We start from the raw sequence: 44,789 nt of genomic DNA on the forward strand, positions 1-44,789 counted from the left end.
TGGCTCAGCCCGATGGAGTACCGCAGGAAGCTTGGATACGCCTAGGCGCGGTCCAAGAAATCGTCCGCACCCCCTTTAAGGTCCCGTGACTTTAATTTAGGGACTATTCCACCGCAACTTATTGGAGGATTAGCTAGTCCTTGGGTGTCCAGGACCAGAAGAAGTTGATAAGGGCCACACGTGAGGTGGTGCCGGTCTTTTTGTTGATCGAGGAAATGTGACGATAGAGCGTGGAGCGCGAAAGGAAAAGCGTTGTGGCGATGTCCTGAACGCTCTGGTCCGAAACGACCAAGGCCTCAAGAACATCGCGCTCGCGCTCTGTAAGCTCAAAGGTGGCGACGAAGGCATCGAGGCGCTCATCGGACGTGAGCTCCGCTGCCTCCACGGGCTCGGGGTCGGAGCACGTGGGCGCAAGATTCCCACCAAGATCGTCGGTGGCAAGTGGCAGGCCATCCTGCATCACGGCATCATCGGCTCGTTGCCCCAACTGCCCCAGCAGCGTAATCGCAATGCCCGCAAACATCACGAGCGCCGCACCGATCGCAGCCAGCACGTTTTGACTCGAGATGATCGCCACTGCCGGCGCCGTCACGAACATCGAGCACACGTTGTTGACGACGCGACCCATGCACGGCCAAAAATATGACCAGCGCGCATAGAGCGAGACGGCGGCATATTTTGTGGTAAAGAACACCACGAAAAAGCCCGAGCCCAGATAAAAGATGATCGTGGCAGCAAGCTCGTTGCCGCCATTGCCATCGACGATGAGCACAAAGAACGAAAGCGTGGACAGTATGGCGGCACATGTCATGCCGATATTCATATACGAGCGGCCGTGCAGGTCAAATAGTGCGCCAGCGACCAACGAGCTCACGACAAGCAGCAGGCGCGGCCAATCGCCCAAATCGACGGTTCCGACAGCATGCAGGGTCGTGAAGCCCGCGTTGAGAGCGGCGAATACGCTGGAAAGATACGCCGTCGCCACGGTCAGGCGAACTACGGCGCGACGGAATGCCGCCTTTGCCTCGGGATCGTCATGCCACTTGGCGCCATATTCCAGAGCATCTACCGAAAGCCCGGCAGCACTGGGTTCAAAGCTGGGATCGGACTCGTCGCGCAGCTTGGCGCGTCGGGCACCGTGGAGCAACGCCACCTGCGCGATCGCACAGACGACCAGAACAGCCTGCTGAGGAATGCCGACAGGCATCACCATGTGGTTGAGAACCTGCACCAGAACGCCCATGGCGTAAGAAAGTGCGGCGGCGCGCGCCAAGCAGGGCGTTCGCGCAAAGCGCCTCGCAAAATTTGCATGAGCAGTCGATCCGCAGTAGCCCAGCGCGCAGCACGCCACCAAACCGCCGGCAATTACCACCTCAACCTGAACCACCATAATCAACAGCAGCAATGCCGCCACCAGCAAAACGCCCGTGACGTCACTCGTTGCGTCGATAGCATGGGGACGGCGATAGTACAGAATGGGACGCACAAAGAAGCCAATCACGCTCGCGCCGATGACAAGGCTCTCATAAATAACGACCTCGTTCGGAGACACGAACTCGGCCATGCGCACATCAAAAAGATACTCGCACGCCAAAAACGTGAAGAAGAACAGCGCCAGGCATATAATCTCCCGAATGCCCCGACGCAAATATGCGTTTGTGTCTCCCATGCCCCTCATGGTTAACCCCCAGCCGCTCAATTGTCTGGAAATCTATTTTAATAAAGAACCAGTCTCAATATCGAAGCCAGGCTCGAAATGCTGCCAATTCGACCCCAGCCGTCCACATCACGCCGCGATTTTGAGCCGCATGGACCAGAAGGGACGCGCGCGATCTCTAGCTCGGCCAGGAGTGTCCCCAACTACCACTCATTTAAGTACGTCCCCAATGAGTGGCCGAAGAGTGTCCCCGGCGTCCAATCAAAAAATGGGCCATGTGTCCCAGTTGTGGAGACTCCTTGAGCCGTCTGGGTATCGCGAAGGATCGCGCACTCCCCCATCATCAAAAGTGACACACGCTACCAGTTGATGGGAGGCAGCCATGGGCTTCTTTGACAAGATGTTCGAGAAGAAAGAGTGCGCGATTTGCGGTACCGAGCTGGGACTTCTAGGTAAGACAAAAATCAATGAAGGCTACCTGTGCAAAGAGTGCGCCGGCAAGCTCTCCCCCTACTTTCACGGCTATCGCTCCAGCACCGCGGACGATATCCGTGAGCAACTCGCCTACCGCGAGGCCAACGCCGAGCGCCTGTCTTCGTTCAACCCCACGCGCACGCTTTCTGCCGGGCGCACCAATATTATGCTCGATGAGGACGCGGGCCTGCTGATCATCACTTCGCAGAGCCGCTGGCGCGACGCCAATCCCGACATCATCGAGTTCTCGCAGGTACTCGGCTGCGATATGGATATCGACGAGCAGCGCACCGAGATCTATCGCGAGACCAAGGACGGCGAGCGCGAGAGCTACAACCCGCCGCGCTACGACCTGGATTACGACTTTAATCTGACCATCCACGTCAACACGCCGTACTTTACCGAGATCAACCTGCGCGTGAACGACTCCACCATCGATCAGCGCGGCTCCATCGAATATCGCGAGGCCAAGCGCCAGGCAACCGAAGTCCGCGATGCGCTGGTGCAGCTGCGCCAGGAGACGCGGGACAGCGTCGTGGCCGCTAAGGCCCCCAAGACCGCGGTGACCTGCCCCTACTGCGGAGCCACCACCATTCCCGATGCCAGCGGGCGCTGCGAATACTGCGGCGGCGCCATCGGCGCATAGCCCCCGGCACGGAAAGGACCGATCATGGCCTTCGAGAGCGTTAACTATCAGTGCCCTGCCTGCGGTGGCCCCTTGCATTTTGCAAGCGCCGAGCAAAAGCTCGTCTGCGACTACTGTGACTCGCGCTTTGAAGTCGAAGAAGTCGAGGCCCTCTATCGCGAGCGCCAGGACAAGGCAGACGCCAAAGCCGATGCCGCAGCCGCAACGCCAAAGCCCGTCGCCGACGACGCGGTGCAGGAGCTCGCCCAAAACGCCGGCTACATCTGCTCGTCGTGCGGCGCCGAGCTCGTGTCCGACGGCACCGTCGCTGTCACCACCTGCCCGTACTGCGGCAACTCCGCCGTAGCGCCCGGTCAGCTTTCGGGCGACTTCTCGCCCGACCTGGTGATTCCATTTAAGCTCGGGCGCGATGACGTCACGGCCGCACTCAAGGAACACTACAAGGGCAAGATCTTGCTGCCCAAGAGCTTTGTCACCGGCAGCCACATCGACGAGGTCCAAGGTGTCTACGTGCCGTTTTGGCTCTACGGTGCCCGCGTTGACGGCGAAGTGTACTTTGACGCGACCAACGAGACCGTGACCGAGGAATCCGACCGCACCGTCACGACCACCGACCACTACGACGCCTACCGCAAGGGAAACATCTCGTTTAAGCGCGTGCCCGTCGACGGATCGTCCAAGATGCCCGACGGCCACATGGACGCCATCGAGCCGTTTGACTACGATGCCCTGCGCCCGTTTTCGGTCGCGTATATGCCCGGCTACATCGCCAACCGCTACGACGAGGACTGCGAAACCTGCAAGGCGCGCGCCGAACGCCGCATGGAGGAAAGCACGATCTCGGCCCTGCGCGAAACCGTCGTCGACGAATATGACGATGCCACGGTCGAAAGCAAGCAGCTCGACTACACCTGGGAAGACAGCGACTATGCCCTGTTCCCCGTGTGGATGCTTTCCACCTCGTGGAACGGCAAGAGCTACCTGTTTGCCATGAACGGCCAGACCGGCCGCTTGGTCGGCGAGCTTCCTTGCTCCAAGCCCAAGCTCGCTATCGCCTCGGTGCTGTTCTTTGTGATCGGATTTGTCCTCTCCCAGATCCTCTTCATGGGTGAGAACGCCTTCGATCCGGATTACCTCACCTTTGATATCGAGGGCATCCTCATCAACATCGTCGCGCCGCTGATCATCGTGGTCATCGCAGACGTGCTGCTGGTGGGCCAGCTCAAGACGGCCAACGAGGCCACCCACGCCGATGAGTATTGTGGCGAGCTCGACCTGACCGAGAAGCACGACACCTTCAGCCACACCGAGACCACCGTTGTCATGAAAGACGACAAGGACGATTAGTCATTCTGACCAATAACCACCCGGCCTTTGACGAGAAAGGAAGATCACCATGGGACTCTTGAAAGCTGGATTGGGAGCTGCCGGCGGCGTCATGGCCGACCAGTGGAAGGAATTTATCTACTGCGAATCGATGCCTGCTGACGTCTTGGCCTGCAAGGGCAGCAAACGCACCGGTGGCCGCAGCTCCAACACGCGCGGCGAGGACAACGTCATCTCCAACGGCTCGGTCATCGCCGTCAACGATGGCCAGGGCATGCTCGTGGTGCAAAACGGCAAGATCATCGAAGTCGCGCTGGAGCCCGGTGAGTTTGTCTTTGACACCGGCAGCGAGCCGAGCGTCTTTAGCGGCAACCTGGGCAATTCCATCAAGGAGACCTTCGCCAATATCGGCAGCCGCTTTACCTTTGGCGGCGACGCGGGCAAGGACCAGCGCGTCTACTTCATCAACACCAAGGAGATTATCGGCAATAAGTACGGCACCGCCTCGCCCGTGCCCTTCCGCGTGGTCGATAACAACATTGGTCTGGACGTCGACATCTCCGTGCGCTGCAACGGCGAGTATTCGTACCGCATCACCAACCCGCTGCTGTTCTACACCAACGTATGCGGCAACGTGACCGATAGCTATACGCGCGACAAGATCGACAGCCAGCTTAAGTCCGAGCTGCTCACCGCCCTGCAGCCCGCCTTTGCCAAGATCTCGGAGATGGGCATCCGCTACAGTGCCATCCCCGGCCACACCACCGAGCTCGCCCGCGCGCTCAACGAGGTCCTCTCGGCCGACTGGCGCGACCTGCGTGGTGTCGAGATCGTGAGCTTTGGCGTTAACTCCATCGCCGCCTCGCAAGAAGACGAGCAGATGATCAAGGACCTGCAGAAGGCCGCGGTCATGCGCGATCCCACCATGGCAGCAGCCAACATCGCCAGCGCCCAGAGCGACGCGATGCGCGCGGCGGCCGCTAACCCCAACGGCGCAATGGCCGGCTTTATGGGCATGGGCATGGCAGGTGGCATGGGCGGCATGAATGCCAGCCAGCTGTTCGCCGCCGGCCAGGCACAGCAGCAGGCCGCCCCGCAGCCGGCTCCGGCGCCCGCCCCCGCACCGGCCCCCGCCGCCGCACCCGCGGCCGGCACGTGGACCTGCAGCTGCGGTGCCACCAACACCGGCAAGTTCTGCTCCGAGTGCGGCAGTCCCGCGCCCGCCCCCGCACCGGCCAAGTGGTTCTGCCCCAACTGCGGTAGCGAAAACGGCGGCAAGTTCTGCAGCAACTGCGGAACGCCCAGGCCCTAGCGCCCCTAACTGGTAATGAGCGGGGGATCCGCCACCCCCGCATTTGCTTCTATGGGTTTCGTTCGATGAAGGAGGACACCATGAAGACAACGTTCAAAAAGTCCGTACTCGCATTTCTGACATGCGTCCTGGCGCTCGCCTTTGCCCTGACGGGCTGCAGCGGCGGCGGCAAAGACCCCAAGGCCAACTTCGTCGGCAGCTGGGAACTCTCGGGTGGAACCGTGGATGGCGAAGAGCTGACCGATGAGTACATGAAGATGCTCGAGGATTGGGGTGTCCACTGCGTCCTGATTCTCGATGAGGACGGTACAGGCGCCCTCGACCTGTTCCTTGAAGTCGTCGACCTTAAATGGGAGGCAAAGGACGCCACCACCGTAACCATCACCGCCGAAGATGAGTCGCACGACATGAAGCTCAAGGACGGCAAACTCATCCTCGAAGAAGATGACGGCAATCTTGTCTTTACCAAGTCCGACAAGGACCTGTCCGGTACGGTGAAGAAGGATCGCGAGGCGGCCGAGAAGGAAGAGGAGATCGATGAGGCCGTCGAAGACGACGATGTCCAGAGCGTCGAAATCTCCCCCGCCGTCACCGTCGCCGATGACGATCTGTGCACCATCACCATCACCGAGAAGTTCAAGGACGACTGGGGCGACATCGGCTTTGTCGTCAACATCACCAACAAGAGCGACAAGGACCTGACCTTCTACGCTCCTTCCGGCAAGACCAACGTCAACGGCACCATGAAGGAACCCTGGTTCTCGGCTCACCTGATGCCCGGCACCAACGCCACCGAGGAATTCACGTTCTCGAACGGCGAGCTTGACAGCCTTGACGACCTGGTCAACACGACCATCGGCATCGACGCCTATCTGACCGATTCCTACGAGGACGTCGCCTCCTACAGCGCAACCATCGCGTAGCGGCACGTAACATCAGCCGCGGATTGGCGGACACATCCGCGCACACCAGGCGGGGCCGCAGGAGTTGATCCTGCGGCCCCGCCGTTTTTATGCCGATGTATAACGAGCGCTAGCGCTCCATGTTGGGAACGATACTGCCCTCCGTTACTGCACGCACGGCCAGGCGCATGATGTTGTCGTAGCCGGTCTTATTGAGAATCTCCGAGATACGGCGTTTGATGGTGCCCTCACTCATAAACAGCTCGGCCGCAATCTCGCGGCGGCTTTTACCCTCGCAGGCAAGGCGCAAGATCGACAGCTCGACATCGTCGAGGGCCGCCGTGCCCGAAAAGATGCTCTCGGGCGGCTTGGGAAACGTGCAATAGCCCGCCAGCGTGGAGCGCATCACGGCGAACAGCTCGTCGATACCGACGTTCTTGTACACAAAGCTGTCGACGCCCGCCTCGCGGGCCTGGTCCACAAAGGTGATCTCGGGCATACCCGTCATGATAATGACGCGGCACTCGGGCAGTTGTTCTTTAATGCGCGCCGCCGCCACGATGCCGTTGGAATCATGCTCGGTGCATACGTCCATCAGTATCATGTCCGGGCGCTCCTTGAGCACAACGTCCAAGGCATCCGAGGCGTCGGCAATCGCGGCGACAACGGTCATGTCGGGCTGGTCGCCCACGGAACGCGCCAGGCTCTCGCGCAGGATGGCCTGGTCTTCGACTATAAGGACGCGGATCATGAGCTTCTCCTTTGGACCGTAGCGTTGGAGGCGAGCGGGATGGACACCGTAAGCGTGAAGGGCGGGGCGGTGCGGACTTCCAGGCTGCCGCCCAGATTCTGTGCGACATGCCTCATACCTGGGATACCCGTTCCCTCGCGATACGATACGGGGGCCGGGGACCCGTCGTTAGAAATCGTCATGCGCGCGACGGCGCCAGCATCCGCCCCCTCCTGCCACAGACGCACGTGGACCCGATGCGCCTGCGCATGCTTGGTGGCATTGGTCGAGGCTTCGCGGATAATCTGCAGAAAGGCTGCGGCGACACGCGCGTCGCTTGGCAGCTCGCCCTCCACATCGATCTGCACGCTCACCAGGCCAAAGGCATGGACGATATCGCCCAGTTGTTCTGCCGGTTCGGCGTCGCCCCCGCTGCGCAGATCGGCAGCGATTGAGCGCAGCAGCGGGTCAATCTGCTCGAGCGACTCGTCGTCCAGGCGCCCCTCCTCCAGATAACGATGGAGGATGGACAGGCGCTGCCCGATCACGTCGTGCACGCGAGCGCGCATACGCAGATAGGCCGCATTATCAGCAACTTTTTTGACTTCTTCGATCTGGGCTTGGAGCTCTTGGCCCGCAAGCTCAAGCAGGTGGTTGGCTTGCGCCAGGCGATCATGAGCATGCGCATACTCTGTTACATCCAGACCGATAATGCGCTCGAAGAGGCGGCCCGAAACCATAACGTCATCGTGCACAAACAAGCGAATCTCGGCGGGAGAAATCTCGATCACCGCGCGAGCCTCACCAAAACGGTCCAAGTTAATCCGCACGCGGTTCCTACTGCTTTCGGGCATTTGCATGCTAAGTTTGCGCAGGTCGTTCCATGTGCCGCTCATGTCACCTAGATCGGTGGGCATATGAAGTTCCACCAGGTTTTTGCGCATGCAGCGGTTCATGAGCAGCGGACGGCCCCTCGGGTCCAGATACAGGATGCCCACGGGAATCACGTTGATGGTCTCGATCGTCGAGAACGCGGTGATATCCTCCTGGCGGTTACGGACGTCCATCAAGAGCGCCGCGATGGAACGGAACAGGAAGAACGCTCCCTCTGCGATAAGGACAACGGTCCACGCCGAGCCCATGGCAAAAACCACCGGCGGTGTAACGGCGACAACAAGCAGCAGCTCGACCAGCATGACGGGGCGATGATAGCGCACCATAAGCACCACGCCATAGGCAAAGATTGCGGCATTGAGCCACAGCACTCCGCCCATTGCCCTGGCGCAAACGTCAAGCGGCGCCACCAGATACGAGCCAGACGACGCGAACAGGATAAGCGCCGAAACCACCAGGTGAAGCACGAGGCTCGCCTCGTAGGCGCAAATCACCTTACGGTTATAGGACGAGCGGCGCGATGAAATGAGCGGGACGTGGATCGTCTGCAGACACGCAGCCAGGGCAAAGACAACATTGAGCGCAACGATTTGGGGAAGGATGAGCGAAATCTGCATCGTCACTCACCCGCCCGCGGCATCAAGACGATCATGCGCAGCTGGCCGGGCTCGCCCTCAAGGCGGTATGCCACGTTGCGCCCTTGCAGAGCGCTTTCGAGCTCTTGCGCAGCGGGCGTCTGCGAAAGATCTGCATCATCGTTGGAAAAAAGCGTGGCGCGCAGCTCGACACTGCATCGGTCATGGTCGCCCAAGTGATACATAAGCGCCGGATGGTCGGTGGTGTAGGCAAAAAACGCAAAGTCATACACGCAGTCGTACAGGGCGCTTACCGTACTGGCGTGCATCGGGCGCCGTATGGCGATAATCGAGGCGCAATCGATATCGATGGTGCGCAGGTCGCTTGCGAGCTCGTTGGCAATGAGCTGAATGCGGTCGCGATCAAAACCGCTCTCCCCGTGCTGCGCCAACGTGAGCGACCCCTTGCGCTTGCAATAGGCGACGAGCATCTTGGCGCGCTGCAGCATGCGGTAGCGCTCGTGCGAAGACGCTTCGTCGGTCAACGGCGGCAGCGAGCTCAGCAGGTTGTACATCCCTTCGAGCGCGCGGGCAAGCGCTTGATCCACGTCTTGGACCAGCAAGGTCTCGGCCTCTTGATCTGCCAAATGCGTCTTAAGGTCGTAGTCGGCGGCGAGCAGCTCGTTTTGACGCTGCAACTCCATGCGACGATGTGCCAGTTCACGGTTAAGCTCGTTGAGCTCCAACACGTCTTGGGCAAGCAGGGCCGATCCGCCCAGCAGTGGAAAGGCACGGTACATCACATCGGGATCGGACGCCACGGCAAAGGCATGGGCGCGGCCGTGCTCCTGGGTTTGCAACTCCTCGCGCACGCCTACCGGCGTTGGCTTTGACACCGGCGTGGCATAGACCTCCTGCAGGTCGCGCGTTAGAACTTTGAGGTCAAGCGGCAAGGTGTCGAAGATGCCGGCGATGTCGTGATACGACGGAATGACACCGCAATCGAGACAGCTTTCCATCGCCACCACGCACAGGACGCAATAGACGAGCGAAAAGTTGAGCCTCCATGCCCAGGGCACGCGCAGAGCATACGAGATGGCAAAGAATGCGCCACCCAGCAGTACGAGCGCCGCCGTGCCCGAGAAACGCTGGACGCGAAAGGACGAGGACCGACCAACCAGGACAAAAAAGGCCACGAAGTCAAAAGCCGTCCACACGAGCACGGCGAAATAACCCCAGCCGTACGTGTAATCGTTGCTCCAGGTGTCGCTTGTGCGGTCAAAGCGAAAGACCTGCTGGTGAAAATCGTTGGTGAGCACAAATCCGATAAGCAGGATGGCCACAATCCACAGCGCAGCGCAGTAGCGGCGACCCAGGCGGTGTTGCTCCAGGCCCGCAAGGCGCAGACCGCACAACTGGTAGAGCAGCGGAATGAGCGTCATGGGCACGTAGTACAGGTACCACAGCACGGTGGCATAGAACGGCGTGAACGACTTGTACTTGAGAATGACTTCGATCATCCACAGGGCGCAGATGGAGGCGATGGCAACAAGGCGGCGGCGCAACACATAGTCCAAACAGCGCAGATAGACCGATACGCCCCAGATCGAAAATATAATTGCGGCGACAAGCAGCGGGAGAGAGCTCGAATGGACGAGCGCATCCACAACCTCTTCGGACACCTCGCTATAGGCGGGCACGGCGTTAGAAAGTTTGGGGTCGAAGGCGAACAGCGCCGGCAAGACTGCCAAAAGCATGAGGAACAGCGCGGTGATGACACCGGCGATAGCAAAGACGCGGTGGCGGTACACCCGATGTGTTATGCCAACAAGGAATCGCGGCATGGCGAAGAGCCTGCCACCCCTGGGATCCGCCACGGGAGCGGATCGGGCGGCCGCGTGGCCGATATGTCGCTCGCGGGTACCCATAGTGCTTTTAGTGTACCGACAGGCAGGCTCAAAAAGCGGGCCACATGTCCCAAAATCCGCAGACGGCAAGGCGCCCGGCAGCCTCCCCCGTCTGGCACTTCCCGATATCCGCCCGCCCCAAACCACCGCAAAGGGGACAGGCACCTTTGTGGTGGTTTGGGGCGATGCGCTAGTCCACGGTGATGTCGAGGTTTTTGCCGATGAGGCCTACGTAGCCGCCTTCGGCTGCCTTGGGGCTGTCGGCGTGGCAGAGGACCCACTTGTCGGCCTTCCAGTAGCAGTAGCTGTCACCGGTGGCAGGCATGTCGGCCGCGGCCTCGGGGCGCGGGCCGTTGGTGCCGGCGGGCAGCGCCACCATCACCTGGAAGCCACCGTCGTCGACCATGCACGGCGTGTAGTGGAGCGTGGTGTTGAAGACTTCGACGACCGTACCCGCCGGCACGCGAAACGCCTTGACGCACGCGGTGTCGAGCTTGCCGTCCTCGATCTCCCAGCGATGCGCCACGAGCAGGATAAAGTCGCGAGCGCCCAAGTTGAATTCGCTCGCGCGGTGATACTCCAGGCAGTTGAGTCGTGTATTGTGGCCGTTGCACCAGCCGAGCTGGAAGGGACGGCCACCAAACATGAGAAAGCCAAGCTTGTCGGCATCCTTGACGTCCTCGAGCTCCGGCGCACTCGCAACGTACTTGCTGCCCTCGGGAATGGGCGTGGCAGAGAGCGCCTCGAGCACGGGCGACGTAAGCTCGGACGGAACGTTATCCCAAACGTTGCCATAGGACTTGAACTCGGGATCGTTGACAGAGTAGATATGCATGTTCGCTCCTGTTCGTTTATGTGACAGTATGAACATTCTAGAACAAACATAAGCGATTTTAAACACTCGTCCCGACCACTCAGCAAAAAGGCGCCCCCGCACAAGCGAAGGCGCCCAATGCGCGCGTTTTGGGCGATAAAGCCCTTACGCCTGCTGATAGTGCAGGTGCTTCTCGTCGATATCGGCCAGGTCGCGGTCGAGGTAGCGGCGCGCAAGCCAGTTGGCCATGGGGAGGTTCTGGTCCAGGTAGTTACCGCACTCCTCGGGAGCGGCACCGGGGACATCGCCCTCAAAGCCGGCGACAAACTCGAACAGCTCACGCACGAGCGGCAGGATCTCCTCGCTCGTCACCTCGCCAAACACAACCAGGTAAAAGCCCGTGCGGCAGCCCATGGGGCCAAAGTAGACAATGCGGCCCGACCACTCGGCATGATTGCGAAGGAACGTCGCGCCCAGGTGCTCGATGGTGTGGCACTCGGCCGTGTTCATGACCGGCTCCTTGTTGGGCGTGGTCAGGCGCAGGTCAAAGGTGGTGACGGCGGCCCCGGTCGCCGGATCGCGGTCGATGCGGCTCACATACACGCCGGGCTCAAGCAACAGATGGTCAACGGAAAAGCTCGCAATGCGCTCCATGGCAGATCCTCTCGGTAGTCAATTTGGGACGGGCTCTTTTAGCTGGTTCGAATGGTCGCACCAATCATAACAGTCAAAAAAGCCCCGTCCCAAAAAGACAACTTAGCCAAGGACACGGGCCATACGCGTCTTGAACTCGGACAGGAAGCGCGGAGCATCCACGGTCAGTGCCACAAGCGTGCTCTTGTCCGGATCGGACAGGCGGCGCTCATCGCAGATGGTGCGACCGCGGTACTCGCCCAGCAGATCAACACGCAGGTTGCAGCCGAGCGCACCTACGAGCGTGGGGTCGATCGCCACGGCAACGGCCAGCGGATCGTGCAGCGCACAACCACCCAGATAGGGTGCGTTCATCTCGTACGAGCCAATGTAGTGCTCGACCATGCTCGCAAATGCGCAGCCCGCCATGGTGCCCGAGCCCGTCCAGCCGGCAATGTCGCGGCGTGTGAGCACCACGCGATGCGTCACGTCCAGACCCACCATGGTGAGCTTACGGCCCGAGCGCAGCACCGCGTCGGCTGCCTCGGGGTCGCTCGCCATGTTGGCCTCGGCGCCCGCGCTCACGTTACCGGGCACGGTAAGGGCGCCGCCCATCACGACCACGCGGCCGATGGACATCATCGCCGCCGCATCGCGCTCCAGGGCGAGCGCCAGGTTGGAGAGCGGGCCAGTCGCTACGTAGACCAGATCGGGACCATAAGTGCGCGCGGCATCGATCAGATAATCGACCGCAGCGTTGCCGTCGGCCGAGGTCGCCCCCACCGGCTCGTAGGGCGACGCGGGCACGCTCGCGCCGCCGATGCCGTTCTTGCCGTGAATGAGCGCGGTGGACGCCGGCGGCGTATAGGGCTCAGTCGCCTGCAGAGGACGGTCGGCGCCCAGGTACACCGGCACCTCGGGGCGACCCAGCAGATCGAGCACCGCCAGGCAGTTGTGCGCCGATTGCTCGACGCGCACGTTGCCAAAGCACGTGGTGATGCCCACGAGCTCCACCTCGGAGCTCGCGATGGCATAGGCCAGCGCCATCGCATCGTCCACACCCATATCCAGATCAAGGATCAGCTTCTTGATTGCCATTGTTCTACTCCGCTTCTCCGTCTTTATCGTTTAACTAAACCAATGTTCAACTTCGGCGCTCGTGGGAATCGATTGCTGAGCGCCCAGGCGCAACACCGTCACTGCCGAGGCGCGAGCACCCGCAGCCATGCACTCAAAGAGCGGCAAGCCCTCTAGGCGAGCCGCCGCCAACGCGCCGATAAACGTATCGCCGGCGGCCGTGGTATCGACTACCGTACTCGAAAGTGCCGGCATGCGCAGCAGCTCGCCGTCATCGCCGAGCGTAACCGACCCGGCGCCGCCCAACGTGATGACCGCAGCTCCGGCGCCCTTGTCGAGCAGCGCTTTGAGCGCGGCGATGCAACTCACATCATCCGTGGGCAGAATGCCCGTCAGAACCTGGCACTCGGTCTCGTTGGGACAGACCAGGTCGACCGCAGGCCAGGCCTCCGCAGGCAGCTCACAGGCAGGCGCTGGATTAAAGACCGTATAGAACCCCAGCCCGTGAGCGCAAACAAGCGCCTCGGCCGTCGCCGCAAGGTCACATTCGCCCTGGGCGATAAAGACGCTTCCGGCAGCCGGGGCAATCTCGCTGGCGTCACTATCGAGTTCATCGGCCACCAGACGCCTCAGCGCGCGGGCAACGTCCTCGCCCGCAAGCGCATGGTTGGCGCCCGGCGACAGCACGATGCGGTTGTCTCCCTCGCAGCGAATGATGGTCGCCGTTCCCGTCTCCACATCATCGCGATGCACTACAAAGTCACAGTCCACGCCGGCGTCTTGGAGCCCCGCCACGAGCGACGCGCCGAACGCGTCGCGACCGACCGCGCCGATCATGTGCGTGCAAGCGCCCATACGCGCGGCAGCTACGGCCTGATTGGCGCCCTTGCCGCCGGCGTTGGTGATAAACCCGCTGCCGCCGACGGTCTCGCCCGCACGCGGTATGCGCTCGCACGCCACCGAAAGGTCCATGTTCATGCTGCCGAACACCGCAACGATGCCGCGATCTGCCATGGAAACCTCCTCATCTGCGGGCCTTATGCCCACCGCAGCCGTCGATCGTGCACTCTCGCACCCCCTATAACTTTAGTTCACTTTGATGTGGACGCGCGCTTGAGCTTGCGCCAGCAGCAAGCATTCACAGGAGCAGGCAGCTACAATGAAGGCGTGCTGATTATTCTCGTCATTGGATGATGTTTTATGGAACAACTCTCGCAATCGGGCTCGCGCGGTCGACGCCGCACGGGCAACGAGCCGGCGCCGCACGAACGCGTGAAGGGCGAACGCCGTGCCAACGAACCGCGACGCACCGTGAGCCCCCATCGTGCTTCTGCCAACAACGCGGGCCGCGCCAACACTCCCGCCGCGGAGCAGACGCCTGCTCGCCCCAAATCCCGCTACATCCCTGCCCTTGACGGCCTGCGTACGCTCGCCGTCGTCGCGGTGGTGCTCTATCACCTTAACCTCACGTGGGCGCAGGGCGGTCTGCTCGGCGTCACGATCTTCTTTGTGCTTTCGGGCTATCTGATCACGCGCTTGCTGCTCAACGAAGTCGCTAAGACCGGCCGCATCGACCTCAAGAGCTTCTGGATTCGCCGCATCCGTCGCCTGGTCCCCGCCGTGGTAACCGTCGTGGTGGTGACCCGCGCGCTGTGCACCGTCTTCAACCACGTGATGCTCACCAAGATGCGCCCCGACATCTTGCCGTCGCTGCTGTTCTTTAACAACTGGTGGCAGATTGCTCAAAACGTCTCGTACTTCAATGCTCTGGGCGACCCCTCACCGCTCACGCACTTTTGGTCGCTCGCCATCGAGGAACAGTTCTACCTGGTTTGGCCCCCGCTGCTGCTCGCTATGGTATCCATGCACATGAGCAAGCCCAACACGCGCCGCGTGGTTCTGGGCCTTGCCGCGGTATCTGCCCTTGCCATGATGGTGCTTTACAACCCTGCCGCCGACCCCAGCCGCGTGTACTACGGCACCGACACCCGCGTGTTCTCGCTGCTGCTGGGTGCCTGGATGGCCTTTATCCCCGATCGCGACCTGGCGCCGGTGCGTCTCGCTCGTCGTTTGGGGCTCAATCGCCTGGCCGGCGCCGCCAAGCACGGCAAGAACGCCGAGGGCAAGCCTGGCGAGAAGGCCGACGAATCAGCCGAGACCGGCCCGGCACAGCCGAGCGCCCTCGTGCGCTTTTGGTCCTCGCCCGCATCCATCGATGTGTTGGGCCTCGTGGGTCTGGTTGGCCTTGCCGCCATGGTCGCGCTCACCAACGGCTACACCGCCTTCCAGTATCGCGGAGGCACGCTGCTGTGCTCGATCCTCACACTCATGGTCATCGCGGCCTGCGTGCAGCCCCAGGGAATGGTTGCCCGCGCGCTGTCCGCCGAGCCGCTCGTATGGGTTGGCAAGCGCTCGTACAGCATCTACCTGTGGCACTATCCCCTGCTGTTGCTCATGAACCCGGTCGCCAACATCAACGATACACCGTGGTGGCAGTACATTTTGCAGGTGCTGTTGGTGGTCGCCGTGGCCGAATGCTCATATCGCTTTATCGAGACGCCGTTTAGGAGGGGCGCCTTTGGGCGCACCGTTGCCGAATTCCGCGATGGCACCACCACGCCCGCCAACTGGGCACGCACGCACGTCCCCGTCTGCGCAGCCTGCGCTGTCGTATTGGTCGTTGCACTGGGCGGCCTGATCTTTGTGCCCGAGACGCCTGCGCTGAGCGGCGAGGGCGCCGAAGTCCTCAACAAGGAAGCCAAGAACACCGCGCCCACCGACCAGCAGGCGGCCGACGACACCGACAAGGACAACGACGGCTTCCCCGATGGCTCCTACGATCTGCTTATGATCGGCGACTCCGTGTCGCTGCGTGCCGTAGACACCTTTGACGGTGTGTTCCCGCACAGCCATATCGATGCCGAAAAGGGCCGCCAGTTTGATGCGGGCCGCGCGACATTTGAGGGCTATATCCAGCAGAACCTTGCCGGCAAGATCGTGGTCTTTGCACTGGGCACCAACGGCTTGGTAACCGACGACCAGATCGACGCCATCATGGACGATGCAGGAGATAAGCGTATTGTGGTGTTTGTGAACACGCGCAGCCCGCAGCCGTGGGTTGGCTCTACCAACCAGGCCATCGCTAACGCCGCTACGCGCTACAAGAACGTGCGCGTTATCGACTGGTACGGATACAGCGCCAACCGCAACGACCTGTTCGATGGCGATGGCACGCACCTATCGACCACTGGCGTGACTGAGTACCTCAACTTGATCCACGATGCCGTCAAGAAGGACCTGCCCGTGCATCCCGAGGATCACGTCAACGATCCGCAGCCGGCAGCCGTCAAGTCTGCCACCGACGCACTCGTCAATGCGCTTGCCTTCAAGCCGCACAAGCTGGGCACCGACAAGTAACCTGCAGCGCAAACTTCCCACATCCGGAGGGGGCGTCTGCCACGGCAGACGCCCCCTCCGGCAGTTAGGGACGTTCCTTATGTGCCGGTACCTAGGGACACTCCTGGCGCAGCCAATGAAGACCTCTACGGATGAATTCCAGGCCGCTCCGTCGCTCCAGACATCGTTTCCGCGCCTCGTGCCTGCCCCAAACAATCAAAACAAGCCCTTTTCGCCGCACCCTCAAAGGTCTGTGGGCAAAAAAGGGCAAATATGAGTACTGTTACCATTTTAGTAGCAGGCAAAACCACCCAAAATGACGTCCGAGCGAACCCTACAACCCCCTAAGACAGCCAACCTGACTGGTTTAAGGCGTATTGGAGCCAATTTTAATGAACATACTATAGGTTATGTTTATTATCTTCTTGAATGTAAATGCTATTCACTTAGCAACAGTACTCATATTTGGCATTTATTGCCCACTGCCATATAACTAACACCCTATAGCAGACAAAAACAGGCCGCAGTCCATCGCTGCGGCCTGTTCGGAAGCAAAAGTGGGCGTTAAGCGCTGTAGCCCATCGCTTGCAGCACAAACATGACGACTGTCAGCACCGTAATCACGGCGATAGTCGCCCAAGTGAGCACGTTCCACACACGGCCGTTGCGGTTGGCACCCATGATGTGACGGTCGGCGGCGATAACCACCTGGAACACCAGAACCACGGGCAGTAGCACGCCATTGATGACCTGCGAGGTCATCATAATCTGGAACAGATCGACGCCGGGCATAAGCACCAGCACGGCAGAGATACCGATGATGGCCGTAATGATGCCGCGATAGACCGGGGCCTCGTCCCAGCTGCGGTCGGCACCGCGCTCCCAGCCAAATGCCTCGCAGATAGCGCTCGACGTAACGCCCGGCAGCACGCAGGCAGCCAAGAAGCTCGCCGCGACCAGGCCCGAGGCAAACAGTACCGTGGACCACTGACCCGCAATAGGCTCCAGCGCACGGGCAGCATCGGCAGCATCGCTAATCTGAATGCCCGCCGGGAACAACACCGTACCGGTCGTGATGATAATAAAGCCGGCAATGACATCGGCGGCAAGCGAGCCGCTCACGGTATCGATGCGCTGCAGCACGATATCGTCCTCGCCCGCGTTCTTGTCGACCACGTTGTTCTGCGCCAAGAAAATCATCCACGGCGCGATGGTGGTACCGATCGTTGCGACCACGAGCGACACGTAGCTGGGGTCATTTTGAATGTTAGGCACGACCAGGTCGACCGCGACCTCACCCCAGTTGGGGCCAGCCATAAACGCGGCGACAATATAGGTCACGAACACGCAGCTCACCAGCAGCAGAATCTTCTCGATGCGCTGGAAACTACCCGACATGGTAAGCATCCACACCAGCAGCGCTACCAACGGCACCGAGATGCTCGCCGGCACGCCAAAGAGAGCAAGGCCGCTGGCGATGCCCGCGAACTCCGAAATGGTCACAGCCGTGTTGGCGATCAACAGCGCCGCCATAGCAAGTACACTCTTGCGCACGCCAAAGCGCTCGCGAATGAGCGATGCCAGGCCCTTGCCCGTGACGCAGCCGCAGCGCGCCGCGGTCTCCTGCGTCACGATGAGCAGCACAGTCATGACGGGAAGCATCCAGAGCATCTTGTAGCCATAGCTGGCACCCGCGCTGGAATACGTTGCAATGCCGCCGGCGTCATTGCCCGAAAGCGCCGCCAGCAGACCGGGACCCATAGCGCCAAAGATGGCCGCGATGGTCAACTTTTGCTTGGTGCCCGACTTTTGCTTGGTATTTTGCACGCGACCACCTAACCCATGACCGACATGGTGAGCAGCACCGCAGCGGCGCAGTACGCTACGCACGAGATCATGACGGCAATAACGTTCATGGCGGTGCCCGACGTGTTGAGGTCATGCTCGTCACGCCAGAACAGTACCATCAGGTAAATCACGGCGCTCATGTTGCCAACCAGGCAAATGATGGCAGCGATATTAAAGCACCCGGTAAAGAGTTGCTCCTCAAACATGGGCGCATCGGGGAACGCAGCGGTGCGCACCAGCTGGGCGCACAGATAGGTCACGAGTGACAGAATCAGGCCCATGCCCGTGCTCTGGAAGAAGAACCCCAGATACGGCTTGGGCTCGTCGTCGTGACCGTCATACTCCAGGAAGTAGTTCTTGACGAACGACACCATACGCGAGGCAGCCAGCAACACGAGCGGCATGGCGCACATGGGGAACACCACCAAATGCGCGGAGCCCAGCGCCGTCCCCAGCACCGTTGCCATGATGCACGAGGCGATGCCCCACACGACGACCCAGTACTGACGATGCACGAACCAGCTGAGCACGTTCGTCGAGTCGTCCGACGCGCTATCGCCCGAGCCGACACCGGCGATCTGCAGGTCCTCCTGATGCTCCTCGGCAATAACGTCCATGGCGTCGTCGAAGGTCACGATGCCCAGGATATGACGGTTCTCGTCGCAGACAGGGATGGCAACCAGGTCGTACTTGGTCATCTCGTCCGTCACGTCTTCCTGGTCCTCGTCGGGTGACACGTAGACCAGATCGCGATAGGCGAGCTGGCCCAGCGTGGCGTCGCGGTCGGCCACGATCAGCGTGCGCAGCGAAAGCACGCCCGTCAGCATGCCGCTCGGGTCCTCGGTATAGACGTAATAGACGCTCTCAAAGTCCTCGTCGAGCTTGCGGATCGCCTCGATGGCGTCACCGACCGTCGCCGTGGCGGGCAGGGAGACAAACTCCGAGGTCATGATGCGACCGGCAGTGTTGTCCTCATAGCCCAGCAGGTTACGAATCGCCTTCTCCTCCTGAACGCCCATCAGGCGCAGAAGCTTCTCGGCCTTCTCGTAATCGAGCTCGTCGATTAGGTCAGCGGCGTCGTCCGGGTCCATCATGGCCAGCATCGACGATGCATCGGTGTCGGACAGGCCCTCGAGCATCTCGGTCATAAGTTCGTCGTCATCGAACTCCGAGATGGCCTCGGCGGCCTGGGCAGTATCGAGCTGCGCGAACACCTGTGCACGCAGGCGCGGGTCGAGCTGCTCGATAATGTCGGCAATATCAGCAGGATGCAGCTCGCCAAGCGTCTTGTGCGACACCGACAGCTGAATGTTCTTAGTCGAACGGTCGAGCAGGTCCATGTAGGACCAGGCGATGATGTCCTCGCCGAGCGGTTTGCCCAGGTGCTTCATAAAGCTCTCGACGACATGCTCGAGGGCGGGGCTGATCGCGCGCAGCAGACCGCGGGCACCGACCTCGGCGCCCAGCAGGCGCAGCTGATTTTCGCCCGACATGGAAAACTTGATGTCGTTGACGCGCACGACCTTCATGCCCTGCGTGTCGACAATCTGCTTGTTGAGCACGTCGCGGGCGAGCAGGAGTTCGGTCGGCTGCAGGTACGAAAAACGGATTTCGGTGGCCGACGTCTTAAGGTGTACACCCGTCTCGTCGATACGGTCGACCCATTTGCGCCAGCTGATCATAAACGGCGTCTTGCCGGGTCCGCGGAACGCGAGCGACGTCACGTGCGGAAAAACTTCGCCGGTAGCAATACCAAAATCGTTGACCACGCCGAGCTTTTCGCCGTCGACGTCCAAGACCGGCAATTTGAGCATCTCACTCAGATAATTCAATGGTGCTCCCCATCATAATTCCTCCGGACGCGGCCGCGCGTGCGGCGTCCGGGGGCTTCTGGATATGTATACGCATGCGCGGGCGGCACGCCGCTCGACGCTTACACCCCGTGCATGCGCAAAAAGCACCTGCATGGGGTCATCGACTGTATGGTCGAGGTTTGGATTTCACCTGTAACCTTTCTCTTGACCCTCATTAACCGCAGTAACTATAGCATCAGCATCGCCCTGCGGCATCGAATTTATGCGCTGCACATTGCAGGCATACCAAACGCTGACGCATCCGTGACATAGTCATTGGGGACGTTCCTAAACGACTACCCAATGACTACTCTGTGGTGTCGTCGTCCTCGGCAAGTTGGGGGAACACGGCGTCCTTGGGCATGGTGACCTTCGTCAGCGAGGTGAGCTTTTTACTCAGCGACGTGTCCGTCTTGACCAGGTCGCTGACCGTCACGATCTTGTAGCCGTCGGCAATGAGGCCGTCGATAATCTGCGGCAGCGCCTCGAGCGTCTGCTCGGCGCATTCGTCTCTATCGGTGAGCAGCACGATATTGCCCGGCGTCACCGAATCGAGCACCGTCGAGACCTGCTCGTCGGCACCGTTGAGCAGCCAGTCGCCCGAGTCAATATTCCACGAGACCACGGCGGAGACCAGATCCATCGCATCAATCCAATTTTGCTCGTCAAAGGCAGCGTAGGGAGCACGCAGTAGCATCGTCTTCACGCCGGTCGCCGACTTAATCGCATCGGTGCCTTTCGTGATCTGTTCGCGTACCGCCTCACGGTCCTGACCCTTGAGCGAATCGTCGCTGTAGCTGTTGGATCCGATCTCGCACCCGGCATCGACAATCGCCTTGGCCGTGGCAGGCGAGGCCTCGGCCGCATCGCCCGAAAGGAAGAACGTCGCGGTGACGCCCTTTTCCTTGAGCACCTGCAAGATCTGCTTGGTGGCGCCGCTCGGACCCTCGTCAAACGTCAGCGCCACGCACTTTTTGTTGCCCTTGGGCGCCACGCTGGCGCACGCAACAACGCAATCGGTGGCGGGCACAACCTCGCCGCGGTCTTGCGTCTTGCCCGACTGCTCACCAACCCACACCTCGGATCGGCCCTGGACACCCCATGTCTGCACATACTCGATAGCGCCCGTGCCCTCGACCTTGAGCTTGGGCTCGATAACCGTAGCCTGAACCTCGTGCTTCTCGTAGGTGTTACGGCCATCCTTGACCGTCACCTTCTCGCCGCCCTCAAGTTCGCGGCTATCCCATTTGCCCTGCTTCACGCGCTTGCCGTCGACCTTCACCGACAGCTTTTCGCCCCCATGGCGCTTGAGCACGCTGTCATCGACGGCCAGCAGGTCGCCTGCGTCGTAGGTGTCAGTCAACTCCTGGTCGTCGATGAGATTCTGCAGCGTAGAGCCCACACGCACCGCGGTCTTCTGGCCGTTGAGCTCCACGTCCACACTGCGGTTGACGTAGCCCACGACGGCAGCGATAAACAGCACGAGCGCGCAACCCACGGCGATGAGCGCATAGGGCAGGCGAGACGAACGGCGGGGTGTGCGGCTGTTGCCGATGCGAGCGCTGCGGTCGCTAAAGCCGCGGCTATGGTTGAGATACATCGCGCCGGGCTTACGGTGACGCTTGCGCTGACCGCTGGGCAGCTGCCCCAGGTCGCGGCGCGCCGTCGGACGCGCACCCGAACGCCCGTTTAAGTTGGATCCGTTTTGGCGCATGTGCCCTCCCCCATAAACACAGCGAGCCGGAGTTACATGTCTCCGGCTCGCCTCCCATCGTTTGGTATGTCGCTATTTGTTAGCTTTCGGCGAGCCCCCGCTCGCCTTTTGATATTCGTCCTTAAAGGCCTTGAACATGCCCCGCGTTTTGCCGAGCTGCCTGCCCAGCGCGCGACTGCCCTTGTCAACGGCAACCGAACCCTTGTCGTCGAGCACCTTGGCACCCTTTTTGACCTTGTCGCCCACCACGACACTCGCCTCGGCAGCCTTGGCAGCCGCACCGCCCGAATACCCGAGCGACTTGACCTCATCCGAGACAATCATCGCGCCGTTATCGTAGCCGCGCAGCATCGTCGGCGGCACCCGCGTGTCGCCCACCAACATGCTCGATGCGGCGCTGGCGGTCACATAGAACGTCTGCACAATGCCCGAACGCGGTTTGAACTCAACGTCCGAGCAATAGCCCACGGCATCGCCCGATTCCGTGCGCACGTCCATACCGACCCAGATGATGCAATCGTCCAGGTTGATGTCGAGGCGCTTGGCGGCGGCGGCATCGTACGTGTCCTTGACGTCATCGACCGCAATGGCGCCCTCGTAGACACCAATGGCGTCGAGCGCTACGAATCGGTCGGGACGCTCGATCATGCCCGCGATATCGGACTGGCGGACCATAAAGCCGACCACGCGCGTACCGCCCGGGGTAAAGACCGGAAAGTGAATCTTTCCGAGCTTTTTAGGGCTGCGCGGCGTGCCGTCCTTTTTGGTGCGCTTGTCCTCGGTAGGCTTGCGATAGATCTTGGCGCCGACAAAATCCCCGGCGCGCATTATGCCTCGGTCGAGGGCTCCGCAGCCTCGGTATCAGCCTCGACGGCGTTTTCGACCACGACGTCGGCGGCAGGCGTCACGTTGCCGCCCGAAATGGCGTCGTTGAGCTGCTCGCGCAGCTGGTCCATGCGCTCGCGGGCCAGGTCGACCTTGGCGCGCAGGTCGTCGGTCTTGGCGTCGACCATCGGGCCAAAGTCATTCACCGCAGCACGGGCCTCCTCGGCGCTGTGCTCGTAGGTGTCGCGCATATTGTCCCAGGCGTCGTTGGCGATATCGGCAGCCATGGCGCGGGTCTCGGCGCCCGAGCGCGGGGCCAGAGCAACGCCGACAATAGCGCCGGCAGCGGCACCAAAAAGTGCGCCGGAGACAAAGCTGAAAGTCTTACCCATGATCATTCCTCTCCTGCGGGCACGTCGGTGCCCACCGTTTGAATGCTGTCCATTATACCCGCAGCGCATCACTTGCCGCTCCGCTCATCTGCGTACGGCAAAGGCGCAGGTATGTGATGGTGATAAACGCCTAGGCCTACTCCTGGGGCATAGCCGGCATGGCCACCGTGGCACCCGGGTCCTCGCCGGCGCCGTCCACGAGCGGCAGACCGCCCTCATGCGCAGGTCCTGCCGGAACCGTCGCCGCACCGCCAAAGACGGCAGCGGAGGCCTCGTGGTTCTCGGCAACCGCACCCTCGGTATCAATCGCCACCTGGGGCTCGTCGTCAAAGTTGGGGACGCCCTGGGGCTCGGTGGGAACAGGCTCGGCGGTCGCATCGGCAACGGGCTCGGCGTCGACCGGCACATCGCCCTCGTCAGCGCCCTCGTCCTCGGCAGCATCTTCGCCGTTCGCAGCGGCGACGGCCTCGTGAGGATCCTTGCCCTCGGCCTCGGCGCGCATGCCCAGCACCAGGTTGCGCAGGCCCGCGACCGTGCCTTCCACGTCAGGGGCAGGCTGGTCGGCGTGCAGATAGGCCCAGTCCATCATAAAGGTGGCCGAAGACAGCGCGCCGATGGCCAGCGCGTCGTCGGGGCACGAAAGCTCAACCTCAAAGACGCGCTCGTCGTGCTCGCTTACGCGCGTGCGGCCGCACGAGATGCTACCGGCAAGACCGGTCTCGTTCATGAGCTCAACCGTCACGTGCTCCAGCAAGTGGCAGAGCTCGGTCTGGCCCATGCAGTCCTGGAACTCGCGACCGGAATCGCCCAGGCACAGGTGCTTGGCAATCGCGGGCACCAGGTAGTACACGCGCGCCGTGGCCTCGATGTCCTCCGAGGTCATGAGCGGCATGCCGGGGTTCACCAGCACATGCGCGCAGATCTTGTCCTCACTGACGGTGACCTTAAGGATGTTGAACAGGCCTGCCATAACTCTCCCCTACTCTTCCTTGTCCTACTCGTCGCCGTCGTGCGGATTCGCGGAACCCGCACCCGACGTCGTCGGCTCGTCTACCGAAGACTCGGAATCCTTCTTATCGGTTTCGGCCGGAGCGATCACGCGAATGAGCGAGATGCGCTGGCCACGCATCGACTGAACTTTAAACTTGTACCCCGCGACCTCAAACACCTCTCCGATGTCGGGCACCGAGTCGCAAAGCTCCAAAATCCAGCCGGCGATGGTCTCATAATCATCGCTTTCCTCGAGCGGCCAACCAAGCTCAATCGCGTCATCGCACGAAAAACGCCCATCAACGAGCCACTCGCGGCGCGAAAGGCGCGTGAGATACTTGTTGTCGGGGTCGAACTCGTCCTCGATCTCGCCGACGATCTCCTCGACGATATCCTCGATGGTGATAATGCCGGCCGTGCCGCCGTACTCGTCCACGACCACCACGATCTGGTCGTGCGAGGTCTGCATCTCGGACAGTAGCGGCAGGATGTCCTTGGTGTCGGGCACAAAGGTGGCGTCGCGCAAAAAGCCGGCGATGGGCTGGTCACCCTTGCCGTCGAGCGCGGGTTGGATCAGGTCCTTGATGTGCGCGATGCCGGCGACGTTGTCGGGGTCCTCGTGATAGACGGGGATGCGGCTGAAGCCGGTCTGGCGCATGGTGGACAGCACGTCGGCGACCGTCTCGTCGTCCTCGCACATGGTGGTGTCCACGCGCGGCACCATGACCTCGCGGGCAACGGTGTCGCCCAGGTCGAAGATCTCGTGGATCATGCGCTTTTCCTCGTCGAGCAGGTCGTCCTGCTCCGAGACCATGTACTTGATCTCTTCCTCCGAGACGTTCTGGCGGTCGTCGGCGCTCTTGATGCGCAGGATGCGGGCCAGACCATCGGAGCAGGCGCCGGTCAGCCACACGAGCGGGCGGGCGATCTTTTGGAACACGGAGAGCGGTCCCACAACCTGCTTGGATACGCCCTCGGCGTTAGCGAGGCCGATGCGCTTGGGCACGAGCTCGCCGATCACGATGGACACAAAGGCGACGGCGACGGTGATGATGACCGGCGCTAGGCCGCGCGCGATGGCGGAAAGCGGCGCGATGCCAAAGCTCATGAGCCACGTGGCAAACGGGTCGGACAGGCTCGTCGAGGCGACGGCGGACGAGGCGAAGCCCACGAGCGTAATGGCAACCTGGATGGTGGCCAACAGCTGGTCGGAGTCGGCGGCGAGCTGGACGGCACGCTCGGCACGCTTATCGCCCTCCTCGGCATCGTGCTCCAACACGGCGCGCTTAGCCGTGGTGAGAGCCATCTCGGACATGGAGAAGTAGCCGTTGATGAGGGTCAAAACGAGGGTGGTAATAAGGGAGATGGTTATGTCCATCGGGAGTTTCTCGAACCTCCAAGATTCGGGACGTCAGGGTGAAACGTTGATGGCGGATACGGCAATTGCGCCGGCGCCCAAACGAGGACGCGGGCGCGGTCGCTAGATTACGAAGAGGATCACCGCCATGAACTGGAAGATGCTGCCGGCGAGCACCCACAAGTGGAAAACACTGTGCAGATAGCGCACGTTTTTGGCGATATAGAACGGCACGCCCACGGTATAGCACACGCCACCGACGGCGAGCAGGGCAAGTGCCACGGGGTTGAGCAGCGCCACAAGTTCGGGCAGCTTAAAGACGACAAGCCAGCCCATCAGCAGGTAGACCAAGCCGCTTACCCAGTGCGGTTGACGCTCGCGCATAAAGCACTCGAGGGCGATGCCGATAATGGCGATGGCCCATACGGCAAAGAACAGCGCAGGGCCGCCGTCATTCGCGAGCGTGATGAGGCAAAACGGCGTATAGCTGCCGGCAATGAGCAGGTAGATACAGCTATGGTCGATGATGCGGAATACGCGCTTGGCACCCGCGGGCTGAATCGCGTGATAGAGCGTGGAAGCCAGATATTCGAGAATAATGCTGACGCCATAGACAATCGCCGCGGCCATGTGGTCTGGGCCTCCGCCGCGCAGGGCAGCGAATACGATCAGGAGCACCAGGCCCGCGATACCCAGCAGGCAGCCGACACCATGGGTGACGGAGTTCATGATCTCCTCGCCCACCGTGTAGTGTGGAACGGCCGCGGTCTTGGGTCGCGGCTTAGAACTGTCGCTCGAATCGGACATGCCGGTTACATCCTCCAATGTAAAGAGTTCTCAACACTATATCAAAGCGTCTAGGTACGTGCGAAATTTGCACCATACGTGACCCTTTGTTTACCCATTCTTTGCCTGTTGACGCATCAACGGCGAACGTCCATAATGCGCTTGCATTAAATGTTGATTTATTAACATCTTATAGGAGAATACCGCATGGCTCAAAACGCACGTTCCCATCGAAAGCTCAAGATAGCCGGCGTCGTTGCGCTGGTGCTCGTTGTCGCGCTGCTGGGGTTTGCCGGCAACTTTTTGTTTGACTTTGCCCTGAACCCCCAAGCGCCGTACACCATGAAGATGATGCAGGATGGCAAGGACGCCGAAAAGGGCGAGCAGATGGACGCCGAGGAGGGCGAGGCACGGGCGTGGTTTAAGGAAAACCGCGAGAGCAGCAGCCTCACCGCGAACGACGGGACCGAGCTTGCCGCCTGGTATTTTGCTGCGTCGGAGAGCACGCACGACTACGCCGTCTGCCTGCATGGATATACCAACGAGCCCATCGGTATGGCCCGATACGTCAAGCGATTCCACGACCGCGGCATGAACGTACTCGCACCCGCCGCACGCGCCCACGAGCGCTCCGGCGGCGACTATATCGGCATGGGCTGGCCCGAGCGGCTCGATGTCGTCGCATGGATCGAGCGAATCGTTCAGGCTGACCCCGAGGCGCGCATCCTGGTCTTTGGCGAGTCGATGGGTGCGGCAACCGCCATGAACGTCGCGGGGGAATCTCTGCCCGCAAACGTGAAATGCATTATCGAGGACTGCGGTTATACAAGTGTTTGGGACGAGTTTTCTCTGCAGCTCAAGGACGTGTTCGGCCTGCCCAGCTTTCCCTTGCTCGATATAGCAAACTTGGTGTGCAACGTGCGCGCGGGCTACGACTTTCATAAGGCGAGCAGTGTGGAGCAACTCAAACACGCGACGGTTCCCATGCTGTTTATCCACGGCGACCAGGACACCTTTGTACCGTACAGCATGCTCGACCAAAATTACGACGCGTGCGCCAGCAAGGTCAAGCAAAAGCTCACTATCCATGGCGCCACCCACGCCAAGAGCGCGCAGGTCGACCCCGAACTCTACTGGAACACGGTCGACAACTTCCTCGACAAGAATTTTTAGGCAAAAAGCAACGTCTGGGGTTTTGTTGCCAAAAATCGGTTTGTGGTCGGCGGTATTCGATTTTTCACCGCACTTCCGAAAAGCCGCCCGTGAGCGCTGTGCTCACAGGCGGCTTTTGCTCAACTAACGCTACAAAGGCGCTTATTTTGTCCAATAGCTAGGCGCTACTTGACCTCGATGAGCTCATACTCGCTCGTGCCCAGGCCAATCTTCTCGGCGTGCGCGATGCACACGCGCCAGTCGGTGTCGGGATGCGTGATGCAGAAGGGATCCTTGGCCTGCTCGCCCTCCAGATGCTCGTGGTTGTGCTCCATCTTGGCCGCGCTATCGGTGAGCTCGGTGTTGGGCAGCGGCTCGGATGCCATGACGGCATCGGCGCAGGCCTGGTCAATGGCGACCGGGTCGAAGCTCGCGAACATGCCGATATCGTTGACGATAGGCGTGTCGTTTTCGGGATGGCAATCGCAGTTGGGGCTGATATCCATAGCCAGCGAAATGTGGAAGCTGGGACGATCCTGGACAACGGCCTTGGTGTACTCGGCGATCTTACAGTTGAGCACGTCGGCCGCGGCTTCATAGCCGGGCTTGATGGCGTCCTGGTTGCACACGCCGATGCAGCGGCCGCAGCCCACGCAGCGATCGTGGTCGATAGCGGCCACGTGCACCGTGCGAGTAGCGCCGCCGGCAAGCTCGCGTTCGCGGGTGCCATCGAACGAGATAGCGTTGTGCGCGCAGATCTTTTCGCAGGCACGGCAGCCAACGCAGTGCTCGGGCGCGACGTTCGGCTTGCCGGCGGCATGCTGCTCCATCTTGCCGGCGCGACTGCCGCCGCCCATGCCCAGGTTCTTCATGGCACCGCCAAAGCCGGCCTGCTCATGACCCTTAAAGTGGGTGAGGCTGATCACGATATCGGCATCCATGAGCGCCTGACCGATCTTGGCCTCGTGCACGTACTCGCCGCCCTCGACCGGGACAAGCGCCTCGTCGGTGCCCTTGAGGCCGTCGGCGATGATGATCTGGCAACCCGTAGCATACGGGGTAAAGCCGTTCTGGTAGGCGGTATCAATGTGCTCGAGCGCGTTTTTGCGGCTACCCACATAGAGCGTGTTGCAGTCGGTGAGGAAGGGCTTGCCACCCAGCTCCTTCACGACATCCGCGACGGCGCGGGCGTAGTTGGGACGCAAAAAGCTCAGGTTGCCCAGCTCGCCAAAGTGAATCTTAATGGCGACGAACTTGTTCTCAAAGTCGATCTGCTCAATTCCGGCGTGACGGATGAGGCGCTTGAGCTTGTCGAGCTGGCTCTCGCGAGCATGCGTGCGCAGGTTGGTGAAGTACACCTTAGCGGGTGCTGCGGGTGCAGTTGCGGTCATAGATCTATCCCCTCGGTCTATATGGCGTTACAGACATAGAGGATGGTACCAGTTAAAGCAGAGTTAAAGTCAAGTACGGAACCTAGTCATTGGGGACGTTCTTAAATGACCAGTCGCAAGGGACACTCTTTCGCCGCCCGGCAGTTAGGGACAGTCCTTGCCAGCCGGCCGGCGAGCCGACGAATGGCAAGGACTGTCCCCGATGGCTACTCCTGCACTTTGAGGGCTTCGGCCAAGCTGACGCGCTTGATGGAGCGCGTGTGCAGCAGTGCCACGACCAGGTAGGTCGCAAAGCCGATTCCTGCGCACGCCGCCATGGACCAAGCGGGCACGTAGATCTCGATATTGCCGTTGTAGGCGAGCAACATCGAGCGGAAGATGGCCGTGAGCGAGCCAATAATGACCGGCAGGCTCAGCACGAGTGACGCTGCCACGCACAATGTGATCGAGCGGATGTACAGATGCGAAATCTCGCTATCGCGATAGCCAAAGACTTTCATGTAGCTGATCGAACGGGCGCTGTGGTCGATCACAGCCTTGGTCAGCAGGTACATAAACAGCAAGAAGATGAACACCACAAGCCCAACCATCATGCCGATCATTTTGCTCATCATGCCGATGAACTGGTCGCCCACGGCGCGCATGTCGTCGGGCGTGGTGTCGCCGGCAAAGTAACGAGCATCGAGGTCGAGCTTCTTGTTGCTCGCATAGCCGTTAAAGTAGGTGGCGTCGTTGTCGAACAGCTCGTTAAAGTCGTCGATGCTCATATAGACATTCATATCCGACTTGGAGCCCCAGGCACAGTCCTTGCCCGCGTACTCAAAGGAATAATGCTCGCCCTCGTACTTGTCGCTGAGCGTGACCTTCTGGCCCTCGCTCCAGCCGAACTTGTCGAGTAGGCCGCCGCCAAAGACGACACGGCCGTCGCCGACGTTGAGGTCTTTCCAATAGCGTGAATCGGATGAAATGCCGTAGACGGAAATCGTCTCCTCGCCATTTCCATCGCCGCGGTCGTATTGCAGCTGGTAGACGGCGGATTTCTCGGCTTGCGCAATTGCGCCTGCACCATTGTCGATCGTATTGACCGGGTGGATATCGTCGTTGTCGGTGTCAATCTTAGAGGCCTTATCGATCAGGTCGATGGCCTCATCGCGATCGCAGCCGAGGGCATCGGCAAGATCGTCAAGGCGCGCGTAGAGCGCATTCTTCTTGTCCTGGACCTTGGCGAGCGCGTCCTGCGCCGCGGCCAGGCTCTCGGCAGACGGAGATGCGGTCGCGGCATCGGCTGCCGCCCGCGCCACATCGGCCGCGTCGTCAAGCTCGTCATCGGCATCCTGAGTGGCGGAAAGCAGCGCGCCGTCAACCGACTGCAAGCGCTCGAGTGCCGACCACTGCTCGCGCTCCTCGGCAGTGCCCTCGAGCTCCAACGGCGCCTTGAGCGTGTACTGGTGCTCGGCGACCAGGCTTGTCTCGAGGTTGTCCGCATAGTGCGTCATCGTGGGCAGAATCGCCAGGCCAAAGAGCAGCAGTAGCGACGCAAATGCAATGCCCACGAAGAGTGTGGCGAAGTTGCCCAGATTGCGCAGGAAGATACGCAAGCGGAAGCGCGAGACAAAGCCCATGCGCTCCGGCAGCCGCAGGCCGCGCTTGGTGCCCGATTTGCCGCTCGACTCGTGACGAAGGAACTGCAACGGCGTCTTGCCCATCTTGCGAAGCAGACCCACCAGCGTGATGAGGACGAGCGCGGCGGCGGGAACCACGGCGCACTTCACAAAGATCTCCCAGCTCCAGTACACCTGGAAGGGCGGCAGGCTGTACGAGCCGTAATAGAGGCTGCGCATGGGCTCGGTAAAGAACACGACGCCGAGCGCAGTGCCCAAAAGCGCCGCGACCACGCCCACGATGGCGGGAAGCGCAAGGTAGTGCGGCACGATCTCGCGTCGACGATAGCCGCTGGCGAGCAGCGTGCCGATGATGGCGCTCTCCTCCTCGATGGTGGCGTCGGTAAGGACCACAAAGACGAACGCCATGATCACGATGATGATGTCGAGCAGCGTCATCCACATCATGGAGTCGCCGTCTACGTCGTCGCGCGCGTAGCCAATGCCCTGGTTGGAATCGGCGTCGATGAGGTCATCCACGCGTGCATCGGCATCGGTCAGCGCCTCGACCATATCCTGCTCGGCATCGATGCGGTCTGCAGTGGAGAGATCGCGATCGGTAAAGGTAAAGGAATAGGTGTAGGCGGGTGCGCCGCCGGCGTCCTCGAGCGCGGCAAAGCCGGCGTCGCTGACCTCGGCCACGCCATAGGTGATGGTGTTCACCGTAAAGTCCGAATTGTTGAGGAACAGCGCCTGGCTATCGGGCTGGGTCATGATGCCGCAGATGGTGTAGGTGCGGCCCTCAAGCTCGACCTTATCGCCCACGGCGAGGTCGTTGTTGGTGGCAAAAACTCGATCGATGGCCACCTCGTCGTCCGCCTTGGGTTCCCTGCCCTCACAGTAGGACGCGATATCGACCTTGGTGCGGTGCGCATAGGTGCGCAGCGTGCGCTTGGTGCCGTCGTCGCCGGACACCTTTTTGCTGATGGCGTCGATGGAGAAATTCTTGTAGAGCGTGACGCCGCCGACGTCGTCTGCCGCGTCCTCGGCTGCCTTGAGCTGGTCTTTGGTGGCCTCGAAGGAGGTGGTCACGCGGCCGTCCTCAATCGTGTACGCATCGCGCATGTCGTCGATAAGGCAGCCGATGGAATGCGCCGCAAGCAAAAAGCCCGATGTAAGGGCAATGCTTCCGCACATAAGCAAAAAGATGCCCAGGTACTTACCGATATTGCGGCGCAGCTCGCGCGGGAGACGTTTTGCGAGAGGTGTCATGGCGCCGCCTACCAATCGAGCTCGGCGGCTGCGACGGGCGACTCGTTGAGCTCATCCTCGACGATGCGCCCGTCGCGCAGGCGCAGCACGCGATTGGCCATGCGCGCGATGGCGGCATTGTGGGTGACAATGATGATGGTGCAGCCGTAGGTGCGGTTGACATCCTCCATGAGCTGCAAGATTTCCTTGGACGTCTTATAGTCAAGTGCGCCCGTGGGCTCGTCGCACAGCAGCAGGCCCGGGTTTTTGACGAGTGCGCGGCCGATGGCACAGCGCTGCTGCTGGCCGCCCGAAACCTGGCGCGGAAACTTGTTGCGGTGCTCGTAAAGGCCCAGCGAACGCAGCAGGTCGTCGACGTTGAGTGGCTTTTTGGACAGGTGTGCCGTGACCTCGATGTTTTCCTTGATGGTGAGGTCGGGCACCAGATTATAGAACTGGAACACGAAGCCCAGCTCGCGGCGTCGGTATTCGCCCAGGTCGGTGGCGTTGAGCGTGGTGAGGTCGCAGCCGTCCACCAGAATAGAGCCGCCGTCGGCATCCTCCAGGCCGCCGATCAGGTTGAGAAAGGTCGACTTACCCGAGCCCGAGGGCCCCAGCATGACGCAGATCTCGCCGCGGTTGATGGACGTGTCGATGCCATCGAGTACCGTCAGGCGCGCATCACCGTCGCCGTAATGCTTTTTGAGATCCTTAACCTGGACATAGGCTTCCTGCGTTGCCATGGTATCCCCCGTTGTTAGCCTCGTACTACTTTATGAGCGTAATAGTAAACCATGGCGAACTATTTTGGAGCGAGGGCTAGGATTTATTTCAGACTAGGCGCGGGATTTGGCGCGTGCGAGAGCCAGGCCTACGGCGGCAATGGCGGCGGCGAAGAGCACGGTGACGCCCAGGTCGCAGGCGATGTCGCCCAACACGGCAGACGTCAGGTCCGAAGCAAGCGCCTTGCCGATCGCGTCGTTCACCCAATACGTCGGCACAAAGTGCGCCACCGTCTGCACGGCCGAGCCCATGAGCGACAGCGGCATCCAAGCGCCGCCCAAAAACGTCATGAGCATGCCGAGCAGGTTGCCCACACCGTTGAGCAGCTCCTCACGCGCACCCAGGCTCGAAAGGGCAAAGCCAACGGCCAGAGGCGTGCACGCCAGGGCAAACGTCGCCGCCAGCGCCAGGCACACACGACCCACGCCGACCTCGGCAACCGCGCCGGCAAAGCCCACGACGCCCATCATGCTCGACACAAACCAGATGCAGACGGTGAGCACTGCGGCGGCGGCAAACACGGCAAGCGAACGTTGGCGCTCGGAGATTGGGCCGGCATCCATACGACGCACGCGCTCGGGCTCGTTCATGCCCGAGAACACCAACCCCACCGATACGATGACCGACGAGATAATCGCGTACGCGCCAAAGTTGAAGTACGACTCGAGCGTGGCGGCAGCAGCCGAGTCGACCTTGACCCGCTCGATCTGGACCTCCGCGCGCTTTGCAGCGGCATGTTCGGCGGCCTTGGCAACGTCGCCGTTGGAGGCAGTGGGCTCAAGTGCGGCCGCAGCGCCCGCGAGCGAGATCCAGCGCGAGGCCTCGGCAGACGAAAGCGCCGCTGCCATGGTGCCGGCACCGTAGGTCACATCGAGCTTGGGCAGGGACTCCCCCACGCGGGCGGCTGCAACGAGGTCGTCCTCAAACCCCTCCGGGATAAAGAACACGCAGTCGGCGCTGCCCTTGGCGCTATTGCTCTTGGAGAGCGCGTCCGCAAGATCGTACGTATCGTCGCCGACGCCCGTGACCAGCTCAAAACGCGACCCCAGATGCTTGGTAAGCGCACGCGAAAGGTCGCTATCGTCGCGGTCGACCACGATCACGTTGGTGTCGTAGGGCTTGTACTCGATAAGCTGCGACGAGTTCCAGCTCACCGAGGCCGCGATGAATACGCCCATGAGCGAGATGAACACCGTATAGATGAGCAGGTAGAACGGGTGCGCCAGCGCCATGCGAAGCGCGGTCTTAAAGGTGCTCATAGCGGCTCCTTCCAAAGATCAGCGTGGCGGCGGCAACGAACAGCAGCGCCATAAGGACCAGCGCGCCGGCGCGAACGGCAAAGGGACCCAGGTCCTCAAAGAAATACAGACGGTTGAACATGTCGCAGATGAGCTTGACGGGGTTGAGCCAGCACTCGGCCGGGCAGGCGCGGGCGACATCGTCGGCAAGCGCCATCGCCGGCTCGCCGTAGAGTCCGGCGAACAGGGCGCACGTGGTGGCAAAGCCCGTGAGGATGCCCGACTTGGACGCCTTGCCACCCTTAACGGGCAACGTGCCCACAAAGAGTCCCAAGCCCGTGGCGGCAAGCGCGGAAGCGGCGCCGCCCACCAGGCACAGCCCCTCGCGCCCGCCAAAGTCGACGCCCACGACCAGGCGCACGTAGCCAATCGCGATCGTCATCGAGGCGAAGGAGACCAGCCACGAGCCCACAAAGATACCGGCCAGCGACGCCGTCTTGGAAAGACCACCCACGCAGCGGCGCGCGCCAAGGCCCGACAGATTGGGCTGCAGGTCGACGACGCTCAAGGCGGCAAACTCGGCAGACATCATCGCGACCAGGCCAAAGAGCGCGTAGTAGTAGATGACCGTGCCATCGGGCGTGGTGCGTGTCAGGCTTACGCGGCGGGTGCCACCCTCGAGCGACAGGGCGCGCGCAACCGCCTCCGGGTCGGCGAGCGCCGCCGGGTTGTCCTGGGCAATCTGGGACATGAGCTCGGCATTTTGTGTATACGAGCTTGCCACCGTCTCCAGAATGCTGCGGTCGGTGAGCACCGACGACGCACGTGAGCCGTCATAGCTCGAAAGCAGCGTGAGCTTGGGCGTGCCCGCGGTATCCACCGTGTAAATGCCCGCGACTTCGCCGGCCTTGAGCGCTTTGCGCGCGGCAGCCAAGTCTTCGTACTCGCTCACATCGAGCAGTTGATCGTCGCCCTCCTTGGCAAGCGACGTCGCCACGTCCTTAAAGGTTGAGGCGTCCCAGGCCTCGTCCGCCACGACGGCAACCGGCACCGGGTCGACCGTGCCGTCGGAGCTGAGGTTCGCAAACATAAACATGAACATCGTGGAAAGCGCGATGGGAAAGAGGGCGCCCCAGACCCACGTGCTCGGCCGGCGCAGCAGCGTTTTGACCGTGATGATAATGGTGTTGAACATGGCTGCCCCCTAGTCGCGCAGCTCGCGGCCGGTGATCTCGAGGAACACGTCGTTGAGGGTCGGCGGCTCGCTCCACACGCGGCCGAGCGCCACATCGGCGGCGCGCAGCGTGTCGAGGATGTCGACCAAATTGTGCGGGCTCGCTTCGCAGGTGCAGACAAGCTCGCCGCCGGACAACTCAACCGAAAGCACGTGCTCGAGGGCGCGCAGCCGCTCGACCGTGGCGGTCTCTACGGCGCTGACCTCGACAGTCACGCGCTCGCCCATTTGAATCATGCGTTTGAGCTCGTCATTGGTGCCCTGCGCCAGCACACGTCCGCCGTCCATGATCATGATGCGGCTGCAAATCTGCTCGACTTCCTCCATGTAATGGCTGGTATACACCACCGTGGCGCCCTCGTCGCGCAGGCGGCAGATGCCCTCCAGGATGGCGTTGCGGCTCTGCGGGTCGACCGCCACCGTGGGCTCGTCAAAGAAGATGAGCTCGGGCTTGTGCGCGATACCGCAGGCGATGTTGAGGCGACGCGCCAGGCCGCCCGAGAGCTTGCCGGGGCGAAACTTGGTAAAGTCGCCCAGCCCGACAAAGTCGATCGCCTCGTCCACCAGCGCGCGGCGGCGCTTGCGGTCGTTGACGTAAAGGCTGCAGAAATAGTCGATGTTCTCGCGCACCGTAAGCTCGTCAAACACCGCCACCTGCTGCGGCACCACACCGATGCGGCGCTTGAGGTCGTAGCGGGTGGGCGTCATGGGCTCGCCGAACAGCTCGATGGTGCCCTTGTCGTAGGTGAGCAGCTGCAGGATGCAGTTGATGGACGTGGTCTTGCCTGAGCCGTTGGGGCCGAGCAGACCAAAGATCTCGCCAGGGGCGATATGCAGGTTAAAGTGGTCGAGCGCAATAAGATCGTCGTAGCGCTTGACGAGGTTTTCGACGTGGACGATGTCAGTCATGAGGCGGCCCTTCTGTTGATCGCGGCCCGGTACGATTGCATCATCGCAGGAGCAGGCGGCGCGCACCAGTGAGCTTTGTCACGAGTGCGGGGGCCTGGTCGCGCGGACCGCCGACACCACCGTTTCGCCGCACGGGAGGAATGTCACGGTTGCGCAGGCGGCCTCTCCCCCGCGCGCGGCATCGCGTACAATACCCGTATGAACAGGCTTTTCGACAAATCGATCGTGCTGGCGTGCTGCATTGCGGCCGCTATGGGCCTTGCTGCGGACGCGCGCCTGGTCGCGGCGTTTTGCCTTGGCGTTATAGCCACTTCGGCGGCAGAAGTCGCACGGGGGGAACGCGCGCGTCGCGCGAGCGAGGCCGCGAGCTACGTTTTCATCATCGCGGCCGTCTTCGCGCCGTCATTTGTGCCGTTCGCACCCCTCGCCTTCTATGACATCGCACGACGCGTACGCCGTGAGCGCGCCTGGGTCGCGCTGGGCATTGGCGCCGTCTTTGCCCTCGCGCTTACCGCGGACCTTCGCGCCGGGGCGCTCACCGCCCGAACGCTCCTGTTGGCCGCTATCCTTTCGGTCGCCGCCACCCTGCTGTCGCTGCGCACCGCACAGCTGGAGCGCGAGCAGGAGCGCATGCGCCGCATCCGCGACGGGCTGCAAGAACGAGCCCTTGCGCTCGAGGCGCGCAACCGCGACCTCGCCGACCGTCAGGACTACGAGGTCGAGCTCGCGACGCTCGCCGAGCGCGCCCGCATCGCACGCGAGATCCACGATAATGTCGGCCACCAACTTACGCGCGCCTCGCTGCAGACCGAGGCCCTGCGCGTGGTCCACGCCGATGAACCCGGTGTCGCTGCCGATTTTGCCGACGTCAAGCACACCGTTGACGAGGCGCTCCAGCTTGTGCGCGTCAGCGTCCACGCTCTCAACGACAACGCCGCCGATCTCTCCGTGCAGCTCGAGCGCATTGTTGAGGATGCGCGCTCGGATGGCGGTCCGCAGATTGAGCTTGAGGTTTTGGCCGAACATGCGCCCGCCAACGTCGTCAACTGCTTTGCGGCGGTCCTGCGCGAGGCGCTCTCCAACACCATGCGCCACGCTCACGCTCAGAATGTCACCGTGCGATGCATGGAGCATCCGTCGTTTTACCAGCTCGTCGTTACCGACGATGGCGAAGGCGGAATCCAGACGGGCGGCTGCGGCGTCGCAGAAGGCATGGGGCTCGCCTCCATGCGCGAGCGCGTCGAGGCGCTCGGCGGGACCTTCACCGCCGGCCCACGCGCCGGCGCCGCCGGCTGGCGCGTGTTTGCCACCGTTCCCAAACAGCAAGGAGATGAGGCCCGATGAGGCTCATTGTTGTCGACGACGACCGGTTGGTGGTCGATTCGCTCAAGATTATCCTGGGTGCCCAGCCGCAGATCGAAGTGGTGGGCACCGGCGCCGACGGCAACGACGCGGTGGCGCTCTACGCCGAGCATACACCCGATATCGCGCTGCTCGATATCCAGATGCCGGGGCGCGACGGCCTTTCGGCAGCGCGTGAAATCCTCGAGCACGACCCCACGGCACGCGTGGTGTTCCTGACCACGTTCTCGGATGACGAGTACATTGTGTCGGCGCTCAAGCTGGGCGCCCGCGGCTATCTGATCAAAACCGATGTCGCCGCCATTCCGCCGGCACTGGCGCAGGTCATGGACGGCAAGCGCGTGCTCGAGGGCAAGGCGATCGAGGATGTTGACTTTGACGGGATGGGCGACAAAGCAGGCGCGCCCCACCGTCCCGCAGCCTTTGCCGGCCTGACCGACCGCGAATTCGAAGTCGCCGAGCTCATCGCTCGCGGCCTCGACAACAAGGAGATTGCGGCCACCGCCTATATGGGTGAAGGCACCGTACGCAACCACATCAGCTCAATCCTAGCCAAAATGGGCCTACGCAACCGCACCCAAATCGCCATCGCCTACCTGAGGGGATAGCCCAAAGAATCGGCGACTCAGTTGCGGTGAAATACGGACTGCTGCGCCCCCTAGGGCCGCCAAACAGTCCGTATTTCACCGCAACTTATAGAGCAGCCGCACAAAAGTGCCGCCACGGAGGAGGGAGATGCCTCCGTGGCGGCTGGGGGTGGGGTGGGGGCTATGTTTTGGCTCCCCGCCAGCGGCCCGGGGCCCTTGGCCCCGGGCGCTGTCAGTTTGCCTAGCGCTTACGGATGCCCCAGATCAGGGCACCGACGCCGGACATGGCGACGACAAACGCCATGAGGAGCGCGGCTGCCTGCTGGTCACCCGTGGTGGGCAGGAAACCCTTGACCGTCTTGACGATGTTCGTCACGGTCTTGGGCGTGCCGGGGTCGGGCGTCGGCACGGGCGTTTCGGGCTTCTTGTACGTGTTGTTGAACACGATGCCCTCGACGCTCTTGTCGCCCTTGGTATAGGCGACGCTCGCCTTGAGGTTACCCTCGCCGTCATCGACCACGTTGACGGTCGCGGTATAGACGGACTTGTCGTAAGTCATACCGGCCTCGTCGCCCTTGACCTCGCTGATGGTGTAGACGTGCGTTCCGGGCTCGTCGTACTCGAACTTGTCGAAGTTGATCCTGCCGTCGGCATCGTTGGTGACGGTAGACTCGATGTCCTCGCCAACGAGCTTAAAGCTAAACTCGTCCTTCTTGAGCTCGCGTCCCTCGAGCACCTTGATGGCGCCGATGGAAACCTGCGTGGGCATGGCGTGGTACTTGTTGGTAAAGCCAGCCGACTCGGTAGTTCCCTCGAGCTTATGCGTCGCGGTCAACGTGCCATCGCCGTTGTCCGAGACGGTGGTCGCGACGGTGTAGGTCGTGCCGTCATAGGTGACGCCCTTGTACAGGCCGAGCGCGTTGGGGCAAGCCTCGCGCAGCGTGTACGTGTGCGTGCCGGGCGCCTCGTAGCGGATCGGGCTCAGCGTAACGGTGCCATTGGCGTCGTTGGTGCCGCTCGCGACAACCACGCCGTTCTCGAGCAGATCAAACGTGAACTCGCCAGCTGCAAGGTCGCGGCCGGTCAGACGCTTGACGGTCTTGACCTGATCGGTCACGACAGAATCGGTAGGTGCCACGCCGTACGTGTTGGTGAACGTAAAGGCAGCACCGTCGTCGCCTTCGCGCACGACCTTCAGATGTCCGGCACCGTCGTCAGTCACGGTGTAGGAAACCTTACGCGTGGCGTTGGCGTCGTTGGTCACGCCAGGGGCGCTACCGGACTCGGTCACCGTGTAGGTAAAGGTGTGCGAGCGCGGAGTAGCGGCGGCAGGCTCGTTCTCGTCCTCGGATTCATCAGCGTTAACGTCAACGTCGGCCTCGTCGGTCTCTGCCTCGTCGGCATTTGCCTCGTCGACCTCTGCCTCGTCGGCTTCGACTTCATCGGCTTCGGTCTTGTCGGCCGCATCGTCCGTCACGCCCAGGGCGCGGTTGAGATCGTCGAGCGTAAAGTGGATCTTGCCAAAGTCCACGTTGCCGGCCGCGTCGTTGGTTGCGGTCGCGCGCTCGGGCATCGGGGCTCCCGCCTCGTCAGCGGCCACGGTAAAGGTGAACTTGCCCGCGATGTCAGCCGGGGTCAGGCCCTCGGCAGCCTGGAGCTTCTTGGTGCCGGCGAGCGCGGCATCAACGGCATCGGTGCCGTAGACGTTCTCGAACAAGGGCTCAATGCCTTCGTAGACAGGCGTTGCCGTCAGGGTACCGTCGCCGCTATCGACGACAATAACCTTAAAGCTAAAGCTCGGCGTTGCGGCCGTGATGCCCTTGGCCGCGAGCTGCGGCGTGAACTCAAAGGCGGTGTAACCGATGGTCCAGGCAAGCTTGGCATCCTTATCGGTGCGGATAGCGCGCTTGGCGTTTACCAGGTCGGCGAGCATCTCGGTAGTGTAATGCAGGAAACCGAAACTTACCTGCCCATTAACGTTGGTAGTGCACGTGCCCTCAATGGCTTCCTTCTCACCTGCGTAGGCAATGCCAAAGTAGAACTCGCCGTCGGCCATCGGGCGACCGGTCAGGGTCTTGGTGGCAACGACCTTAGCAGGGGCGCCACCAGTCGTGTTAGTCGTAGCACTGTAGCTGTTGACGAACGGGACCACAGCGCTCTCGACCGCAGCGGCACCAGTCTTGTACTCGGTCACCAGCGGCGTGCCCTCGGAACCGCCAGACACGGTCGTCGTGGCGGTGAGCGTACCGGCGGTGTCGTCGGCGATGGCGATCGTCACGGTGCGGACGGCGTCATCGTAGGTGTAACCGGGCTTGCCGTCATTCTTCTCGGCCACGGCGTACGTGAAGGTCTTGCCGGCGTCGGCCTGCGTAAACTTGACCTCATGGCCAGCCAGAATGTCAATCAGACCGACCGTCGCCTCTGCCGTTGCAGGGGACTTGAAGTTGTTGGCTCCGGGCAGCAGGCCAAGCGCGTTGGCCGAACCCTCGTCGGCGGGCGTCACGGTAAAGGTGAACTGGCCCTCGGTCATGGGACGCCCGGAGAGGGTCTTGCTGAGCTTAAGGCCGCCGGCCGCGGTGTAGTTGAGCTCAGTGTGGTACTTGTTGGTGAAACGGCCGTTTTCCTTCTTGGTGACGTTGGCGGTCAGGACGCCCTTGCCGTTATCAGTCACGGTCACTTCGGCGGTCGCGACATGTCCGTCATACGTCATGCCTGCCGCGTTGCCTGCGTTCTCGCGAATCTCGTACTTGTAGGTTCCGGCAGCCGTGTAGCGGATCTTGCCGAAGTTGATGGCGGCGATGCCGTCCTTCGCGTCCTTCTTGTTCACGGTCACGGTTGCGGGGTCGGGCAGCGGGGTGCCCTCGGCGGCGGTAATGGTAAAGCTGAACTTGTCCGCATCCGTCCAGTCGCGGCCGTCAATGGCCTTGCTCAGATCAAAGTCAACCTCGGTCTCGAGCGGGGTCACGCTGTAGGTGTTCTCGAAAGTTGCTTCCTTAACGTCCTTCAGAACATGCGTGGCGCTGAGCGTACCGTCGCCGTTGTCCGTGATGGTGGTCTCGATGTTGAACTTGGCATCGCTGTAGGTGATCCCGCCGGCGTTGTCCTTGACCTCGCGCAGCGTGTAGGCGTGCGTTCCGGCCTTGGTGTACTCGATGGTGCTCATCGTGATCTTGCCATCGGCGGCGTTCTTGCCGGTGGCGACGACCTTGGCGTCCTTGCCCTCGCCCTCGACGAGCTCGAAGGAGAACTCGCCCTCAGCCATGTCGCGGCCGGTCAGGAACTTGGTCGCGGTGATCTGGTCGGTGACGCTCGTCTCGACAGGCGTCACGCTATAGGTATTGGTGAACGTAAAGGCTGCGTTGCCATCCGGCTTGCGGGACACCCTCAGATTGCCCTTGCTGTCATCGGTCACGGTGAAGGAAACCTCGCGCGACAGCTTGGCGTCGTTGGTCACGCCGGCAACCTTACCGGACTCGGTCACGGTGTAGGTAAAGGTGTGCTCGCGCTTCTCGGACTTCTCGCCCAGAGCCTTGTTAAGGTCGTCGAGCGTAAAGGCAATCTTGCCAAAGTCGACCTTGCCCTTGGCATCATTGGTCACGCTCGCGTTCGCGGGCATGGGTGCGCCCTCTTCACCGGTCACGGTAAAGGTGAACTTGCCGTTGATGTCGGCCGGGGTCAGACCGTCGGCGAACTGCAGGTTCTTGATGCCCGCAAGCGATGCCTCGGCAGCATTCGCGGTGTAGGCGTTCTTGAACTTGATACTCTTGACGTCCTCGGCGCCCTTCAGCTTGTGCGTGGCCACCAGCTGGCCCTTGCCGTTATCGCTGATGGTCGTCACGATGATGTAGAAGTTTTCGTCGTAGGTGACACCGCCGGCATTGCCCTTGACCTCGCGCAGCGTGTAGGTGTGCTGACCGATCTCGGTGTACTTGATGGCCTTGAACGTAACGTTACCGTTGGCGTCATTCTTGACGGTCTCGATAAGCTCAGAGTCCTCGCCCTTGGCCTCGCGCAGCTCAAAGCTGAACTCGTCGGCCTTGAGGCCACGGCCGGTCAGAGACTTGACGACCTCGATCTCGTCGGTAACGCTCGAATCGACGGGGCTTGCAGCGTAGATGTTCTTGAACTCAGTCTCGCCCGAAGTCACCTGTACGTCAGCGCTGAGCTCGCCCTTCTTGTTGGGCGTTACCGTCACGGTAATCTCCGCGACATTCCCACTGTAAGTGATGCCATCGATAGTTTGGCCGGCGTTCTTCTCGCTGACCTTGTAGACGTACGTGCCAGGTTCGGCGTATTCGATCGTGCCGAAGTCGATGGCAGCCTTGCCCTGGTCCAGGTCAGCCTTGTGCACGATCGCAGTCGTAGCCGCAGGCATCGGGGCACCGTTCTCGGACGTCAGACCAAACTCAAACTTGTCCTCTTTCGTCCACTCGCGACCCTCGAGCACCTTGGTCAGGCCAAAGCTAGCCTTGGTGTCAACCTTTGCCGGCGTCATGTCGTACTTATAGCTGATCTTGCCGTTGTTGCCCAAGTAGGAATTGACATGCGTAGCACCCGCCTTGGCGGACACGTTGTTCCACATGGGGTTGAGAACGTCGGTCGCGGTACTGGTCTTGTTGCCGCCCACGCTGTCCTTGGTAGTGTGGAGCTCGTCGATAAAGGCCAGGCGCGCGGTCCCCACGCTAAACGAAAGGTTGCCGTCCTTGTCGGCAATAATAGCGCCGTCAAACTTCGCAGCGTCGCCGCCGATAAACTCGATGACGGCAGTGGCGGACTTGGCCTCGTTGTTCTCGCCCTGCTCCTCAAACTCGTCCTTGTAGTAATAGGTAACCTCGCCAGCCAGCGCGGGCCCCTTTGCAGGCTGCGTGCAAGCCTTATCCGTGTAAATGGGCGTCTACTTCTGGAAATAGTAATAGCGGTTGGTGTCGGCAGGTTCAAAGGTCGCAACCGTATCGCCCAGCGCGCCGGCAGCCCACTTGTTCGCGTAGAAATTCACGGTCTTGGCGCCGTCAACGACGGTCGTATTATGCTCGATGTAGTCCTTGAGCCCCGTGACCTTCTCGGGCGTAAACAGGTTGTCGAGCGCAACGCTCTTCACGCTCGAGGTGTACTTCACGCGGATAGGCTGAGCGCTGTCGACCGAAAGCTTGCCGTCTTCGTTCTTAAAGTGGCTCTGCGGAATCAACGACGCAGGAATCTTGACCGTTACGATATCGCCGGTCCGGGGCTCGCCCTCTTTGGCATGCTGAACGGTGATGACCAGGTTCGCGGCATCACCCGTAAATGTGTAGGTGTCGACGTTGTCCTCGGTCTTTGTCGGCTTGTCAAACGTCGTGCCGTTGTATATAAAACCGTCGACCTGCATAAAGTCGCCCAGCTCATCGGTAAACGTAATGTAGCCGGACTTGGTCGCGTCGTAACCCTTGTGGATTTCGGTCGGGTGAGGTGCTTCCGACGTAATGGCCTTTGAGATGTCGTCGAAGACCTTCTTGAGCTCTTCGGCGTTGGTTGCCGACTTGTAATAATCGGAGTTTTCTGCGCGCGCACCGTGAGCATCCCATGCCGTGGCATTGGGGTAGTTACTCGATACGGCCTGCATGAACTTGTTCTCTTGGCTTGTCTTCGAATTTTGGACACTGGCATTGGGGTTCGCACCGTTAAAGATGCCAATGGTATAAACGGTGGCCTTGCCGTCCTTCATGTTCTTGGCAGCCGTCACGGCATCGTTGGCGACATCAGAATCAAACTCGCTGTAGCTCGTTGGCTTGCCGTCGGTAAAGAACACAACAATCTTCTTGGCGTCCGCGCGTCCAGAAGTTTTGATGTTTTTCTCGGCTTGTTTCATACCATAATCGGCACGCGTGGCGCCAGCAGGTTTAATGGAATCAATCGTTCCCTTAAGACCCTTTGCGCCGCCAACCGTGCACGCCGTCAACCCTTGCATTGTCTGCGAATAGTTGTAGCTATGGCTGCCGGAGCGATACGTGTCGTTTCCAACCTTATCGGTCTCATCACCCGCAAACTTAACAATGGCAACCTTATGCTGTCTATCGACGCCCTCGATACCTTCGTTTTGTTTGGCGATGGTGTCGATAAAGCTGTTCGCAGCGTTCTTCAGTGCATCGATACGCTTGGTGGAATCTCCACCGCCCATAGGATCATTCATCGAGCCAGAGGCATCCAGCACCATCACGATGTCAAGCGGCGTGGTAACCGTCACCTTTGAATTAGACGTCGAGGACATCGCCGAAAGCGTAGTCAAGAAATCCGACTCTTCGTTTTCTCCGGTTGCCATGACCGTCTTGTCGGTCCAGATTCGACCGACGTTTTGAGTCGTTACTTTATTGCCGCTGTGGCCGGCCGCCCAGATTTCCCAGCGTCCGGTGGTGTCGGGGTCGACGACCGTCGGCCCGCTCGCTGTCGGCCCGTCCATTCCCGTACTGGACCTGGCGTTGGCCTCGGGCAGCATGGCAAATGCTGCAGCCGGCAATACCAGCACTACGGCCAGTATCACCGCCAAGAGACCCCTCGTGTACTTACCCATCGTGTCTCCCTTCTCGCAGGTTCAGACCTTGCATCAGCCTAAAGTTACGAAATGAGACACAGTTAGGGCAGGTGACACTCGTTTCAGATTCGGTTTTGAGCGTGAGACAAATGTCTCACCAAAGTTGAGACACAGCGTTTTCGCAGGAAAACGGGTGCGACTCGAGATTGACGAGCCAAAATGATCCGTTTTCCTCAGTCCCCGAGGGATCAATTGATGGCGCTCGCCACGAAACCGGCCCATCTACTACGTTTGACCCGATACCACCGACCATACCAGCGTTTCACGAAAAACCTCAGGCTCTCTACCTGCGGTTTTCTTTTCGCGTTTTTCGCTGTGGTTGAGGGTAGCCGCCCAAACGTAGTAGATAGGCCCATTTCGTGGCGGACAGGTCACGCGACGGTTCGCGCAAGGGCAAATGATCCGTTTTCCTCCGTCCCCGGGGGATTAGGGGCTGTTACCGATGCGGTGCCATTTCAAAACTATGCCGGTTTACGGGGCTGAAGTCAGAACCCTCATCCATACCCGCTATTTTTGAAAAACCGCAAGCCGTCTACCTGCACTGATAATTGTTCTCGGGGGAAGCGGGCACTGCGGGGCGCGGCGACAGCGCGCGATTTCCGCGTCGC

Annotated in this window: 32 protein-coding genes; 8 read left to right on the plus strand and 24 right to left on the minus strand. The window is 61.2% G+C overall.

Features of this window, described 5'->3' with window-relative positions:
- Positions 1–133: 133 nt before the first annotated feature.
- On the minus strand, positions 134–1,669 hold the full coding sequence (locus tag AB5767_RS07505; protein ID WP_368132632.1) for a helix-turn-helix transcriptional regulator: 1,536 nt from the start codon (positions 1,667–1,669) through the stop codon (positions 134–136).
- A 370-nt stretch (positions 1,670–2,039) separates the two neighbouring features.
- Between AB5767_RS07505 and AB5767_RS07510 the strand changes: the two genes are divergently transcribed.
- The 4 genes from AB5767_RS07510 to AB5767_RS07525 all read left to right on the plus strand — a co-directional run bounded on the left by AB5767_RS07510 (position 2,040) and on the right by AB5767_RS07525 (position 6,338).
- On the plus strand, positions 2,040–2,777 hold the full coding sequence (locus tag AB5767_RS07510) for a DUF4428 domain-containing protein (RefSeq protein WP_368132888.1): 738 nt from the start codon (positions 2,040–2,042) through the stop codon (positions 2,775–2,777).
- 24 nt (positions 2,778–2,801) lie between these two features.
- On the plus strand, positions 2,802–4,124 hold the full coding sequence (locus AB5767_RS07515) for a hypothetical protein (protein WP_368132499.1): 1,323 nt from the start codon (positions 2,802–2,804) through the stop codon (positions 4,122–4,124).
- 49 nt (positions 4,125–4,173) lie between these two features.
- Positions 4,174–5,415 (plus strand): SPFH domain-containing protein, encoded by a 1,242-nt coding sequence (locus tag AB5767_RS07520; protein ID WP_368132500.1) that lies wholly within the window; start codon positions 4,174–4,176, stop codon positions 5,413–5,415.
- 80 nt (positions 5,416–5,495) lie between these two features.
- Positions 5,496–6,338, plus strand: a complete 843-nt coding sequence (locus AB5767_RS07525; RefSeq protein WP_368132501.1) for a hypothetical protein — start codon at positions 5,496–5,498, stop codon at positions 6,336–6,338.
- A gap of 109 nt (positions 6,339–6,447) precedes the next feature.
- On the opposite strand, the gene AB5767_RS07530 is transcribed toward AB5767_RS07525, so the two are convergent.
- The 7 genes from AB5767_RS07530 to AB5767_RS07560 all read right to left on the minus strand — a co-directional run bounded on the left by AB5767_RS07530 (position 6,448) and on the right by AB5767_RS07560 (position 13,961).
- Positions 6,448–7,068: a response regulator transcription factor gene (locus AB5767_RS07530; RefSeq protein WP_138375254.1), complete on the minus strand. Its 621-nt coding sequence runs from the start codon at positions 7,066–7,068 to the stop codon at positions 6,448–6,450.
- Positions 7,065–8,558, minus strand: a complete 1,494-nt coding sequence (locus AB5767_RS07535; RefSeq protein WP_368132502.1) for a sensor histidine kinase — start codon at positions 8,556–8,558, stop codon at positions 7,065–7,067. The genes AB5767_RS07530 and AB5767_RS07535 overlap by 4 nt, the downstream gene beginning before the upstream one ends.
- A 2-nt stretch (positions 8,559–8,560) precedes the next feature.
- A complete protein-coding gene (locus AB5767_RS07540) occupies positions 8,561–10,360 on the minus strand; it encodes a histidine kinase N-terminal 7TM domain-containing protein (RefSeq protein ID WP_368132503.1) in 1,800 nt (599 codons plus the stop codon).
- A gap of 253 nt (positions 10,361–10,613) precedes the next feature.
- Positions 10,614–11,258, minus strand: coding sequence for a DUF4867 family protein (locus tag AB5767_RS07545; RefSeq protein WP_368132504.1), 645 nt, complete (start codon positions 11,256–11,258; stop codon positions 10,614–10,616).
- A 144-nt stretch (positions 11,259–11,402) separates the two neighbouring features.
- Positions 11,403–11,891, minus strand: a complete 489-nt coding sequence (locus AB5767_RS07550) for an S-ribosylhomocysteine lyase (protein ID WP_055310646.1) — start codon at positions 11,889–11,891, stop codon at positions 11,403–11,405.
- Between the two features lie 102 nt (positions 11,892–11,993).
- Entirely contained in the window at positions 11,994–12,968 is a 975-nt protein-coding gene (locus AB5767_RS07555; RefSeq protein WP_368132505.1) for a nucleoside hydrolase, read from the minus strand.
- Positions 12,969–12,998: 30 nt separating this feature from the next.
- Positions 12,999–13,961 carry a ribokinase gene (locus AB5767_RS07560; RefSeq protein WP_368132887.1) on the minus strand — a complete coding sequence of 321 codons (963 nt, stop codon included), beginning with the start codon at positions 13,959–13,961 and terminating at the stop codon, positions 12,999–13,001.
- 186 nt (positions 13,962–14,147) lie between these two features.
- Here AB5767_RS07560 and AB5767_RS07565 point away from each other — a divergent pair, with 186 nt between their 5' ends.
- The gene (locus tag AB5767_RS07565; RefSeq protein WP_368132605.1) at positions 14,148–16,364 is read left to right on the plus strand and encodes an acyltransferase family protein; all 2,217 of its coding nucleotides are present in this window, start codon (positions 14,148–14,150) and stop codon (positions 16,362–16,364) included.
- A 543-nt stretch (positions 16,365–16,907) separates the two neighbouring features.
- Here AB5767_RS07565 and AB5767_RS07570 read toward each other — a convergent pair.
- The 8 genes from AB5767_RS07570 to trhA form a co-directional block, all read right to left on the minus strand.
- On the minus strand, positions 16,908–18,104 hold the full coding sequence (locus tag AB5767_RS07570; RefSeq protein WP_099432833.1) for an Nramp family divalent metal transporter: 1,197 nt from the start codon (positions 18,102–18,104) through the stop codon (positions 16,908–16,910).
- A gap of 74 nt (positions 18,105–18,178) precedes the next feature.
- Positions 18,179–20,005 (minus strand): magnesium transporter, encoded by a 1,827-nt coding sequence (locus AB5767_RS07575; RefSeq protein ID WP_436197708.1) that lies wholly within the window; start codon positions 20,003–20,005, stop codon positions 18,179–18,181.
- Positions 20,006–20,351: 346 nt separating this feature from the next.
- Positions 20,352–21,758: a polysaccharide deacetylase family protein gene (locus AB5767_RS07580; RefSeq protein WP_368132281.1), complete on the minus strand. Its 1,407-nt coding sequence runs from the start codon at positions 21,756–21,758 to the stop codon at positions 20,352–20,354.
- 72 nt (positions 21,759–21,830) lie between these two features.
- Positions 21,831–22,586, minus strand: coding sequence for a PRC-barrel domain-containing protein (locus AB5767_RS07585; protein WP_368132280.1), 756 nt, complete (start codon positions 22,584–22,586; stop codon positions 21,831–21,833).
- Positions 22,586–22,975, minus strand: coding sequence for a YtxH domain-containing protein (locus AB5767_RS07590; protein WP_035136593.1), 390 nt, complete (start codon positions 22,973–22,975; stop codon positions 22,586–22,588). Before AB5767_RS07590 ends, AB5767_RS07585 begins: the two co-directional genes overlap by 1 nt.
- Before the next feature lie 136 nt (positions 22,976–23,111).
- Positions 23,112–23,945, minus strand: coding sequence for a cyanophycin synthetase family protein (locus AB5767_RS07595; RefSeq protein ID WP_233504106.1), 834 nt, complete (start codon positions 23,943–23,945; stop codon positions 23,112–23,114).
- 24 nt (positions 23,946–23,969) lie between these two features.
- Entirely contained in the window at positions 23,970–25,343 is a 1,374-nt protein-coding gene (locus AB5767_RS07600; protein ID WP_368132279.1) for a hemolysin family protein, read from the minus strand.
- Between the two features lie 102 nt (positions 25,344–25,445).
- Positions 25,446–26,129 carry a PAQR family membrane homeostasis protein TrhA gene (gene trhA, locus AB5767_RS07605; protein WP_175406098.1) on the minus strand — a complete coding sequence of 228 codons (684 nt, stop codon included), beginning with the start codon at positions 26,127–26,129 and terminating at the stop codon, positions 25,446–25,448.
- A gap of 186 nt (positions 26,130–26,315) precedes the next feature.
- Here trhA and AB5767_RS07610 point away from each other — a divergent pair, with 186 nt between their 5' ends.
- Positions 26,316–27,281 carry an alpha/beta hydrolase gene (locus AB5767_RS07610; RefSeq protein ID WP_368132276.1) on the plus strand — a complete coding sequence of 322 codons (966 nt, stop codon included), beginning with the start codon at positions 26,316–26,318 and terminating at the stop codon, positions 27,279–27,281.
- 164 nt (positions 27,282–27,445) lie between these two features.
- Here AB5767_RS07610 and AB5767_RS07615 read toward each other — a convergent pair whose 3' ends face one another.
- From AB5767_RS07615 to AB5767_RS07640, 6 genes are all read right to left on the minus strand, one after another.
- Complete coding sequence (locus AB5767_RS07615; RefSeq protein ID WP_368132275.1) at positions 27,446–28,651, minus strand: DUF362 domain-containing protein; 1,206 nt, start codon at positions 28,649–28,651, stop codon at positions 27,446–27,448.
- Between the two features lie 206 nt (positions 28,652–28,857).
- Positions 28,858–31,524, minus strand: a complete 2,667-nt coding sequence (locus AB5767_RS07620) for an ABC transporter permease (protein WP_368132274.1) — start codon at positions 31,522–31,524, stop codon at positions 28,858–28,860.
- An 8-nt stretch (positions 31,525–31,532) separates the two neighbouring features.
- A complete protein-coding gene (locus AB5767_RS07625) occupies positions 31,533–32,246 on the minus strand; it encodes an ABC transporter ATP-binding protein (RefSeq protein ID WP_368132273.1) in 714 nt (237 codons plus the stop codon).
- Between the two features lie 93 nt (positions 32,247–32,339).
- Positions 32,340–33,545 carry an ABC transporter permease gene (locus AB5767_RS07630; RefSeq protein ID WP_368132885.1) on the minus strand — a complete coding sequence of 402 codons (1,206 nt, stop codon included), beginning with the start codon at positions 33,543–33,545 and terminating at the stop codon, positions 32,340–32,342.
- A complete protein-coding gene (locus AB5767_RS07635; protein WP_368132271.1) occupies positions 33,532–34,719 on the minus strand; it encodes an ABC transporter permease in 1,188 nt (395 codons plus the stop codon). Before AB5767_RS07635 ends, AB5767_RS07630 begins: the two co-directional genes overlap by 14 nt.
- 9 nt (positions 34,720–34,728) lie before the next feature.
- On the minus strand, positions 34,729–35,667 hold the full coding sequence (locus AB5767_RS07640) for an ABC transporter ATP-binding protein (protein ID WP_368132270.1): 939 nt from the start codon (positions 35,665–35,667) through the stop codon (positions 34,729–34,731).
- Between the two features lie 198 nt (positions 35,668–35,865).
- On the opposite strand from AB5767_RS07640, the gene AB5767_RS07645 reads away from it, so the two are divergent.
- Both AB5767_RS07645 and AB5767_RS07650 read left to right on the plus strand, forming a co-directional pair.
- Positions 35,866–37,011 carry a sensor histidine kinase gene (locus AB5767_RS07645; protein ID WP_368132269.1) on the plus strand — a complete coding sequence of 382 codons (1,146 nt, stop codon included), beginning with the start codon at positions 35,866–35,868 and terminating at the stop codon, positions 37,009–37,011.
- A complete protein-coding gene (locus AB5767_RS07650; RefSeq protein ID WP_368132268.1) occupies positions 37,008–37,637 on the plus strand; it encodes a response regulator in 630 nt (209 codons plus the stop codon). The genes AB5767_RS07645 and AB5767_RS07650 overlap by 4 nt, the downstream gene beginning before the upstream one ends.
- A gap of 220 nt (positions 37,638–37,857) precedes the next feature.
- On the opposite strand, the gene AB5767_RS07655 is transcribed toward AB5767_RS07650, so the two are convergent.
- Positions 37,858–42,297, minus strand: coding sequence for a Spy0128 family protein (locus AB5767_RS07655; RefSeq protein ID WP_368132884.1), 4,440 nt, complete (start codon positions 42,295–42,297; stop codon positions 37,858–37,860).
- A gap of 213 nt (positions 42,298–42,510) precedes the next feature.
- The gene (locus tag AB5767_RS07660; protein WP_368132570.1) at positions 42,511–44,160 is read right to left on the minus strand and encodes a vWA domain-containing protein; all 1,650 of its coding nucleotides are present in this window, start codon (positions 44,158–44,160) and stop codon (positions 42,511–42,513) included.
- Positions 44,161–44,789 lie beyond the last annotated feature (629 nt).

It is taken from the genome of Collinsella aerofaciens, assembly GCF_040926265.1.
GTDB classification, from domain to species: domain Bacteria; phylum Actinomycetota; class Coriobacteriia; order Coriobacteriales; family Coriobacteriaceae; genus Collinsella; species Collinsella aerofaciens_BB.

Bases quoted from the DNA above. Each gene is read 5' to 3' on its own strand.
- AB5767_RS07590 (WP_035136593.1), bottom strand. From the start codon at position 22,975: ATGGGTAAGACTTTCAGCTTTGTCTCCGGCGCACTTTTTGGTGCCGCT.
- AB5767_RS07510 (WP_368132888.1), top strand. From the start codon at position 2,040: ATGGGCTTCTTTGACAAGATGTTCGAGAAGAAAGAGTGCGCGATTTGC.
- AB5767_RS07575 (WP_436197708.1), bottom strand. From the start codon at position 20,005: ATGCTCAAATTGCCGGTCTTGGACGTCGACGGCGAAAAGCTCGGCGTG.
- AB5767_RS07535 (WP_368132502.1), bottom strand. From the start codon at position 8,558: ATGCAGATTTCGCTCATCCTTCCCCAAATCGTTGCGCTCAATGTTGTC.
- AB5767_RS07545 (WP_368132504.1), bottom strand. From the start codon at position 11,258: ATGCATATCTACTCTGTCAACGATCCCGAGTTCAAGTCCTATGGCAAC.
- AB5767_RS07645 (WP_368132269.1), top strand. From the start codon at position 35,866: ATGAACAGGCTTTTCGACAAATCGATCGTGCTGGCGTGCTGCATTGCG.
- AB5767_RS07610 (WP_368132276.1), top strand. From the start codon at position 26,316: ATGGCTCAAAACGCACGTTCCCATCGAAAGCTCAAGATAGCCGGCGTC.
- AB5767_RS07640 (WP_368132270.1), bottom strand. From the start codon at position 35,667: ATGACTGACATCGTCCACGTCGAAAACCTCGTCAAGCGCTACGACGAT.
- AB5767_RS07625 (WP_368132273.1), bottom strand. From the start codon at position 32,246: ATGGCAACGCAGGAAGCCTATGTCCAGGTTAAGGATCTCAAAAAGCAT.
- AB5767_RS07555 (WP_368132505.1), bottom strand. From the start codon at position 12,968: ATGGCAATCAAGAAGCTGATCCTTGATCTGGATATGGGTGTGGACGAT.
- AB5767_RS07520 (WP_368132500.1), top strand. From the start codon at position 4,174: ATGGGACTCTTGAAAGCTGGATTGGGAGCTGCCGGCGGCGTCATGGCC.
- AB5767_RS07595 (WP_233504106.1), bottom strand. From the start codon at position 23,945: ATGGCAGGCCTGTTCAACATCCTTAAGGTCACCGTCAGTGAGGACAAG.
- AB5767_RS07565 (WP_368132605.1), top strand. From the start codon at position 14,148: ATGGAACAACTCTCGCAATCGGGCTCGCGCGGTCGACGCCGCACGGGC.
- AB5767_RS07540 (WP_368132503.1), bottom strand. From the start codon at position 10,360: ATGCCGCGATTCCTTGTTGGCATAACACATCGGGTGTACCGCCACCGC.
- AB5767_RS07525 (WP_368132501.1), top strand. From the start codon at position 5,496: ATGAAGACAACGTTCAAAAAGTCCGTACTCGCATTTCTGACATGCGTC.
- AB5767_RS07630 (WP_368132885.1), bottom strand. From the start codon at position 33,545: ATGAGCACCTTTAAGACCGCGCTTCGCATGGCGCTGGCGCACCCGTTC.
- AB5767_RS07585 (WP_368132280.1), bottom strand. From the start codon at position 22,586: ATGCGCGCCGGGGATTTTGTCGGCGCCAAGATCTATCGCAAGCCTACC.
- AB5767_RS07650 (WP_368132268.1), top strand. From the start codon at position 37,008: ATGAGGCTCATTGTTGTCGACGACGACCGGTTGGTGGTCGATTCGCTC.
- AB5767_RS07660 (WP_368132570.1), bottom strand. From the start codon at position 44,160: ATGGGTAAGTACACGAGGGGTCTCTTGGCGGTGATACTGGCCGTAGTG.
- AB5767_RS07635 (WP_368132271.1), bottom strand. From the start codon at position 34,719: ATGTTCAACACCATTATCATCACGGTCAAAACGCTGCTGCGCCGGCCG.
- AB5767_RS07570 (WP_099432833.1), bottom strand. From the start codon at position 18,104: ATGGGTCCCGGTCTGCTGGCGGCGCTTTCGGGCAATGACGCCGGCGGC.
- AB5767_RS07560 (WP_368132887.1), bottom strand. From the start codon at position 13,961: ATGGCAGATCGCGGCATCGTTGCGGTGTTCGGCAGCATGAACATGGAC.
- AB5767_RS07620 (WP_368132274.1), bottom strand. From the start codon at position 31,524: ATGACACCTCTCGCAAAACGTCTCCCGCGCGAGCTGCGCCGCAATATC.
- trhA (WP_175406098.1), bottom strand. From the start codon at position 26,129: ATGTCCGATTCGAGCGACAGTTCTAAGCCGCGACCCAAGACCGCGGCC.
- AB5767_RS07600 (WP_368132279.1), bottom strand. From the start codon at position 25,343: ATGGACATAACCATCTCCCTTATTACCACCCTCGTTTTGACCCTCATC.
- AB5767_RS07550 (WP_055310646.1), bottom strand. From the start codon at position 11,891: ATGGAGCGCATTGCGAGCTTTTCCGTTGACCATCTGTTGCTTGAGCCC.
- AB5767_RS07580 (WP_368132281.1), bottom strand. From the start codon at position 21,758: ATGCGCCAAAACGGATCCAACTTAAACGGGCGTTCGGGTGCGCGTCCG.
- AB5767_RS07515 (WP_368132499.1), top strand. From the start codon at position 2,802: ATGGCCTTCGAGAGCGTTAACTATCAGTGCCCTGCCTGCGGTGGCCCC.
- AB5767_RS07505 (WP_368132632.1), bottom strand. From the start codon at position 1,669: ATGGGAGACACAAACGCATATTTGCGTCGGGGCATTCGGGAGATTATA.
- AB5767_RS07530 (WP_138375254.1), bottom strand. From the start codon at position 7,068: ATGATCCGCGTCCTTATAGTCGAAGACCAGGCCATCCTGCGCGAGAGC.
- AB5767_RS07615 (WP_368132275.1), bottom strand. From the start codon at position 28,651: ATGACCGCAACTGCACCCGCAGCACCCGCTAAGGTGTACTTCACCAAC.